The following is a 57,284-nucleotide window of genomic DNA, read 5'->3' as shown; positions in this document are numbered from 1 at the left end:
GCTGACTGCCTACAGCGGTGCAATTAATTGGGTTGCTTGACGCGGGGGTTACTTAACGAAAGTACGGATTTGACTGGCGCAATCTGCGCCAGTCGTTAGCCGATAAATTTCACTACGCTGGTATCTTTGGCGCGGCTTTTACCGGCGCGGTGAAGCTCGTCCAAATACATATTCCACAGACTTTCCTGATTTTTTCCCAGCTCGTACAAATAGTCCCAGGTGTAAATTCCTGTGTCGTGGCCGTCATCAAATACCAGTTTGAGCGCGTAATTTCCGGCGCGCTCGACAGTGCTGATGGCTACATCCTGTTTGCCATATTGCAGAACCGCTTGCCCCGGGCCGTGACCTTTTACCTCTGCACTGGGTGAGTGAACCCGCAAAAACTCGGCGGGCAATAGAAATTGCTCGCCGCCAAAATGCAGTTCAAGTTGCTGCGATTGTTTATGCAGTTGGATCTTTGTGGGCATTTTGTTCATGGCGAGCAAACTCAGTTAAAAGATGTATGGCTAAGGGGCGTGCAATTACAAAATAAAACGGCTCAGGTCTTCATTCTTGGCCAGTTCACCTACGTGGGCTTCAACATAGGCAGAATTTATTTCTACTTGTTTTTGTCCGTCGCCCGCTTCGTACGATACGTCTTCCAGCAAACGCTCCAGAATGGTGTGCAAGCGGCGCGCGCCAATATTTTCGGTGCGTTCATTCACTTCATAAGCGGTTTCAGCAATGCGACGAATACCGTCTTTGGTAAACGTTATTTCTACCCCTTCGGTTTTCAGCAACGCTTCTTGTTGCTCGGTAAGTGAGGCAGTCGGCTCGGTGAGGATGCGCTCAAAGTCATCGGGTGTTAAGGCCTGTAACTCAACCCGAATCGGCAAACGGCCCTGCAATTCCGGAATTAAATCGGAAGGTTTACTCAGGTGAAAGGCGCCTGAGGTGATAAATAAAATATGGTCGGTTTTGATGCTGCCGTGTTTGGTGGTCACAGTGCAGCCTTCGATTAGCGGTAACAAATCGCGCTGTACACCTTCGCGCGATACATCGGCGCCGCTCACATTGCCTTTGCGTGCAACCTTGTCGATTTCATCGATAAATACAATACCGTTTTGCTCTGCTGCTTCAATCGCCTGGGTTTTAATGTCGTCATCGCTCACTAACTTTGCGGCTTCTTCATCTTGCAGTTGTTTGAAGGCTTTTTTCACCGTGAGTTTGGCTTTTTTGGTTTTGTCGCGCCCGAGTGATGAAAACATGCTTTGCAATTGATTGGTCATGTCTTCCATGCCCGGTGGCGCCATAATCTCTACGCCGACACTGGCGGCAGCTATATCGATTTCAATTTCTTTATCGTCCAACTCGCCTTCGCGGAATTTTTTGCGGAAGATTTGGCGGGTGCTGGATTCGTGTTTGCTTTCTTCGCTGGAGAGATCGCGCGCGGGTGGCAAGAGTGCGTCAAGGATGCGCTCCTCCGCTGCTTCGGCGGCGCGATGTTGCACCGATTTGGTCGCCTGCTCGCGGCGCATTTTAATGGCTACATCAACCAGATCGCGGATGATCGATTCCACATCGCGGCCAACATAGCCAACTTCGGTAAATTTAGTCGCTTCTACTTTGATAAACGGCGCGTTGGCGAGTTTGGCCAAACGGCGTGCGATTTCAGTTTTGCCGACACCGGTTGGGCCGATCATCAAAATATTTTTGGGGGTGATCTCATTGCGCATATCAGCCGGCACTTGCATGCGGCGCCAGCGGTTGCGCAGCGCAATCGCAACGGCGCGTTTGGCGTCGCCCTGGCCGACGATGTGTTTATCTAATTCGTGCACGATTTCGCGCGGAGTCATGGAGGACATATAAAACTCTTAAAAATAATGTAGGTGTAATGGCAATTATTGCGTATTAATTCGGTGTGTTTTTTTATAGGGGAGTCGTCATCCTCGCGTAGCGGGGATCCAGCTGTTGAATTTAAGACCTATGGATACCCGCAAGCGGGTATGACGATTCCCTCTTTAATTTCAATATTCCAGTGTTTCAATCGTGTGGGATTGGTTGGTAAATACGCAGATATCGCCCGCGATTTTCAAACCCTTTTCCACAATGCTGCGCGCATCTAATTGGGTGTTTTCCAGCAGCGCGCGCGCGGCGGCTTGGGCATAGTTGCCGCCGGAGCCGATTGCGATTAAATCGTCTTCCGGCTGAATCACATCGCCATTGCCGGTAATGATTAACGAAGCTTCTTTGTCGGCCACCGCGAGCAGCGCCTCCAATCGCCGCAGGCTGCGATCCGTTCGCCACTCTTTGGCGAGTTCAACTGCCGCGCGGGTGAGTTGGCCATTGTGGGCTTCGAGTTTGGCTTCAAAACGCTCGAAGAGGGTGAAGGCATCGGCAGTGCCACCGGCAAATCCGGCGATGACTTGATTTTTGTAGAGGCGGCGAACTTTGCGTGCATTGCCTTTCATCACGGTATTGCCGAGGGATACCTGGCCATCGCCGCCAATCACGACTTGCCCATCGCGGCGCACAGAGAGAATTGTTGTCACTGGACTTCCTTCTAAATTTACTTCGGAGAAGCCAGAAAAGTGGGGGCGCGCGCGCCTTTTTCAAGGCGCGGGCTGAGGGAAGGGGCTTATTTGGTTTTGGCGCGTTTGAGTACCAGCGCGTTGTATTCGTTTTTAACCAGCTGCGAGCGCGCGCTGGTGAGTTGGTTTTGGGTTTTGAACGGACCCACTACTACACGGTGCCAAATTTCGCCTTTGCGAATTTCCACTTTCTCGATATTGGCGTCGAGGTTGAGCAGAATTAATTGCGCGCGCAATTTGTCGGCATCTTCTGAACGCGGGAAAGATCCCACCTGCAGGATATATTCGGTAGTTTGTTCCTGTGCCGGTTTTTCTTCGTTAATTGTTTCGCTGGCCGGAACAATCGTCTCGCTTTCTTGCAGTAATTTGTAGAAATCAAAACGCGGTTTAGGGGTTTTGTTATCGACGACTTTGGGTTTGGGTTCTTCTTTGGGCGCCGGAGCAGTCACCGGGTTTTTAATGAAATAGAGGCTGGCCGCAAAAGCACCCAAGACCAAACCTGCAGCAAACCACAGCCAAGGCGGCGTGGGGGCATTGTTGGATGACGTGCGGCGCGCGGGGGCGCGGCCTTTTTTGGCGAAATCTCTACTCATGGGATTGGCTTTTTTGGGTTACATCGAGGGCGCGATTGTAAAGGGATTGCGCAGGTGAGTCACTAAGCGCGCGACCTAGCCCATCTCCTGCGGATCAACATCAATCGACCAGCGCACCCGTTTGGCGAGCGGCGATGCCTCTAGTTGCAAGGCAAGTTGGCTGAGCAACTGTTGCAAGGGTTTGCGATGTGCGCTGTTGATTTGTAATTGGTAGCGAAAGCGGTCACCGCGTTTTTCCATCATCGCCGGCAGTGGCCCTAGGTAACTAAAGAAGGGTTGCGGCGCTTGTAGTTGTTCGGCCATTTGTCGTGCGACTTGTAAAAAATCCACAGCGGCTATGGCTTGTTTGCTCTCGGCGCGAAGCAGTGCCAAGTGGCGATAGGGCGGCAGCTGGGTAATTTGGCGTTCATGCAGAATCAAATCTGCTAGTGCGTGATAACCCTGCTGCACCAGCGTTTGCACCAGCGGGTGATCGGTGTGGTGGCTCTGCAAAATCACGCGGCCATTTTTTTCTTCGCGCCCAGCGCGCCCAGCGACTTGCAACAACAACTGCCCCATGCGCTCGGCGCCACGAAAGTCGGTGCTGAATAGGCCAGCATCGGCATCGATAATCACCACCAGTGTGACATCGGCAAAGTGATGACCCTTGGCGAGCATTTGGGTGCCGACCAGAATGCAGGGGTCGCCGGAGTGCACATCAACCAATAACTTCTGCATCGCGTTTTTGTTGCGGGTGGAATCGCGGTCGACGCGGATCACTTTCTGGGTGGGAAACAGTTGTTGCAGCACTACTTCGCTGCGCTCGGTGCCCTGGCCAATGGGCTGGATTCTGCTGCTGTTGCAACTGGGGCAGCGCTTGGGAATACCGCGCTGGTGATCACAGTGGTGGCAGTGCAAATGGCGCGGGGTCTGGTGCACGGTCATGCGTGCATCGCAGTGGTTGCAATTCGCCAGCCAGCCGCAATCGTGACATTCCAGTGTGGGTGCGTAACCGCGGCGATTAAGGAAAACCAACACCTGATTGCCTTTGTCGAGGGTATCGCCAATCGCATCGATACTGGCTTGCGCAAAACCTTCGTGCAGGATTTCGCCGCGAATATCGAGCAGTTGGATTTCAGGTGGTTTGGCCTTGCCCGCGCGCGCTTTCAGGCGCAGATATTGGTAGCGACCTTGGATGGCGTTGTGCAAGGTTTCCAGCGACGGTGTGGCGGAGCCGAGGATCAGTGGAATCCCGAGGCGATGGGCGCGTACCGCAGCGAGATCCCGTGCGGAATAGCGAAAGCCATCCTGCTGTTTAAAGGAGCCGTCGTGCTCTTCATCGATAATCAAAATGCCCGGTTCTTTTAGCGGCGTAAACAGCGCCGAGCGGGTGCCGATGATAATGCGTGCTATACCGTCGCGCGCTTGCAGCCAAGCGTCCAGCCGCTCGCGGTCATTGAGGCCGGAGTGCAGGGCGACAATCGGCAAATTAAAGCGGCGTTGGAAGCGCTCAAGGGTTTGTGGGGTCAAGCCGATTTCTGGCACCAGTACCAAGGCTTGTTTGCCCTGCTTGAGGGTTTGTTCAATGGCTTGCAGGTAGATTTCGGTTTTGCCGCTGCCGGTAGCGCCATCGAGCAGGTAGGTTTTAAAGTGGTGGTAGTCGATCTGCGCAAATGCGTTGTGCTGCTCATCGCTCAGTACTAACGGCTGTTCACCCAATAGTTGTGCGGGCAGCGGTGCCGGCACTGGGGTGACTTCATCGATGCGAACCAGACCTTTATCGATCAGGGTTTTGGCGATGCTGCGCGGAATGTCGAGCAGGTCGAGATCGGCGCGGTTGAGCTGATGGCGGGTTTGCAGTGCGGCGAGTAAGGCCGCCTGTTTGGGGGAGCGTTTAAGTGCGCCCTCGGGCAAACCTTTACCCTCAGTGGTGAGGCGAAATACTGGCTCGCCGCGCAGTTGCGCCGGTTCACCTTGGCGCAACAGTGCGGGCAGTGCGGTTTGCAGGGCTTCACCGGGGGCGCATTGGTAGTAGTCAGCGGCCCAGAGGCAGAGGTCGAGCAATTCGCTATCGAGCGCGGGGTGCGAGTCGATAATCGCCAAGGCTGCACGCAATTTAGCAGGCTCCTGCACGGTTTCGGTTTTCACCCTGAGCAGCACACCAATCAACTCCTGACGGCCAAAGGGCACCCGTATCAATACGCCGGGCTGCAGTTCATCGACGCTAACATCCGCCGGCAATAAATAGTCGAAGCAGCGCCTTAGCGGCACTGGCAGTGCGATTTCCAGCAGCAGGAATTCTGTCGATGTGGTTGATGTCATGGGGTCGATAGTCGCCAAACGAGGCGGGCAGAATAACCTAATCGATCTGAGCTTCGTAGGTTAAAGGAGTCTTGTGGTAGCTACGAGCAAGGTGGGCTGGTGATTTTTTGGGCTAAACTGCTGTTTTCAGTTGCGCAGATATGGTTTTCTGGTAGTATCCCCGCTCCCTAAAAACAGCCGTTTTTTAAACCTATGTGCGGTGCTCGGCAACGACCGGGTGGCGGCGCAGATCACACAAGGCAATCATCATGAAAGCAGATATCCATCCAAATTACGTTGAGATCGCAGTAACTTGCAGCTGCGGTAACACTTTTAACACTCGTTCAACCATGGGCAAGCCTTTGCACGTTGACGTATGCGGTTCTTGCCACCCGTTCTACACCGGCAAGCAAAAAGTAGTTGATACCGGTGGCCGTATCGACCGCTTCACCAAGCGTTTCGGCAGCCGTATCGCTGGTGCCAAGAAAGACTAATTTCTTGTATCGCACTCTGCTAGCTGCGCTAGTAAAAACGCCGGAAATGAAGATTTCCGGCGTTTTTTTATGCCTGTTATTTTCCGTTTCTGTTGTTGCTGAATGCGGCTCTTCGTCCGGTGAGTTGCTGCAGGTGGTGCGTGTATCTGACGGCGACACATTGAAGCTGCAAGATGGCCGCTCGGTACGCATTCTCGGGGTGAATGCACCGGAAATCACTCACGGCAAAAATGCTGGCCAGCCGCTCGGGCGAGAATCCCGCGCAGTGGCGCAGGCGTTTATCGAGCGCGCTAAAGGCCGTGTGCGCTTGGGCTTTGAGCAAGAACGGCGCGATCACTACGGTCGTTTGCTGGCGCATGTATACGATGGCAGTGGCCGCAGTTTGGGGGCAGAGCAGGTGCGCAACGGGATGGCGATGCAAGTCGCGGTGCCGCCTAATACCGCACAGGCAAAATGCCTAGCGGCAATTGAGTCGGGCGCGCGTAAAAAACATCTGGGCATGTGGCGCGACCCCTATTGGCAGCCGCTGCCAAGCACCTCCATGCGCGGCGATGAAACTGGTTTTCGGCTGGTGAGTGGGCGTGTCGCTAAGGTGGATATCAACTCTGCGGTGTGGCTGGAGTTGGATGGCAAGCTGGTGTTGCGAGTCGCCAAAAAAGACTGGCCTCTATTGAGTTACCGTAAGCAGGATTGGCTCGCGTTGAAAGGGCAAAAGATTGAAGTGCGCGGTTGGATTAGTGCGCAAAAGTCGAAGCGTTCGCAGCAATTTAAGCCGCTGGTGATGCAGCTGCGGTCGCCCTCGTCCATGAGGGTAATCACTGAATGACAAGGTTAGAAAAGCTCTTCCGGCAAGGTCGCCTGCTCGCTGCTTTCATTGCCTGCAGCCGAAGTGCGGCCTGTATCTTCGCCTAAAAATACTTCAAAAATCGCATCCGGATCGCCTGGCATGGCGGGTTTGCCGGTATCCGGATTGATCCGCACCGTCACTATCCCCTCTGGCTGGCGCGGCAATTTATCGGGAATTCCCTCCAGTGCGGTGCGCATAAAATCGATCCAGATGGGTAGTGCTGCCGAGCTGCCGAACTCTCTCCGCCCCAACAGGGTGTTTGCATCAAAGCCTACCCAAACGCTGGTTGCGACATTGGGGTTGTAGCCGGAAAACCAGCTATCGCGCGGGCCGTTGGTGGTGCCGGTTTTACCTGCAATGTCATTGCGTTCAAGCTGTTTGGCTAGTCGGCCAGTGCCTTTGTCGATCACATCGCGCAGCATTGAATCGATCAGGTAGGCGATGCGCGCATCAATAATACGGGGCGCACGCGCATTGTTATCAAGGCTGGGGGTTGCCGGTATCAGGCTGCCATCATCGGCATAGCTGAGTTGATTAAACTCGCATTCTTTGCATACCCGCTTTGGTCGTGCCTCGTAAACAATATTGCCTTTGCTATCCTCAATGCGCGTGACCAGATAGGGGTCAACTTTAAAACCACCATTGGCGAAGGCTGCATATGCTGTGGCCATTTGCATGGGGGTGAGGGCATGGGTGCCGAGCGCGAGGGTTAGGTCGCGCGGGAACTCTTTGGGGTTGAAGCCAAAACGGGCGAGGCTGTCGAGCGCGGTTTGCATGCCAATGCTGCGCAACAGACGAATCGATACCAGGTTGCGGGAGCGGTAGAGTGCCTGACGCATGCGCATGGGGCCGACAAACTTACCATCATCATTTTCCGGACGCCAAGCGATCCCTGTGCTGGTGTTTTCAATCACTATAGGTGCATCGTTAATGATTGATGCCGGAGTGAAACCATTTTCCAATGCGGCGGTATAAATCAGCGGTTTAAAGCTCGAGCCAGGCTGGCGTGCACCTTGAATCGCGCGGTTGTAATGGCTTTGATTGAAATCGAGGCCGCCGACTAGTGAGCGAATGGCGCCATCTAGTGGGTCGAGAGACACAAGTGCGGCCTGAATCGCGGGCACTTGACTAAAGCGCCATTGATCATCGCTGTCTTTGGTGATGCGCACTACATCGCCAGGTTTGAGAAATTCGGTAACTGATTTATAAGTGGCGCCGCGGCTATCTTCGGTCAAGTAAGGGCGAACCTCAGATAAGCCTTGTTCCCAGCCAAGGTCCACAAAGTCGCCATTGCTCATCAATACGCGCAGTGATTTTGCTTGTGTATCTACCACCGCGGCAGGTTCCTGACCGCCGAGAGTGGGAATGTTTTGCAGTTGATCTTGCCAGTCGATGAGGTCGGCATCCTCTGAGGGTTTTAAGTGCCGCTCTGGCCCGCGATAACCGTGGCGCTGATCGTAGCTCAGCAATCCCTTGAGTACGGCGGCCTGTGCAGTCGCTTGCATGGCGCTATCGACACTGGTGTAAACCTTGTAACCCTCGGAGTAAGTCTTGTCGCCAAACCGATCCAATACTTCCTGCCGTGCCATTTCTGAAATGTAGGGCGCTTGTACGTCCAAGGTGGTGCCGTGGTAGCTAGCGGTATTGGGTTCGTTGATTGCCGCCTCGTATGTGGCTTGGTCTATGTGTTTTAGTTCGTACATGCGGCCGATAATCCAATTGCGACGAATCATGGCGCGCTTGAGATTGGCGAGTGGGTTATAGGCAGATGGCGCTTTCAATACACCTACAATCATGGCGTATTGAGCGATACTTAGCTGGTCAATATCTTTGCCATAGTAGATCTGGGCTGCTGCTTGCAAACCATAGGCGCGGTTGCCGAAGAACATTTTGTTGTTGAACAGTTCAAGGATTTCCTCCTTGGTAAATTTCCGTTCAATTTCAATGGATAAGAGGATTTCGTTAAACTTGCGTGAGAAGACTTGCTTGCGAGTGAGAAAGAAATCACGCGCCAACTGTTGCGTAATAGTACTTCCGCCAGATTGAATGGCGCCGGACTTCAGAATTTGTGATGCGGCGCGCAACATGCCTTTTAGAGAAACTCCATGATGCTCAAAGAACTCTGCATCTTCGGCGGAGAGGAGTGCTTTTATATACAGGGGCGGTATTTGGTTGTAGGTAAGGGGAGTGCGACGCTGTTCGCCAAATTCGCCTATTAACTTGCCGTCGCTTGAATAAACTCTCAAAGGGGTCTGTAATTTAACCTCCCTCAATGAATCAACCGATGGCAATTTAGGGCTCAAATAAAGATAGAGCCCGGCGAATGTCACCAAAGTAACGCTGAAACCGGCCAGTAACAGCCAGAAAATAGTGCCGAAGAAGGATTTTTTACTGAACATTTTTTCTATGTGAATTAATGAGTTAGCGCGGTTGCCGCAGGTGGCGGGCATTATACGGGCTTTTTGCCTGTTTACATATTCATCGGTTTGTTGCAGGCTTAAGTTAAAGTGCTATAACATAAACAACGTCTAAGTTACGGATATAGATAGAAAAATGGGCATTTTAAGTTTCCTCGATAAGAAGGCTAAGCCGGTGGTCGGGTTGGATATCAGTTCCACCTCGGTCAAATTGCTTGAACTTAGTCGCAGTGGCGATCGCTACCGCGTTGAGTCCTATACCGTAAAAGCTCTCCCGCCCAATGCGGTGGTGGAGAAGAACATTGCTGACCCTGTCGCAGTGGCGGAAGTGGTCAGGTCTATGGTCAAGCAGTCTAAAACCAAGCTTAAACATGCAGCTGTTGCTGTCGCCGGTTCAGCGGTGATCACTAAGATGATCGATATGCCGATGGATTTAAATGACGACGCAATGGAAAGTCAGATCGCTGCTGAGGCTGATCAATATATCCCCTTCCCCCTTGAGGAGGTGGCACTTGACTTTGAAGTGCAGGGGATTTCTCCGCGCAACCCCGATCAGGTGGAAGTTTTGTTGGCGGCATGTCGCCGTGAAAACGTAGAGGTTCGCCAGCAGGTTCTGGCTGATTCAGATCTGATTGCGGAAAAAGTTGATATTGAAGCTTATTGTATGGAACGCGCCTTTGAATTGATCGCTGAGCAATTGGAAGATCAAGAGGGGCAGGTTGTCGCAATTATCGACATAGGTGCGACCATGACGACCTTGAGTGTTCTGGTCGATGGCAAAACCGTTTATACCCGCGAACAGTTGTTTGGCGGACGTCAGCTGACAGAAGAAATTCAGCGGCGCTATGGTTTATCACGCGAGGAGGCAGGTCTTGCCAAGAAGCAAGGCGGTTTGCCCGATGACTACGAGATGGAAGTTCTGGTTCCCTTTAAAGATGCTGTGGTGCAACAAGTTACACGTTCTCTCCAATTCTTCTTTTCCGCTAGTCAGTACAATGATGTGGACTACATCATCCTCGCTGGCGGTGTTGCTTCGTTAGAAGGATTGGTGGGTTTGATAGAAGAAAAATTAGGGACGCAAACTGTGGTAGCTAATCCGTTTGCGCGTATGTCAGTTTCATCCAGAGTAAATGCAGTGTCGCTCGCAAACGATGCTCCTGCCTTGATGATTGTTACTGGTTTGGCAATGAGGAGTTTTGACTAATGGCCAAAATTAACTTATTGCCCTGGCGCGAGGCTTATCGGCAAGAAAAGAAACGAGAGTTTCTAGGGGTTATTGTCGGGATTGGTTTGGCGGCAGCCTTTGGAGCCTATGTGTGGGTGTCCAGTGTGCAGACGGCTATTGAAAATCAAAATGCCCGTAATCAGCTGCTTCAGCAGGAGATTGCCAAGCTTGATGCACAGGTAAAAGAAATCAGTGAGATTAAAAAAGTTCGCGATGATTTATTGGCGCGCATCAAAGTGATCACCGATCTTGAGGGGACTCGTCCAGTTATTGTTCGGTATTTCGATGAGCTTGCGCGAGCTATTCCTGATGGTGTTTGGATCAATTCAGCAGAGCGAAAAGGCAATGTAGTAACTATTGTGGGTGTGGCTGAATCGTACAATCGGATAGCCAGTTTTCTGCGCAATCTTGAAGCCTCAGACTGGTATGCGTCACACAACTTGATTTCAGTCGATGCTGCACCTGAGGAAGGTGAGGATGCGAGTAGATTTAAAATGACGGTAGAGACTTCCGCACCGGTGGATCCCGCAATTGATCCGGCCAAAACTACAGGAGGGGTTAAATAGATGTCATTTCAAGATACCCTCGAGCAGCTTAAAGAATTTGATGTAAACGATATAGATTTTGAAAAAATAGGTGTTTGGCCTTGGCCTGCTAAAGCGTTCGTCTGTTTGTTGTTAATAGTGGTGGTTTTTGCGGGTACTTACTATCTTAAAATTAGTGATTTGAATTTAGAGCTTGAGGCTGCAGTCGCACAAGAGCAAACCTTGCGGGGGACTTTTGAAAAACGCAGTTTTGAAGCCGCGAATTTGGATGCCTACAAGGCGCAAATGGAAGAGATGAAAGTTACATTTGACTCCTTGTTGTCGCGCCTGCCTGCCAAAACCGAAGTGCCTGGACTTTTAGAAGATATAGGTACTCGTGGTAGTGAGAGCGGATTGACTAATATCAATATTAATTTTCAGCCTGATGTTGTGGCTGAATATTACATTGAGGTGCCGATCAGTATTTCAGCGGAGGGGGGCTATCATGACATGGGCGGTTTTGTGAGTGGTGTTGCTGGAATGCCGCGTATTGTGACATTGCATGATTTCTCCATTACTGCAACTAAAGAAAATAAAACGTTAAGTATGAAAATTTTAGCGAAGACCTATCGCTACAAGTCTCAGGAGGCCGCCCAATGAAACGGTCACTGTTAATTATCGAACTACTCTGTTTGCTGGTATTGGTGGGCTGTGGTCAGTCTTCTCAGCAAGATTTGGTTAATTTTATGGAGGAGACAAAGCGCAGACCCAAGGGGCAAATTGAGCCGCTACCTACGTTTAGTCCATACCAGCCATTTACTTACAGCGCGATGACTTTGCGTAGCCCTTTTGAAAAGCCTATTCCAATTGATGAATCGGCTGCAAAAGGTGGACGTGCAGTTGCGCCAGATTTGACCAGAGAAAAAGAGTTTCTCGAAGGTTTTAATATTACCTCGCTTAAGATGGTAGGGACTATCAGTAAGGGCGGCCAACTTTGGGCGCTGATTGATGATGGTGCGAATAGTGTTGTGCCAGCAACAGTAGGAAATTACTTGGGGATGAACCACGGCAAAATAATATCCACTAGCTCAGGGCAAATTGAGGTGATGGAGATTGTGGGTGATGGTTCTAATGGTTGGGTTGAACGTCCCAGAATTATTAAATTAGAAGAGAAGGAATAGCGGGTATGCGTGCTCTATTCACTCCGGGGTTGAATATGCGTAAATATGTTTTGGCATTTGTTGGCTTGGTGATTTCGCCTTTAACACTGGCAAGTACCTTAAATGAAATTAATTTTTTCCAATTGCCTGGCGAGCGTTTTGAAGTGCGCATGTCATTTGATACGCAGCCGCCCGCACCCAAAGGCTATACCATCGAAAAACCTGCACGTATCGTGCTCGACTTTCCTGATGTTGTGAGTGGGCTAAAAGAGCGACGTTTTCCTCTTGCCGTTGATAATGGTCAAAGCGCGATGGTGTTAACCAGTGAGGGGCGTACTCGCCTTATATTGAATCTCAATGATTTAGCCTCGTATACAACTCGTACGGATGGCAATAGTTTTGTTGTGGAGGTTGGTGCAGCAAAAGGGACTGATAGCGGGCAAATTTCTCGTCCGGCTGTTGAGGTGGCTACTAGGTCATCGTTTAAAGAAAACGATGCTATTGGCAATCAAACAAAAATCACCAATATCGATTTTCGCCGTGGCACTGCTGGCGAGGGGCGGGTGATTGTGACTTTATCCAACCCAAAAGTCAGTGCTGATATGGTTGGCACTGGTGCAGGTGTGAAATTATCCTTTAAAGATGCTTGGTTACCACCAGAATTGCGCCGTCGGCTGGATGTGGTTGACTTTGCTACTCCGGTTTCATTGGTGAGTGCGACTCAAGAAGGTGAAAGTTCTGTGCTTAACATCAGTGCTGGAGGTGATTTTGATTATCTTGCCTATCAGACTGACAATGAATATGTGTTGAGTATTAAGCCATTAACTGCCCAAGAAAAGCAGGAAAAGAAAAAAGATTTTGAATACACCGGTGAAAAATTATCTCTGGACTTTCAAGATATTGAGGTTCGCGCGGTGCTGCAAATTATTGCTGACTTTACCGAGTTGAATTTGGTGGCGAGCGATACGGTTCAAGGGCGCATTACTTTACGTTTACAAAATGTTCCTTGGGACCAGGCGCTAGAGATGGTGCTCAAGAATAAAGGTTTGGATAAGCGTCAAGTTGGTAATGTGTTAATGGTTGCTCCAGCGGCGGAAATTGCGGAGCGCGAACGTCAGGAAATTACTACTAAGAAACAACTTGAAGAATTGGCGCCACTTAGAACTGAATATATTCGTGTTCGTTACGCCAATGCGAAGGAAATGTTTGAATTGTTCCGTGGTGATAGCGGTGGCGGTGGCGGTGGCGGCGGTGGCCAAGGCGGTAGCAAAGCTACAGGTAGTGTTTTGTCTGAGCGTGGGCAAGGTGTGGTGGATGAGCGCACCAACTCGATTATCATTACCGACACGGCAGAGCGTATTGAGTCTTTCAAGCGGTTGGTTGACCAAATTGATATTCCGATCCGTCAGGTAATGATTGAGGCGCGTATCGTTATTGCCAATACAGACTTTGAGCGTGAATTAGGTGTGCGTTGGGGGGGGGCAGGATTCAACGCTAACAATAGACGAATTATAGACTTTGCTGGCTCTCAGGAAGGATTAGATGATGAGGACGGCACTAGCCCCTACAATTGGTGGCATCCTGGTCCAAATGATGATGATAACTCACTAAATCTCACAGAGAATAATGTGGTTAATCTTGCAGTCAATAATACGAATGCCGCCACAGCAGCAATAGGTGTGTTGACTGACAACACCTATCTTGATCTGGAGCTGAGTGCATTGGAGACTTCGGGTTATGCTGAGATCGTCTCGCAACCTAAGGTTATTACCAGTGATAAGCAGTTGGCGATTATCAAATCCGGTAAAGAAATTGGTTATCAGGAAAGTGCTCCGAGTGGCGGCACAACTACCGGTTTCCGTGAAGCTGTTTTGAAGTTAGAGGTCACTCCGCAAATAACACCGGATAATCGCATCATTATGGATTTGGTGGTGTGGAAAGACTCACTTGGGCAGGTAACTGAAACTGGTGTTCCAACAGTTGATATCACCCGTTTGCAAACCAAGGTTCTTGTAAATAATGGTCAGACAGTAGTTTTGGGTGGTGTGTTCTCGCTTGAGGGAACAAAGGGTGAAAGCAAAGTGCCATTACTTGGCGACATTCCCTATCTCGGTCGCTTATTTAAGAAAACTGTTGATAGTCAATTCAAAACTGAATTGCTGATTTTTGTTACTCCCAAGTTGATGTCGGATACTCTCTCAAACTAATGCGTAAACCCAATGTCTTTCTGGTCGGCCCCATGGGGGCCGGCAAATCTACAATAGGCCGTTTGTTGGCTGCAGAATTAAATCTCAGTTTTCGCGATAGCGACCGTGTCATAGAAGAGCGCACGGGGGCTGATATTCCTTGGATCTTCGATATGGAAGGTGAAGAAGGTTTTCGTGAGCGAGAGACGGCAGTTTTGCTCGAATTGGCAAATGAGCGCGATGCAGTCATTGCTACAGGTGGCGGGATTGTTTTGCGTGCGCAAAATCGCGAAATGATGAAATCATCGGGTTTTGTTTGTTACCTTACTGCGTCCATTGAGCAGCTGGTTGAGCGCACTGCTCGCGATAAAAAACGCCCCTTACTACAAGTTGAAAATCCACGTCAGAAAATTATTGATCTGTTAGCGCTGCGCGATCCGCTGTACCAGGATGCCGCTGACTTTATCGTTAATACAGATCGCCGTTCTCCCAAAACGGTTGCGCAAGAAATTGCATCGTTGGTGCAAGACGCTTAGCTGCTTCAGTGTTTTTCAGCACTTTTTTCTCGTGTTCCCATCGCTGATATCAGTCTGTGCTTTGTGATAAAGTGCGGCTGATTTTCTTCGTCTTCGTAAAAGGCAATCTTTATGCAGGTTTTAACCGTTAATTTGGGGGATCGCAGCTATCCCATTTATATCGGCGAACAATTATTGTCGCAGCCGGAATTATTGTGTCCGCATATTCGCGGGCGTCAGGTTTGCGTGGTTACCAATGAGACGGTTGCTCCTCTCTATCTCGATAAGCTTTGTGCGGCCCTTAGTGACTATCAAGTAGACACTGTGATTTTGCCCGATGGTGAAAGCCATAAGACGTTGCAAGTGTGGAGCAGTATCTTTGATACCTTACTTAGCTCGCGCCACAACCGTACAACTACGTTAATTGCGCTGGGTGGTGGAGTGGTTGGCGATATGACTGGTTTTGCCGCTGCAACCTATCAACGTGGCGTGGATTTTATTCAGATTCCTACAACCTTGTTATCCATGGTTGATTCATCCGTGGGTGGAAAAACCGGCGTGAATCATCCGCTCGGTAAAAATATGATCGGCGCTTTTTATCAGCCGCGCTGTGTGCTTGCAGATACCTCTTTGTTAAGGACCTTACCCGCGCGTGAATTATCCGCAGGTATTGCGGAGATAGTGAAATACGGTTTGATTTCTGATTATGACTTTTTTGTCTGGTTGGAAAACAATATGGATGATTTGCTTGCAGGCGACATGACTGCCTTGGCTTATGCGGTAAAACGTTCCTGTGAAAATAAAGCGGATGTAGTGGCGCAAGATGAGCATGAAGGCGGCTTGCGTGCGATTTTAAATTTAGGCCACACCTTTGGCCATGCAATTGAAACGGCGCAGGGGTATGGCAATTGGCTGCATGGCGAGGCGGTTGCTGCAGGCATGGTAATGGCAGCGGACTTATCCTGTCGTCGCGGTGCTATCAGTAATGATGAGTTGGCGCGCGTGATCCATTTGTTGCAGCGTGCAAATCTGCCCGTTAAAGCACCGTCTGATATGATTCCAACTCAATTCATGGAATTAATGGGCGTCGATAAAAAAGTATTGGATGGTCGTTTGCGCTTGGTGTTGTTGGAGTCTATGGGCAAAGCAATTATTACCAGCGATATAGATGCTGGCATGCTGCAAGATACATTTGATGCGTGTAAAGCAGATTAATCAAACAGGTTACAAGAGACATAGATCATGACCAGAGAGTCACCGCTGCGTGCCCAGCCGGACAGTCGCTTGCTCGATCACGGCGACTCACAACAACCTTATTTGTTTGATGAGCTGGATAACGGGCACTCTGAAGATCAATTATTGGCAGATTATCGCCAGCGTTACGGTTTGTCTGAAGACCCATTTGCGCAGGATTACTCGTTTCCACTATTTACCGGTGCTGGTCGTCGGCAATTGCTCGACCAGTTGCTGCATCTCTGCCAATTCAGCAATAGTGTTCTTGCGGTTTTGGGCGAATATGGAGTGGGAAAAACGCGTATTGCCCATGCGTTTATGGATTCGCTTTCCGATCAGGATCAAATTTGTTTTTTAAGTTTGCGCTCCGGGCAAAGCCTTGAGCAGATTTTATTGTCGATTGTTCAGTCGTTTGAGATTAATGCTGGCGATGTCCCATCAACGGAAAACTTGCTGACCAGCCTTGAGGCTTTTATTGCTGAGGAGGCTGTATCGGATAATGAAGGTTTAGCCGTTGTTGTATTGGACAATGCACATTTGTTGGATGATCAATCCATATCTGTTATTACCTCTCTGCTCAATAATTTTCCACAGCAAAATCGCCTGCATCTTGCACTGTTTGGCGAGCCGCAATTGATGCATCGCCTGGAGCGTTTGAGTCCGGAAAACTTATTAATCAATGATCTACATTTGCAATCCTTCGGATTATTGGAAACTGTTGATTATTTAAATTTCCGTATGGAGATGGCCGACTATCTCGGGCCGGAAATTTTTTCAGAGTCGATGGTTGAGCCTTGGTGGCGGCAGACCCATGGGCAGCTCAGTGTGCTGCATGAATTGGCGCAGGAGCGTCTGCTGGAGTCAGTTACGCCTGCATCTCCATCTAGTAAGCGCCCGCTACCAGTGCTGCATATTGTTGCTTTATCTCTGCTGATAGCAATGGTTGGTGTTGTAATTCTTTATATGGGTGATGAGGAAAAAAAACCGACAAGCGCCAATTCTTCTTTGGTGAATTCGGCGGCAATTCCAGCCGCGCCAGCCCAGCCTGCGTCGTCAATAGCTACCGATCAGCAGGCAGCATTGAGCTCTACCGATACCCCGGTGCAGCCACTGTTGCAGTCACTGCCGCAACCATTACAACCTAATCAGCAAGTACAGCCAGCAGCGCAAACAACTAAAGGTGCGAATGTTGGCAGCGATGAGTTACCTAAAGAGGAAATTGTTCCGTTGGCGCAGTTGCCTACCGCGCCGCCCAAGCAGGTTCAAGCTGTGCCCGAGCCAATGTCAGAGCCATTGCCGCAGCCAAAACCGGTTGTGACTGTGCCGGAGCCAGTGGCGCAGCCTAAAGTGCCCGAGGTCAAGCCTGAGCCGGAAATTGCTAAGCCTGTGGTGAAATCGACAAGTACTGCGGCGATTGGTGCAAATGCGCAAGAGCGCACTATTTTGTCTTGGCAACCAAGTGAATTTACGGTGCAGTTATTGGGCGTTAGCACTGAAAAAGCTGCGCGGGCTTTTGTTGCGGAGCAACCCAATAAAAATGATTTGCTAGTCTTTCGCAGCAAGCGCCAAGGGCGAGATTGGTTTGTGGTGATTACTGGCCGCTACTCCAGTTCGGCACAGGCGCGGCAGGCGATTGCCCGTTTGCCCAGCGCGCAGCGCGATGCAGGTCCTTGGCCGCGTGATGTAAAAACTATTCAAAACAAAATCAAATCAGCGATGTGAATTAACTTAAATCGTTGGCCATAAAAAAACGCGGCATCGGCCGCGTTTTTTATGGATGGCGAATAAATAAGAAATTATTCGTCGCTTTCCAGTAATTCACGATACTCGCTGGCATCCAGTGCTTCGTCGAGCTCTGCTAAATCATCGGGTTTAACACGGAAGAACCAGCCGTCATCATAGGGTGAGCTGTTAACGGTTTCAGGTGCGTCTTGCAGCGCTTCGTTAACTTCAATCACTTCGCCAGAAACCAGTGAATAAATATCGGACGCGGCTTTAACTGATTCCACTACACCCGCCTCTTCACCCAACGCAACACGGGTGCCGACTTCCGGAGTTTCTACATACACAACATCGCCCAAAGCGTCTTGTGCGTGGTCGGTAATGCCGATGGTGACTGTGCCATCTTCTTCAACGCGTGCCCACTCGTGGCTGCTCAAATATTTCAGTTCTTTGCGAATATCGCTCATGGCTTTTTTCCTGTAATTGTTCCTGTAATTGGTTCAGTAATTGTTCGTGTAAATGTTGCTGTGATTATTCCAGCAATGGTTCTGTGAGAATAGTTAACGTTTTGCGTAACTTTAGATAACCGCTTTGCCGTTGCGTACAAAATTGGGTGCTACCACTTCCACCGTCACTTGCTTGCCGCGCATTTCCACTTGGCAGTGGCTGCCAATACTCCGTGGCACGCGTGCCAAAGCAATAGAATAGCCCAAGCTCGGTGAAAATGTCCCGCTGGTGATAACGCCTTTTTCATCGCTACCCTCTACTGTGACAACTTGTTCGGCGCGCAATACACCGCGTTCGCGCAAGACTAATCCCACCAGTTTTTGGGTTGATGCGGCGGCTTTTTGGGTCTCCAAAACTGCGCGGCCGATAAAATCGCGCTCCGCTGGTTGCCATGCAATAGTCCAGCCCATATTGGCGGCCAGTGGCGATACGGTCTCATCCATTTCATGACCGTAAAGATTCATGCCTGCTTCCAGGCGCAAGGTGTCGCGTGCGCCCAAGCCACAAGGTGCGACACCCGCATCCGCCAGCGCTTGCCAGAAGCTTGCTGCGGCGTCATTGGGTAGCATAATTTCCAAACCGTCTTCGCCGGTATAACCGGTGCGGCCAATAAACCAATCGCCTACAGGTAAACCTTGGAATACGTTCAAGCTGGCAATTACCGCTGCCTGCTCGGCGTTGACCAGTGATGAGGCGATTTGAATGGCTTGCGGGCCCTGTACTGCAATCATCGCCAATTCGGCGCGCTCGGTGATGGCGACAGCGAATTTTTGTGCGACTTGATTCATCCAAGCGAGATCTTTTTCGCGGGTGCTGCAATTGACCACCACACGATACCAATCGCCCAGGTTGTACACGATCAGGTCGTCAATCACACCACCTTCATGGTTGAGCATGCCGCTGTACAGCGCTTTGCCGTAGAGCGTATCCAGCTTGGCGACATCGTTCGCCAGCAAATATTGCAGATAGGCTTTGGCGTCTGCGCCGGTCACATCCACCACGGTCATGTGTGATACATCAAACATGCCGGCGTGCTGGCGCACCTTGTGGTGTTCTTCGATTTGCGAGCCGTAGTGCAGTGGCATATCCCAGCCGCCAAAGTCCACAAGTTTGCCGCCCATGGTTTGGTGAGCGGCATAGAGGGTGGTTTTGTTGCCCATTGGAGTACCTGCGCAGATAAGGTGGGTTAGAAAAAGGGCGCCATTCTAGGCGCGCGGGTGGATGCTGTCCAACGAATCGGCGCGGGCGATGGAAAAGCCCGCGCCTGAATCCTTGTTATTGATCATTGTGTCGTGGCGGAGCTGCCCTGTTCTGATTTTTGTTCCTCGGTTTGATCGTTGGTGGCAGCATCTTGCTCTGGCTTTTCTTTCTCAGGTTTTTCTTTACGTTCATCATCAACCTGTTTTTTGAGCGATTGCATATCTGCCATAAATTCTTCCAAGCTGTGATCGCGGCTGAGGCGGACGGCAGGGGGATAAATGTGGCTCATATAAAGCTCATCAGACAGATGATTGCTCGCCTGATATTTTTTGGTCATGGTGATGGTTGAGCCCAGCAATACCAAGGCGATCAAGATGAGTTTCAAACGCCCCGGGCGTTTGTTGCCCGCCGTGCGCATGTGGAAGTACAGCACCGTTGCGCAAATCACAATAAGGGGATGCGAATTAAATCGGGTCAAGAACTCCCAGCTCAATGCGTAGGCGAGCAGGCCGCTGACATGCTCCCACAGTTCCAGAAAGGCAAGTCCGGCACTGGCGATAAACAAGTGGCGACCGAAGCGAGCGTGGCCGGTAAAGAGTTTGCCAAACAGCGCCCACACTCCGCTCCAGCCAATGGCAAAACCGAACACGCTCACCAATTCCAGCAGGTATTTGCTCAGCGTGCCTTGATTCAGATCCGCCAGCCAAGTGCTCATCAAACCGCTAACCAGCAGCAATACCAAGCCGGTTAAGGCAGGCAATAATCCCTCCCACTGGTGGTTGGTCAAATCAGTCACTTCAGCAGCGACTTGGTAATCAGCCGTGCGAACGCGCAAGTGAGTGTGGCCGAGGCGATAGACTTTATCGCCATCCACTACAAAAAAATTCTCACGGGTATTGGTGCGGCTGTTGGTGAGGGTGATGCCGTTGTGGCTGCCCAGGTCGGCGATGATTAATTCATCGAGTTGATTCAACTCAATCTGGGCGTGATGTGCAGCCGTGTGTGGATCATCGAGAATAATATCGTTGTCGTAAGCGCGGCCAATGGTGATAGGTATATGTGTCACCTTGCTGCGATGCAGCACTTCACCATCGGGGGTTAACTGCTCAACAAAAATGGAGTGGCTCATTGTGCGGCCTCCATAGTGTTTGATTCGTCAGTATCAACTTCATCGCTCTGGATCATGTCATCGGGCAGTGGTTTTATTTCATCGTCAGTTTTGCTTGAGCGATCAATGCCCTGCAAAAATTGGCTGATTAACTTCATCCCGTTGCTGTAGGACACGCCCTGAATATTGATCATGCTTTGTAAACTTTTATAGCTGTCGTCGGTGCTTGCGGTGATTAAGGTAAAATCGTACAGCTCTTTAAATTTGTGATATGCCTCGGCGCAGACCAGCGCGCGCAGCGAAATATTATTGTGTTTAATAAAATCCTCGGTACAGGCCGCGGGAGTGATGGTTTCGCTTTTTGCGGTGCTGTACACCTGATCGTCAAACATGTTGCTGGCGAGTTGGGCAAATTGCATAGCGTTGAGTTTTTTGTTGTGTGCGTATTTGTGATGCATGCTGATGTGACCGGTTTGCAGCTCGCCTGACACAAAAATTGCCGATTCCATCGAGCAATTAATTCGGGCGATGGTATAAGCCTTTTTTGCCGAGCTATCGGTATTGCCCCAGCAGCGCACCTGATCGGATTCGCGCACCGGTACGCGGTAGGGGCCCAAATCTTTAATGCTGAATGGCTTCTCCAATAATTTATCCACCATCACCGCTTGGTGTTCGAGCAACTGTTCGCCAATGACGGGTTTGAAATCGGTCGGCGCTTTCATCTCGCTGGTGACACGCGCCAGTAAAGCTTGCACATAGCGCACTGGCACCAAAAAACTGACCAATTCACCGTCGCGGCGATGCGCAACATTAACTCCCGCGACCTGACCATCGGCTGTCACATTGGGGCCGCCGCTCATGCCGGCGTTGACCGCTCCAGTAAACATCAATTGATCGGAAAAACCGCGTGCGCTGATCCCGTTATAAGTCCCCTCGGAGATGGTAAAACCCAAATCGAGTGGATTGCCGAGAGAATATAAATGCTGCCCCTGATTTAATTTCACCAGCGCAGGTTGTTCGCTTTCTGCAGATGTATGAGGCACCTTAAAAAAGCCGCTGCCATTGCGTGCGATCCGCACAATCGCCAAATCGTGCAGTACATCCACGGCGAGCAATTCAATTGCACCACTGGCGCCACTGGTGTCTTTGTATTCGCCAAAATAGGTTTCCGGTTCCAGCGCAATTTGCGAGACCACATGGAAATTAGTCACCACCAAATTGGAGTTGCCGATTAAAAACCCCGAGCCAACCGACGACTGGCTATTGCCGTTTTTCAGCAATACGCGCAGTTGCAGTAAATCCTGCTGGGCAGATGCATAAAGCTGCTGGGCGGCGGACGATGGCAATGGCGGGGTGGTTTCGGCCAGCGCGGGCAGGCTCAAGCTGACGGCAAAAGCAAGGGCGCGGGTCAGCGCTCGATAGGGAAAACTCATGTAAATCCTTGTGGCTATTAACGATAAAAGTAACGGGCTAAGCGAAAAAGAATAGTAGCGGCTATTGCACCTGTGAGGTAGCAAGATTTGTCATCAATACGCGAATGTTGCGCTGCCGGTAGCGAATACGGGGATGTAGTTTATCTGGTTCAATAAACCCAACCTTAATGATCTGGTGTACGCGCCAGCGCCCAAATATCCACCCGTTGGGCGCCCGCTTTGATTAATAGTTCACTCAAAGTACGTGTTGTAGCAGTGGTGGTGACCACATCATCTATCAGCGCAACATGGGCATTGGCGATTTTTAGGCGATAACCCGGCTTGATACTGAAAGATTCGCGCAAATTTTTTAATCGCTCAGCACGGCTCAGGCCTTTTTGCGAATGGTGATAATGGGTTTGCTGGCAGGCCGATAACACCGGAAGCGCCAATTGTTCGCCCACCCAATAGGCCATCAGCTCGCTCTGGTTAAAACCGCGCTGCCAGCGTTTGCGCCAGTGGCTGGGTACGGGCAGTAAAAAGTCTGGGCGCTCGCTGTGCTGGCAAGTATCGGCTAAGAGTCGCGCAAGCAATTTGCCGCTGCTCAATTGGCGCCGGTATTTGAATTGATGGATGAGGTGATCCAGTGGATGTATATAGCTAAATGCAATGCTCGATTGGCTGAACGCGGGCGGCTTGCGCAGGCATTTGCCGCACAGGGTGGCATCGCTGGTAAGTGGCAGTGCGCAGCAGCTGCATAAATACAGCTCTTGGCTGAGGCGCGGCAAGGCAGCGTCACATTCAGGGCATAGCAATCGGTAGTCGGGGCTGGCCAAACCACACAACAGGCAGGGCGCAGGTAGGAGCTGATCGACCAGTTTGGTGGTAGCTGAAGCGATGAAATGCAGCATAAAAATCCCTGTTGGCAATAATCCTTGTGGGCGCATTTTCGATATTGCCAGCGGTTTTGTCAAAATCGAGTAGTAAACCTCATTCTGTCTTTTAGGTTGACAGCTTTTTTGGCTCGGTTAAGATGCTGCATAGCCCAAAAACTCTTGTCCAGAATGACCACGGAATGCCTTTATGAATGCCAGCTTTGCTCCAAGTGTTAGACACGATTGGACCCGCGCCGAAATTACCGCCCTGTTTGCCCTGCCATTTAGCGACCTGATGTTTCAGGCGCAAAGCGTGCATCGCGCCCATTTCAACCCGAATGAAGTGCAAGTCAGTACACTCTGCTCGATCAAAACCGGCGCCTGCCCGGAAGATTGCGCCTACTGTCCGCAATCGGCGCGCTACGACACCGGTCTTGAGCGCGAAAAGTTGATGGCGGTAGAAAAAGTCATCGAAGAAGCCAAAGCTGCCAAAGCCTCGGGCGCAACTCGCTTCTGCATGGGTGCCGCTTGGCGCTCGCCGAAAAACAAAGATATGCCCTATGTGACCACCATGGTGCAGGGCGTAAAAGCGCTCGGTCTGGAAACTTGTATGACGCTGGGTATGCTGGACGAGTCGCAAGCGCAAGAATTGGCTGATGCAGGTTTGGATTACTACAACCACAACCTGGATACTTCTCCCGAATACTACGGCGAAATCATCACCACCCGCACCTACCAGGATCGCCTGCAAACCCTCGACAATGTGCGCAAAGCGGGCATGAAAGTCTGCTGCGGCGGTATTGTCGGTATGGGCGAAGAGGAAAATGATCGCGCTGGTTTGCTGCAACAGTTGGCGAATATGCCGGAGCACCCTGAATCTGTGCCTATTAATATGTTGGTTAAAGTTGATGGTACACCCTTGGAAAATCAGGCCGATCTCGACCCATTTGATTTTATCCGCACCATTGCCGTCGCCCGCATTTTGATGCCGCAATCCCATGTGCGCTTATCGGCTGGCCGTGAGCAAATGAACGAGCAAACCCAAGCGATGGCATTTCTCGCCGGCGCTAACTCGATTTTCTACGGCGAAAAATTGTTGACCACGCCTAACCCAGAAGCTAACAAAGATATGCAATTGTTCAACAAGCTCGGCATTAACCCCGAAGCTTATGAAGTGCATGAAAATGAAAGCGAACAGCAAGCATCGATTGTGCATCAGTTGCAAGAAGCCAAGTTGGATGAGTTTTTTTACAACGCGGCAAAATAAAATTTTGTTAATTATCCGTAGGGTGGGTGGAGCCTAAGCGATACCCACTACATCTGCGTTCGAATTTGATGGGTATCGCCTTTCGGCTCCACCCATCCTACGTGTGCCGCACTCATGTCCTCTCATCTCGATCAAACTCTCGCTCCCGCTCTCGCCGAACGCCGCGCTGCGCATTTGTATCGCACGCGCAAATTATTGCAGTCGCCACAAACACCGCAGGTGATGGTGGATGGAAAAAACTATCTCGCCTTTTGCAGCAATGATTATTTAGGCCTAGCCAATCACCCGGAGGTGATCGCCGCGCTGCAGCAATCTGCAACCACATTGGGTGTGGGCAGTGGTGCTTCGCATCTAGTCGCCGGGCATTCCAGTGAGCACCACGCGCTGGAAGAAGAGTTGGCGGCATTTACCGGGCGCGAGCGAGCGCTGTTATTTTCTACCGGTTATATGGCCAATATGGGCGCGATTACCGCGCTAGTTGGGCAGGGTGATGGGGTATTTGAAGACCGATTAAATCACGCCAGTTTGCTCGATGCAGGTTTATTAAGTGGCGCGCGTTTCCAGCGCTTTTTACACAATGATCTGGATAACCTGCAAAGCCGTTTAGATAAAACCGAAGCCGCAAGAAAATTAATTGTGGTGGATGGTGTGTTCAGCATGGATGGCGATTGCGCTCCACTACCTGAACTCGCCGCACTCGCACAAAAAAATAATGCCTGGTTGATGGTGGATGACGCCCATGGCTTTGGTTGCTTGGGAAAAACCGGCGCTGGTTGCGCAGAACACTTTGGTTTAAACCAAGAGCAGTTGCCGATTTTAATGGGCACCCTTGGCAAAGCCGCCGGTAGCTTCGGTGCTTTTATCGCAGGCAGTGAAACCCTGATCGAAACCCTTATCCAATTTGCTCGGCCTTATATTTACACCACAGCCATGCCGCCTGCAGTGGCGGCGGCAACACGGGCGAGTTTGCGTTTGATACAAACGGAGCAGTGGCGCCGTGAACATCTCAATAGACTCATCGCACATTTTCGCGCTGGCGCTCAGGCGCTTAATTTGCAATTGATGGATTCCTTTTCGCCGATCCAGCCGGTAGTGATTGGCGATGAAGCGCGCGCTTTGTTGATCTCGCAAAAATTAGCCGAGCGCGGCATTTTAATTATTGCGATTCGCCCGCCCACAGTTCCGGTCGGCAGTTCGCGTTTGCGCATTACCTTTTCCGCACAACACACCATTGAGCAAGTTGACCAGTTATTACTGGCACTGGCGGACATCATGGGCGAGGTTGAGCATGATTAACTTGGTATTAATTCACGGCTGGGGTTGCGATAGCCGCACCTGGCAGCCGCTGTTGGAACCTCTGCAAAAAATAGTGTCGGTGACACTCATTGATTTACCCGGCTTTGGTGAAAGCGAACCTCTGCCAGAATTTTCACTCGATGCGGTGCTCGATAAGATCGCGGCGCAATTACCAGAAAACGCCGTGGTTATGGGGTGGTCGCTGGGCGGTATGCTCGCGGTGCAATTGGCGGCGCGTTTTCCTGAGCACATTCGCGGCCTGATTACGCTTGCGGCTAACGTAAAGTTTGTCGCGACGCCGGATTACCCTGCAGCCATGGCGCGCGCCACCAATCGTCAATTTAACCAAGGTTTTGCTCAAGATCCGCAAGCGACTTTAAAATTATTCAGCGGTTTATTAGCACAGGGCGATGCCGAAGAGCGCAGCCTATTAAAACAATTGCGCCGCAGCGATGTCGGCCCAGTGACCGACAATTGGCTGCAAGCTTTGCAGTTGTTATCTGTGTTGGATAACCGTGAAGCTTTTGCGCAACTAGCGCTACCGGGTTTGCATTTGTTGGCCGAAAAAGATGCGCTAGTGCCGGTGACTGCCGCCGAGCCAATGGCGCAGCTGAATCCGCGGCAACAGATTCAAATCGTAAAAAATAGCGCCCATGCCTTGCACTGGAGTCAGCCGCAAATGGTGGTCGATGCGGTGGCTCGTTTTGTAAAAGAGCAAATCGTTAAAACACTAGACTTGGATAAAAAAAAGGTGGCGCAATCCTTTAGTCGCGCTGCAGCTACTTACGATTCGGTCGCGCAATTGCAGCGCGATATAGGCACAGAGTTAATGGTGCAGTTGCCATCTGATTTTCCCGCTCATACCTCTGCACAAAAAGTGATTTTGGATCTGGGTTCTGGCACCGGATTTTTTACTCGACAATTGGCGCAGCAATATGGCGATGCGCAGGTTATAGGTTTAGATATAGCTCAAGGCATGTTGCATTACGCGGCGGCGCAGCATGCAAAAATCAATTGGCTGTGTGCAGATGCCGAGGTGTTGCCGCTGGCGGACAATAGCGTCGACCTTATTTTCTCCAGCCTCGCCATTCAGTGGTGTAATGATTTGCCACAGTTGCTGAGTGAGTTGGCGCGGGTGTTGAAACCCGGCGGCCAATTGCATATAGCCACGCTCGGCCCCAACACTTTGCACGAATTAAAATCCGCATGGCAGCAGGTGGATAATTATGTGCATGTCAATCGCTTCCAGTCGGCGCAGGATTTAACGGCGGCAACCGAGTCCGCGAATTTATTTGTGGCTCAATTACAGCAGGAAATTCGCAGCCTTTATTATGAGCGGCTGAGCGATTTAACCCGTGAGCTTAAAGCCTTGGGTGCACACAATGTCAATGCGGGAAAACCCGAAGGTTTAACCGGGCGAGCGCGGTTGCTGGCATTTAAAAATGCTTATGAAGTGTTTCGCGGCGCACAGGGTTTGCCTGCAACTTACGATGTTATCTATTTAACGGCAAACAAAGAGGCGGCGAGTAAATATCATGGCTAGAAAAACATTTTTTATCGCCGGTACAGATACAGATGTCGGCAAAACGTTGGTGGCGGCAGGTTTATTGGTCGCGGCAAAACAACAGGGTTTAACGACTGCGGCATTAAAACCGCTTGCAGCCGGTTGCGAAAAAACCGATGCCGGTTTTCGCAATGCCGATGCCTTGTTGTTGCAGTCGGTAATCACCGAGCCCTTGGTTTATGAACAAATAAATCCTATCGCCTTGGCATCGGCCATAGCGCCACATATTGCAGCGCAACAAGAGAAACGAATTTTGTCGGCTGATCGTATCGCCGGCTTTTGTCGCGGCAGTTTGAATCAGGCGGACTTTACCTTGGTTGAAGGTGCGGGCGGTTGGCGTGTGCCGTTAAATCCACAAGAGACGCTCGCGGATGTGGTGAAAATTTTGCGCTTACCGGTGATTTTAGTGGTGGGTGTACGTTTGGGTTGCATCAATCATGCGCTCTTAACGGTAGAGGCAATTCGCAATGACGGTTTGCAATTGGCGGGCTGGGTGGCCAATTGTATCGATGCAGATATGCCGGTGTTGCAGGAAAATATTCACAGCCTGGCCGCGCGTATTCCCGCACCTTGTTTGGGGGTTGTGCCTTGGCTGGATAATGCTGCGCCGGAAGCGGTCGCCAATGCACTTGATGCCGAAGTGCTGGCGCAGTTGTTCTCAGCGTGATGCTTCAATAAGCATGTGCATCTTGTTGCGGAATTTTACAGTCTGTTTGTTTGCCCTGTGTGCGCTTGCGGGCTGCAGCTCTATGCCAGCAAAACAAAAAATTCCCAGTGTTAATACCGAGCACATCATTTATTTTATTTACCGCGATTGGCACACGAGCATTTTAATGGATGCAAAAACGGTCGCGCGCCACAGCCGTTATTTGCAGCAAGAGGCTGCCAGCCAGCGTTTTGTTCGTATCGGCTGGGGCGATGGCAATTACTTCACTGGCAAAAGTAAAACCTTCGGCTCTGCGACTAAAGCGCTAATTGCATCGAGCCATTCAGCGCTGCAGGTGATTGCTTATGCGCAGCCACCTTTTACATCTATCCCTTCAGAAACCCGCGTGCCCATCGCCATAACCGATAAGGGGATGCGCAAATTGATTCGCTATTTGGATAAATCGTTTGCGTTAGATGAATCTGGCCGCGTGATTCCGTTGCGGGCTTATGTAACGGATGCGGGACATTTTTATCAGGCCAGCGGCCATTACAGTTTGTTTAGCAACTGCAACACATGGAGTGGGCGGGCATTGCAAGCAGCACAGCTGCCGGTGCGCAGCCGTTTGCAGTTAACGGCACAAAGTGTGTTTGAGCAGGCAAAAGCCATATCGAAGTATCAGCAAAGCTTGGGCCTGTTTGCTGCAGTCAAAGAAACAACGAATAACCCTGTGTTGGAATAATCAGGGGTTATAGTAAAGCGCTTTTTACATCAAACTCGTCTTAAAAGGCGCCTCATTAGCGGCAATATCGCCTGTTTTTTGGTCGTTTCCCGGCGTAGACTATTACATAGTGTCGGGGAAATGTTTTTATGCTGTTTCCTCGGTCAATTACATTCTTGATAGCCAACTAAAGAGGGCAAGCTGATGGACGTAGGTTCGGTAGTCAATCAGGGTCTGATTGGTATGCAAAAAAGCCAGTCATCGATGCTGCAATCGGCACAGCAAATCGCGCAAGCGGGCACCACCCAGCGCGACAATCCTCAAGCAAATGATATTGCTGAGCCGCTGATTAATATCAAAGCGCAGAGCCAAGTGTTTGATAGCTCTGCCAAAGTGGTTCAGGCCGCCAATGAAACAATAGGCACTCTATTAGACGTCAAGGCTTAATGGTGCCGCGTTTTTGGGTTCTGTGAGGTGATTTGAGTGATCAATAATATTCCGTCTAGCTTCGCCAATACCGTAGCGCCATTTGCGCCTATGGGACGTGCGCCTGTTGGTCAGGAAACTACCGATCTTAAATCGTCCAGCTTTCGCCCCGCTGAGCAATCCGCTGAGTCAGGGCGCGGGCAGAATCGCCGCTTCCCCGATGAACGCCCCAATGATGATGTTGAGCGCGATCGTGTTGAACGCGGCGCACAGGGGCGAGAGTCTGTTGCCCAGGGTGGCGATCAGGCAGCGCAGGGGGCGACAGCAAATCGTCGCGCTGACCAAGAGCGACAACAGGCCGAGCGCGAACAAATACAGACATTGGCGGCGCGCGACCGCGAAGTGCGCGCTCATGAACAGGCCCATGCGGCTGTCGCCGGGCAATATGGCAGCAGCCCGACCTATTCTTTTGTACGCGGCCCCGATGGTGTGAGTTACGCCGTGGGCGGCGAAGTCAAAATTGATACATCCCCCATTCCTGGTGATCCGGAAGCAACCTTGCGTAAGGCGCAACAATTGCGCCGTGCTGCAAATGCTCCTGCTGATCCATCCTCGCAGGATGGAAGTGTTGCGGCGCAGGCGGCACAGATGGAGCAGCAGGCGCGGGCTGAGCTGCGCGAACAACAGGCAATAGAGGCGCAAGAGCGTCGCGACGGGGTGGATTCTGCGCAGCAGGATCAAGCCACTGGAGCAGATGAACCCGCTGACGTGCGTCAAGATAGTGCGGAAAGTGAAAAACAGCGTTTAGCCGACGAAGAGGCGCGACTGCAGGCAGATCAAGAGCGTTTTGAAGCGGAGCAGCGTCTGTTGGATCAGCGTCAGGCACGCGCGGAGTTTTTTAATGAAGGCACCAAGCGCAATATCGATCTCAATCGTCGTCTAATAGAAATTGGTGTATTTAATTCAGGCGCCGAGATTGGCAGTTTTTTAAATAAAACTGTGTAGCGGTTAATTAGATTGTCATAAGAGATAGGTAGATTTGGTCTGGCGGCTGCGGTCTGTTGTGCAATTGATCTTATCGTTCAATAAAACAACCAAATTGGCTTTTCTTGCGCTTAGATGTTGATTTTCCTTGACCGCTACCGCTTGTCTCCCTATAATTCGCGGCCTCACTTGAGCGGTTAGCAAATGTGAGTTTCAGTCGCGGGGTGGAGCAGTTTGGTAGCTCGTCGGGCTCATAACCCGAAGGTCGTAGGTTCAAATCCTGCCCCCGCAACCAAAAATTCTTTGCTTCTTGTTGGTTTGATAGACAAGAAACAGGTGGAGATAAAGGGATTTCCCGGCTCTCGCCAAACCAAGAAGTATTGAATTTGCTTTTTCGTAAAGCAGATTCAAGTCGAGAAGCCCCTTTTTGGGGCTTTTTTGTATTTGTTGTTTGCGGGCTTTGCCCCACCACGCAGGCCTGTGTGGTAAATGCAGTAAACGTTTGAATGGGCCTTGTGCCCATTTTTGTTTTTTGGGCTCTTGTATTTTGCAGGGCTGGTTTGAATCCGGAATAAAGCATGGCTTCCAAGCAAGAATTGTTAGAGCAAATGGTCTCACCTGTCGCCACCGCATTAGGTTGTGAACTGTGGGGATTGGAGTATTTGACGCAGGGGCGTTACACCACGGTGCGCATTTTTATCGATGGCCCTAATGGTGTGTCGCTGGATGACTGCGAGCGCGTGAGTCGTCAAGTGAGCAGTGTGTTTGACGTAGAGGATCCAATTGATGGTGAATACACGCTCGAAGTGTCGTCGCCAGGTATGGATCGCCCTCTATATAAAGAAGCTCAGTATGGGCGCTATGTGGGGGAAACTATCAGTGTGCGTTTGCGTATTGCGCGCGATGGTCGCCGTCGCTTTAAAGGTGTCATCACTAAAGTTGAAAGCGGCGATGTGTTTTTGCAGGTGGATAATAAGGAAGTGCAGATTGCAATCGATGTAATTGATAAAGCAAATGTAGAGCCGCGCTATGAGGATTTAATGCGCGAACACAATCTGTCTAACGACAAAGAGTAGTTGGCAGCAGAATATAAATGAACTGTCTGTTTGCGACAAATTGCGTAAATAGACGGTGTGGGAAATGTAAATATCTGGTGTGTGCGTAGCACTGGCTTGAGGAGTTAACAGAGGCAAACCAATGAACAAAGAAATTTTGCTGGTCGCTGATGCGGTATCCAATGAGAAAGGTGTCGATAAGGAATTAATTTTCCAGGCAATTGAAATTGCGCTCGCGACTGCTACTAAAAAACGTTTTGATGAAGATTCAACCATTGAGGTTATTATCAATCGCGTTACTGGTGATTATGAAACCTTCCGCAGCTGGGAATTGGTTGCGGATGACACCATGGCGGAGTTAGGCACACAACTTTATTTGGATGAGGCGCGCGATAAAGATGCGTCACTTGCTGTGGGCGACACTTACCGCGAAAAAATCGATAACGCAGAGTTTGGTCGTATTGCTGCACAAACTGCCAAGCAAGTAATCGTGCAAAAAGTGCGTGAAGCTGAACGTGCGCAAATGGTTGATGAGTACCGCGATCGCATGGGTGATCTTATCAGCGGTACCGTGAAAAAAGTAACACGCGATAGCATCATTGTGGATTTGGGCAATAACGCTGAAGGTGTTTTGCCGCGCGATCAATTAATTGGCCGCGAAATTTTCCGCATGGGCGATCGTATTCGTGCGCTGTTGTTAGAGGTGCGTTCAGAAGCGCGCGGTCCACAATTATTGTTGAGCCGCTCGAATCCACAAATGTTGGTTGAACTGTTCAAAATTGAAGTGCCAGAAATTGCTGAAGAAGTGATTGAAATTAAAGGCGCTGCGCGCGATCCAGGTCTGCGTGCAAAAATTGCGGTTAAAACTAACGATGGCCGTATTGATCCAGTAGGTGCCTGTGTGGGTATGCGCGGTTCGCGTGTGCAAGCGGTGTCCAATGAGCTGGGTGGCGAGCGCGTTGATATAGTGTTGTGGGATGATAACCCGGCGCAATTTGTTATCAATGCTATGTCCCCTGCTGAAATCGAATCCATCGTTGTTGATGAAGATGCGGGCTCTATGGACTTGGCTGTTAACGAAGAAAATTTGGCAATGGCAATTGGTCGCGGTGGTCAGAACGTGCGTCTTGCCTGTGAATTGACTGGCTGGAATATCAACGTCATGAGCATTGCTGAATGGCAATCAAAACAAGAAGCGGAATCTGGCAGCTACATCAATATGTTTATGAGTGCGCTGGATGTCGATGAAGACATTGCTGGCGTATTAGTAGAAGAAGGTTTCACCACGCTCGAAGAAGTTGCTTACGTTCCGCTGGAAGAAATGCTGGCAATCGATGGTTTTGATGAAACGATTGCTGAAGAATTGCGTGCGCGTGCGAAAGATGCACTCTTGACGCAAGCACTGGCGACCGAAGAGCGCATTGAAGGTGTTGCACCAGCAGAGGACTTGCTGGCGATGGAAGGTATGGATGATGCATTAGCCGCAAACCTTGCGCGCCGCGGTATTGTCACCATGGAAGATTTAGCTGAACAATCGATAGATGAATTGTTGGAAATTGAAGGTGTTGACGCGACTCGTGCCGCCGCACTGATTATGAAAGCGCGCGAGCCCTGGTTTGCCTGAGTGTGAGCCACTCTAGTGAGCGAAACCCTGTAGGCAACGAACAATCCCTGAGGAAAAACAATGGCAGAAGTAACCGTTAACGAACTCGCCAAATCGATAGGCGCACCGGTAGATCGTTTGCTTAAGCAGATGAACGAAGCTGGTTTGCAGCATAAAAGTGCCGAGGCGAAAGTGTCTGACGATGAGAAGCAGCGCTTGCTCAATTTTTTGAAGAGCAGTCATGGCGAAGCCACGCTGGAACCTAAAAAAATCACCTTGCAGCGCAAAACCACCACGACCATTAAAACCGGTACGGGTAATGCACGTAAAACGGTAAATGTTGAGGTGCGTAAAAAGCGCACCTACGTTAAGCGTGAGGATGAAGTGGGCGAATCCGTCGTTGCAGAGCTGGAGCCAGATTTTGAGCCAGAAGTGGAGGTGACTGCAGAGCCGGTAGTCGCTGAAGTCGCGCCTGCCCCCGAGCCTGTCGTAGAAGCTGTGCCAGAAGTTGTAGCGCCTGTGGAAGAGGTTGCTGCTGATGCACCTGCTGCTGAAGCGCCTTCGCACCGCATTTCCTTTACCGATGGTATCGAAGAGAAACGCCGCGCAGCTATTGAGCGCCGTCAAGCGGAAGAGGCAGCGCGTCTTGCTGAAGTTAAAGCGCGCGAAGAAGCCAAACGTGCCGCCGAAGAGGCGAAACGCAATCCAGTGCGTGCAGATAACTCTGCTGAAAAACCTGCTGGACAAGCGCCAGCAAAAACAGCGCGCCCAGATGCCCGTGGCCCAGCCAAAGGTAAGCCTGCCGTTGCGGTTATTGCGCCGCCGGCAGACAAAGAAGATACCAAGCACAGCCATAATCACAAGAAAACCCATAAGCGCGATGACGACGATGGGGATGATTCTGAGCGCGGTAAGCGCGGTGCTGGCAAGGCGGTCAAAAAAGGCGCGCCAGGTTCCAAGAAGGCTCCTAAGGTCGATTTGTTAGATTTTGTTGCTGAAGATGGCGAAGACAGCGATGTATTGGCACGCCGCAGCCATTTGCGTGCGAGTCACAAAAAGCACAACAAACACGCCTTTAAAAAGCCAACCACCAAAATTGTTCATGAAGTGAATGTGCCGGAAACCATTGCGGTAGCAGAGTTGGCGCAGCGTCTCACCGTTAAGGTGGGCGAAGTGATCAAACGCTTGATGAAAATGGGTGTAATGGCGTCGATGAACGAATCTATCGATCAAGATACTGCGGTGTTGTTGGTTGAAGAGATGGGTCATCAGGCCGTATTGGTTAGCGAAAACGATATCGAACATGCGTTGGAAAAATCACTCGAAACTGAGGGGGATTTGGTACAGCGTGCACCGGTTGTTACCGTAATGGGGCACGTTGACCATGGTAAAACCTCGCTGCTCGATTACATCCGCGAAGCAAAAGTGGCCGCTGGCGAAGCCGGTGGTATTACCCAGCATATCGGTGCTTATCGTGTGTCGACTTCACGTGGTGAAATTACTTTCCTCGATACCCCAGGTCACGCCGCGTTTACCGCTATGCGTGCCCGTGGTGCCAAGGCTACTGACGTAGTTATTCTGGTAGTGGCAGCGGATGACGGTGTAATGCCGCAAACCGAAGAGGCGATTCTCCATGCGCGTGCGGCGAATGTGCCTATCGTAGTGGCGATCAACAAGTGCGACAAACACTCTGCCGACCCGGATCGTGTTACCAATGAATTGGTTGTAAAAGGTGTTATCCCCGAGAATTACGGTGGTGATACCCAGTTTATTCAAGTGTCTGCCCATACCGGCCAGGGTATTGATGAGTTGCTTGAAGCTATCTCATTGCAAGCCGAAGTATTGGAGTTGCACGCGGTGCCAAGTGCGGCAGCTAAGGGTGTGGTAATTGAAGCGCGTGTCGATAAGGGGCGCGGTACTGTTGCCACTATGTTGGTTCAGCAGGGCACCTTAAAGCAGGGCGATTTGATTCTTGCAGGCCAAAGTTATGGTCGTGTGCGCGCCATGATGAACGAGCGCGGTCAACAAGTGACTGAAGCGGGTCCATCTACTCCGGTTGAGATTCTCGGTTTGGATACCCCACCAAGCGCCGGTGATGATTTTGTGGTGTTGACTGACGAGCGTAAAGCGCGTGAAGTTGCCCAATTCCGTGCCGAGAAAGAGCGCAAAGAGAAATTGGCGCGCTTCCAGGCATCTAAACTGGAGAACATGTTCTCCAACATGGAAGCTGGCCAGAAGAAAAATCTTACCGTGGTGGTTAAGGCCGATGTACGCGGTTCACTCGAAGCGATTATTGCCTCACTCGGCGACCTCGGTAACGAAGAAGTGCAAGTGAACATTATCTCTTCCGGTATCGGGGGTATTACCGAGAATGATGTGAATCTGGCGATTACCTCTGGTGCAATCATTGTTGGCTTTAACGTGCGCGCCGATGGCACTACCCGTCGTATGGCGGAAGCGGAAGGCGTGGATATTCGCTACTACAGCATCATTTACCAGTTGCTGGATGAAGTGAAAGCGGCACTGAGCGGTATGCTGGATCCAGAGCGTGTTGAGACAATCGTTGGTATCGCCAATGTGCGTGAAGTGTTCAATTCGCCGAAATTCGGCCAGGTTGCTGGTTGTATGGTGATTGAAGGTACCGTATCGCGTAATAAACCGATCCGTGTACTGCGCGATAACGTGGTGATCTTCACCGGTGAACTTGAATCTCTGCGTCGCTTTAAAGATGACGTTAACGAAGTGCGCAACGGTATTGAATGTGGTATCGGTGTGAAGAACTACGACGTTAAAGTGGGCGATCAGATCGAAGTTTACGAAGTGAAAGAGGTCGCGCGCCAGCTTTAAGCCGGTTGCAACACCTGCGCCCCACTCCTGTCATGGGAGTGGGGCTTTGTTATTTTTTGTCTGCCCAATTCAAGGGCAAACCAGAGGTTAGTGGCGCATGCCAAGAGAATTTACCCGTTCAGACCGCGTCTCCGATGCCATCCAGCGTTTGCTGGGGCAGGTGATCCCCAATGAAATTCGCGATCCGCGCATTGGTTTGGTCAATATCAATGAAGTCACCGTCACCCGCGATATGGCCTATGCCAAAGTCTATGTGACTTTTGTGGGTGTTGATGACGAAAAAGAAAGTATCGCAGCCGCTTCGATTCTCAATAAAGCGAGTGGTTTCTTGCGCACATTTCTGGCAAAAGAATTGAGCATGCGCACAGTGCCCAAGCTGCAATTTATCTACGACAAAACCTCGGTCAAAGGTCAGGCGATTTCTACGTTGATTGAGCGCGCGTTAAAAGAAGACAGCCAGCATCAACACGATGACGAGCCAGCTTCCGATGATGATTTCAAGGGCGAGCAGCACTGATGGCGCGTAGAAAAGGCCGTCCCGTCGATGGCGTATTGTTGTTAGAAAAACCTGCAGGCATGACCTCTAACCACGCATTACAGCGCGCTAAGCGGTTGTTTTTTGTGGAAAAAGCCGGCCATACAGGCGCCTTGGACCCGCTGGCTACCGGCGTATTGCCGCTCTGTTTTGGTGAGGCGACCAAGTTCTCACAATTTTTGTTGGATGCCGACAAAGGCTATCGCACCTGTATTCGCCTTGGCGCGACTACGGATACCTGCGATGCCGATGGCGAGATCATCGAACAAAAATCTACTGCAGGTATTACGCGGGCACAGGTTGAAGCAGCACTTAAGCCGCTCACTGGCGATATTCTGCAAGTGCCACCTATGTATTCCGCGCTCAAACTCAACGGCCAGCCGCTCTATAAGATGGCGCGCGAAGGGGTTGAAGTGGAGCGCGCGCCGCGCCCAGTGACTATTCACAGTATTGAAATTCTTGCCTTTCGCGCTGGTGAAGAGGCCGAAGTAGAGCTGGATATCCGCTGCACCAAAGGCACTTATATCCGTTCGATTGCGGTGGATCTGGGGGTCGCCTTAGGTTGCGGTGGCCATGTGAAAACGCTGCATCGTTCACATGCGGGTCTGTTTGATGAAGCGCAGTGCATCACGTTGGAAGAGCTGCAAGCGCGCTTTGATGAGGTGCAGACCGAAGCGGGTGATGAGGCGGCATATGCGGCATTGGATGCGTATCTGCTCAGCACCGATGCACCAGTGGCCAGCCTGCCAGCGGTAGATTTACCCGCCAATAGCGCCCACTACTTCCGCTTGGGCAACCCGGTAATGGTGTCCAAGGTCTATCGATTTGGCGAGCAAGGTGCTATTGTGCGCGTCTTTTGTGCAGAAACCGAACAATCGCCCCGTGCGTTTCTCGGTCTGGGCACCATCACCGATGAGGGTGGCGTAGCCCCTAAGCGAATTTTGGCAAACCGCTCGGCTAACGAGCGCTAGCCCTTAGAATTTGCCCTCAAGCTTGCTTGTATGGGTAAAAAGCCGCGGCTGACATCCTTTGTTCTTCATTAATAAGGACAGGATAATCACCGCAACAACCCACCTGTAAATATGCACGGGCGGGCTGTAATTGAATCGCATATTAAATTGAGGAAAACATCATGGCACTGAGTGCTTCTGAAAAAGCTGCAATCGTTAACGAATACAAACAAGCTGAAGGTGATACTGGTTCACCCGAAGTCCAAGTAGCTCTGTTGACTGTAAACATCAACAAACTGCAAGGTCACTTCGCTGACCACAAGGCAGACCACCATTCACGTCGCGGCCTGATCCGTATGGTAAACGCCCGTCGTAAATTGTTGGACTACCTGAAAGGTAAAGACGCTTCACGTTACGTTGCTCTGATTCAAAAATTAGGTCTGCGCCGTTAAGTTTGTCCAGTGCCCGCTCTGCGGGCACTTTTATTTTGTGCTTCTAGTTAATTTTCATCTAGAGACCGAAAGCTGTTAGGGATCTGTGCTGATAAGAGAAAAAGTTAGCGCATAGGCAGGACGCATATTTGTACTGATGTTGAATGTGAAATTTATAGATCCTGTATAGATAGAAAAGAACAAACTTAAATAGACGCGTAACAATTAACGCAATTGATTTTTAGTGAATATAAAGGATAAAAGAGTGAATCCGATTATTAAAAAGTTCCAATACGGCAACCAAACCGTAACCCTCGAAACTGGCCGCATTGCTCGTCAAGCAACCGGTGCAGTGATGGCAACCATGGGCGAAGTCAGTGTACTTTGTACCGTGGTAGGTTCTAAAGAAGCGAAGGCAGGCCAGGATTTTTTCCCGCTGTCTGTGCACTATCAAGAAAAAAGTTATGCCGCTGGCCGTATCCCCGGCGGCTATTTGAAGCGTGAAGGTCGTCCTTCTGAAAAAGAAACGCTGACCTCTCGTTTGATCGATCGTCCAATCCGTCCGTTGTTCCCCGAAGGTTTCTTGAACGAAGTACAAGTGGTTTGTACTGTTGTATCTACCGACAAGCAATACGATCCCGATATAGTGGCAATGATCGGCACATCTGCCGCCTTGGCAATTTCCGGTATTCCATTCAACGGCCCGATTGGTGGTGCACGTGTAGGTTACACACAGGAAGAAGGCTACATCCTCAACCCAAGCTTTGCGCAACTTGAAACTTCCGAGTTGGACATGGTGGTTGCCGGTACTAAAGACGCGGTATTGATGGTGGAATCTGAAGCGAAAGAATTGCCGGAAGATATCATGCTCGGCGCCGTACTTTACGCTCACCAGGAGATGCAAGCTGTTGTGCAAGCCTGTGCTGAATTAGCACGCGATGCGGGCAAACCGCGCTGGGATTGGCAACCAGTGGCTGTTAAAGCAGGCTTGACCGATGCGATCCTAAACGGTTTTGGCGATGCTATCGGCGCTGCTTACCGCATCACTGACAAGGCTGAGCGCTACAACCGTTTGGGCGAATTGCGCACGCAAGCTGTTGAGGCTTTGGTTACTGAAGAATCCGGCTTCACAGCAGATGAAGTGAAAGGCGAGTTCGGCATGGTTGAATACCGTTTGGTGCGTTCACGCATCGTAGCGGGCGAGCCACGTATCGATGGCCGCGACAACAAAACCGTTCGTCCAATTCAAGTTGAAGTTGGCGTATTGGGCAAAGCGCACGGTTCTGCGTTGTTTACTCGCGGTGAAACTCAGGCGCTGGTTGTGGCGACTCTGGGTAACGCGCGCGATGCACAAATTATCGATTTCCTTGAAGGCTCCAAAAAAGATGCGTTCATGCTGCACTACAACTTCCCACCTTTCTCGGTAGGTGAGTGTGGTCGTATGGGTGCTACTGGTCGTCGCGAAATTGGTCACGGCCGCTTGGCGCGTCGCGGTGTGACTTCAGTTCTGCCAAAAGAATCCGATTTCCCTTACACATTGCGTGTAGTGAGCGAAATTACTGAATCTAACGGTTCAAGTTCAATGGCTTCTGTGTGTGGCGCAAGCTTGGCGTTGATGGATGCCGGTGTTCCACTCAAAGCACCGGTTGCGGGTATCGCAATGGGCTTGGTGAAAGAAGCTAACGGTTTTGCAGTATTGACCGACATCCTCGGCGACGAAGATCACCTCGGCGATATGGACTTTAAAGTGGCCGGTACCACTAGCGGTGTGACTGCGCTGCAAATGGATATCAAAATTGAAGGCATCACCGAAGAGATTATGGAAATCGCACTGGAGCAAGCTCTGGCCGCGCGTTTACACATTCTCGGTGAAATGAACAAAGTGCTGCCAAGCTCGCGTTCAGTGGTTAGCGAAAACGCACCGCGCTTTGAAACCATCAAAATTCATCCGGACAAAATCCGCGACATCATCGGTAAAGGCGGCGCGACTATTCGTGCAATCACCGAAGAAACCCAATCATCTATCGATATCGATGATGACGGCACCGTTAAGATCTACGCCGACAATAACGACGCATTGCAAGCAGCGATCCTGCGCGTAATGGGCATTGTTGCTGAAGCGGAAATCGGTGCGATCTACGAAGGTACTGTAGTGCGTATCGTAGACTTCGGCGCCTTCGTAAACTTCCTGCCAGGTAAAGATGGCTTGGTGCACATCTCGCAAATCGCCGACGAGCGCGTAGCTAGCGTGAGCGACTATTTGAAAGAAGGCCAAGTTGTAAAAGTGAAGTGCTTGGATGTAGACCAACGCGGCCGCATCAAACTCTCGATCAAAGAAGCATTGGCCGAAGAGTCAGGCGCAGCAGCTTCAGAAGAAGTGACTGCCGAGTAATTTTCGCTAGTTGAGTTAAACAAAAACGCCCGCATCGAAAGATGCGGGCGTTTTTGTTTGTGGCTGGCTTGTTTATTTAGGGTTATTGGAGTTATTATTTTGAATGGCTTGACTAGTGATATGGATTTGGAAAATTAAGATAGGAATCTGGAATTGACGAGCGCAGAACTGATCAAGCTGATTGAAACCGAAGGTTGGTATTTGGCGAGAACCAAAGGTAGTCATCATCACTTCAAACACCCTGACAGGCCTGGGACGATTACCGTTCCCCATCCCAAAAAGGCACTTGGCATTGGCTTGGTAAGGGAAATCAAAAAACAAGCAGGACTTTTGTGAGATTAATATGTCCGCAAAACCTGCCAATATTTCATCAATAGTTATCCGGTAAAAAATAGGAATCACATATGTTGTATCCAATAGCGATTGAACCCGGAGATGAAAAGCATGCATTTGGTGTTGTTGTGCCCGATATTCCCGGATGCTTTTCAGCTGGGGATACCTTTGAGGAGGCTGTGTTGAACGCGCGCGAGGCGATCGAAGGGCATTTAGAAGTTCTTTGTGAGGATGGCTTGGATATTCCGCAGGCAAGTGATATGAAATCACATTTGAATAATCAAGATTTCGCGGGTTGGGTGTGGGCGTTAGTGGAGGTCGATATCACGCGCTACTTGGGCAAAAGCCAAAAAGTAAATGTAACCCTGCCGGATGTATTAATTAAACGAATTGACGACACAGTCGCACGCCAACCCATTTACAAAAGCCGCTCTGGTTTTTTAGCGCAAGCTGCGCTGCATGAGTTGGGGCGATTGACTACAGTGTAATAAGAGTTTGATGTGTAGTCTGGGTGAGGAGCAGAAATATCCGCCAGTAATGTGAAATTTAAAAGGAATAATTGATGAGCATTAAATTTGCTGTCGCAACCGAGAGTCATGCAGAAGTCATCGCCGCATTTGTTATCAAGCTAACCGAAGAGATTTGCTTAAAAACCAATGTGCAATTCTTTTCGATTGATCTGGATGAAACTGTTGCGCGGTGTCGCGAATTGATTCGGGATAAAAATTATGGGGCGATTATTGGCTACAGGGCAGATCAGCCAATTGCAATGTCAACTTTCACAGAATCCTATGCGCTTTATGCTGGTGGGAAAATAGGTGTTATTCCCGAGTTTTATGTTGACCCCCTCTATAGATCTTCCGGTGTGGGTGCCAAACTGATTTCAGTCATAAAAGATTATGGGCGAGATCATGGCTGGGCATGCATTGAATTATGTACCCCACCTTTGCCGGAGTTTGAGCGCACATTGGGGTTTTATCAAAATAATGGCTTAATGGCTGTTGGCGGTAGAAAAATGCGGGAATATATTTGAGTAAAATGTATTAGTAGTGGGCATAAAAATCCCCGCCGCAGCGGGGATTTTTATTTTCAATATGAAATTTAGCTCCACGCCATAAACGGATTTAATACTCTATACCAGCCAGTAAATTTCAACGGCGCATTTAACACCGTCAAACAAATACAGTCTTCGTTTTGCAGTGCGGTTGGGCTGTGTTTGTGGCTGGCGTCGCGGGCGATGAAATCGCCTTCGTGGTATACGCCGAGTTCATCGGAAAATCCGCCGCTTAAAATTACCGTGTATTCAAAACCTTTGTGGGTATGCTTAGGCACTTTTGCGCCAGCGTTGATTTTTTGCAGCGCTACTTGAAAGCCTTTTACGTTAATTAGTGAGGTTAAATCGTACTTGCTGATTTCTTTTGTTTGGCGTTGCCAGGGTAGATCCGCAAGCGATGTGGGTAAATAACGCAGCAAAGGATTAGTGAAGTGCTGAGTGATTTTTTCGCTTGGAGTTGGTTCCATTTTCACCTGTGCGATTTCACTCTGCGCGTGCGGTTCCAGCGATGCCATGAGTGATTCAAAGGCATCGTCATCGGTGCTGGCAGGTTTGATGGTTTCCAGCAGTGCGCCGCCCAAATGGTTTAAATTTTTCACGTGCTGGCGGCAGTCGTGGCAAAAACACAAATGCATTGCCACTGCGAGTGATTCCGGAATAGTGCAACTTCCCGCTGCATAATTCATCAAGGTCATATCATCAGGATGATAGCCGCTCATATCTCTTTATCCTCAAACATAACGCGTAATTTTTGCAGCGAAAGACGCAGGCGCCCCTTCACTGTACCCAAAGGAATATTTAACTCCTCAGCCACTTCCTCGTGGGTTTTGCCTTCGTAATACACTTTGCGCAGTGCGATCATTTGCTCTTCGGGTAATTTATCGATGGCGGTTTTGACAAATTTTTCCGTTGACAAATTTTGAATCGAACAAATGGTGGTGTCTTCGGTGGGAATCTGCCACAGCTCTTCAGTTTCGATCACGACTTCTGCGCGAGTGCGATTTAGCTTGCGCAAAATATCAATGCGCTGGTTGCGGGTGATGGTAAAAATCCAGGTCGATACTGATGCAAGCGACTCGGAGTATTTTCCCGCGTTGCGCCAGACGCTGGTCATCACCTCTTGTACTAGTACTTCGGCGTGTTGGCTGAAGCCTTGATTGATTGCGTAGGCTTTGATGCGCGGCGCAAAGTGTTGGTAGATCGCACGAAATGCCGCTTTGTCATCATTCTCTGCAACACGTGCCAGCAGTGCCCCCCAGTCGGGAGCGTCATTTGTGGCGGTAGAGTCATTCATCGACACGGCCTTTTTAGTCGTCATGTGAAGTCTCATTATCGCTTACCCGTCATTTATAGATAGTCCATAAAGCTCTTTGTACGAAGTGACTTTTGCTCTGGATCATTTCTGCTTTTCTATCCGTCGAGGTTTGCGAGCTGTGGCTGTTTTTTTTGTCTGGGCCACGATTTTTTTACGTGGACTTTTGATCCTTAAAAAAATTAACGGCGTAATCCAATCTGCTAATACCGGCCCGTTACCACGGGTTTTACCTTTAATCTAACACTAATGACAGGTTGATTCGGTCAACAAGAGGGTAAGGAAATGAAGCTAATCAGAGGCATTTTTCTCGCAATACTCAGTGTAATTCTCGTCGCCTGTGGGGGTGACGACAAAGAGAAGGTGAGTGTGTCGGTCAGCCCAATGACAGTCACAATCAAAGCTGGTACGACTCAGGCATTTTCAGCAAATATCACTGGAAGTAAAAATACCGCAGTGACCTGGAAAGTAGATGAGGCCAGCGGTGGAGGAATAACCGCAGCGGGTATGTACACGGCGCCGCTCGCTGCAGGTACCTATCATGTAACGGCAACCAGTGTCGCCGACACCAAAAAAAGCGCAACGGCCACGATTACCGTAACGCCACTCGACAAAACCATGGTGCGCGTATTCCACGCATCGCCCGATGCGCCCAAGGTGAATCTCTGGGTCAATGATGCAGTGGTTGCCTCCGGTTTGGATTATCAAAAATCAACTGGTTATCTCACGCTCGACGAAGGTACCTACAAGGTGGCTGTCGAGGGTGTAATCCCCGGCGGTAATGCCGTGGTCATCGGACCTGTGAACTTAACGCTGGCTGGCAAAACCGACTATGACGTGATTGCGGTAAATACCGCGAGCGCCATTGAGCCATTGGTATTAAGCGATGCTGGCAGCTTGTCGGATAACAGCAAGGTGCGGGTGCGCGTCGCACACTTGGCAGCTGCGGCACCTGCGGTGAAAGTGTATGTGACGGCGCCGGGGGCGAACTTGGCGTCAGCAACCGCTCTGGGTAGTTTTGCATTCAAAGAGACCCTGGGAGCCGTTGAAGTAGCGGCAGGTAGTTACCAAATCCGTGTCACCTTGGCCGATAACACCGTTGTATTTGATTCCGGTACCGTGACCCTCGCCGCTGGTAAAGACTTGCTAATCGGGGCGGTGCCCAACGTGGGCACCGGCGCATCACCCATTAGCCTCGCAGTGCTGGATGGCAGTGCGGTGACGATCATCAGCGACAAAAATGCCGGTGCGAATTTGCGCGTGGTGCACAACTCGGCCGATGCGCCCTCGGTGGATATCACCGCTAACAACGGTGCTACTCCTGCGATTGCCAATCTCGCCTTTCCAGAAACCACGGGTTATTTGAACCTGCCAGCAGCGACCTATAACTTCAAGGTCACCCCTAATGCGACAACTATGCCAGTGGTGATTAATGCCGATGTACCCTTAATGAACGGTAGTGCTTACACCCTCATCGCCTTGGGCGGTTTGGCTAACATCGAACCATTGCTGTTGACCGACGATAACCGCTCAGTTGCCACCGAAGCCAAAGTGCGTTTGGTGCACGGCTCCACGTTGGCCGGTAATGTGGATATCTATGTCACGGCGCCTGGTGCAGGTATCGCGAGTGCTACGCCAGCATTCAGTAATATCCCATTTAAGGCCAGCACTGGGTATGTAAGCCTCGCGGCGGGAAACTACGATGTCATCATTGCGCCAGTAGGGACTAAAACTGAAGCGATAAAAGTCCCTGTAAGCTTAATGGCAGGTGGCGTTTACACCGCAATTGCGCGCGATGGCGCTGGCTTAACCGCAGCGCTGGGTGTGATCGGCTTGGATGGTCTGGCCGCAAATAAAACCCATGTGCGGGTATTCCACGCTTCATCTGACGCACCTAAAGTAAACCTGTGGGTGAACGGCGCCGTCGCCGCAGCAGGCTTGGATTATCAAAAGTCCACCGGGTATTTGGAGCTGAATGCCGATACATACAACATCGCGGTTGAAGGCATTATTCCCAGTGGCAACCTCACGGTGATCGGTCCGGTAGATCTGGCGCTTGCGCGCAACACGCGGTACGACGTAATTGCCGTTAACTCGGTAGCCAACATTGAACCCTTGATTCTGACCGATATGGGCAAACTCGCGAATGCTAACAATGTGCGTGTACGTGTTGCGCATCTAGCTGCGGCTGCGCCAGAAGTAAAAGTCCATGTGACCGCGCCCGGCGATGCCATTTCTGACGCAACTTCACTGGGCAGCTTCTCGTTCAAGGGCACTCTTGGGCCAGTTGAAGTACCTGCCGGCACCTATCGCATTCGGGTTACTCTGCCCAACAACACCGTCGTGTTTGACTCAGGTTCGATAGCGCTGACTAGCGGTAAGGACTTATTGATAGGTGCTGTACCTAACGTGGGTGCAGGTTCATCACCAATTCAACTGGCCGTATTGGATGGCGCCAATGTGGCCGTTTTAAGTGATGCGGCGGCGGGGGCAAATCTGCGTGTAGTGCATGGCTCTGCTAATGCACCAGCGGTGGATGTGTTAGCCAATAACGGCGCAACACCGGCCGTTAGCAATCTCGCGTTCCCGGCGTTCACCAATTACTTAAATCTGGCCGCAGCCACTTACAACTTCAAAGTGGTTCCAACCGGCACCACCTCACCGGTTGTTATCAATGCCGATGTGCCGCTGGCTAATGGCACAGAATATAGCCTGATCGCGGCCGGTGCTCTGGCGAATATCGGCCCGTTATTGCTGACCGATAACAACCGTAAAGTCGCTACTGAGGCCAAGGTTCGTTTGGTACATGCATCGACTCTGGCGGGCAATGTGGATATCTATGTGGTTGCTGCGGGCAGTTCCATTGCCAATGCTGCACCTGCATTCGCCAATGTACCGTTCAAAGCCGATACCGGTTATGTGTCATTGGCGGCGGGTAACTACGACGTGATCATCGCGCCTACCGGTACCAAAACCGAAGCAATTAAAGCCACGCTTAGCTTCGCCACTGGTAAGGTATACACCGCGATTGCACGGGATGGTGCTAACCTGACCACTCCTCTGGGTGTGATTGGCTTGGATTCGCTCGCGCCATAGGCACTTATATTTACTCCCGACGAAGAAAATACCCGGCATTGTCCGGGTATTTTTTTGCTTGTAATTAATCGAGTCGGGTAAAAAATGTGGCTTGACACTTGTCAGTATTGATTTTGTGTATTAGTGTAGTAATACACATTGCTTTTAAAGTGATGCATCTAAAAACATTCGCTGCATAACCCGTCACCAAGGAGTGAGCTATGAGATTCTGTTGTACGTTGATTGCTAGTTTGTTGATATTCGTCAGTATTTCTGCGAGTGCTGAAACCAGCTTGTATGAAATCACCAAGGGCGATGAAAAAATTTATCTCGGCGGCACTATTCATGTGCTGCGCAATAGCGATTACCCGCTCCCACCGGGATTCGAACACGCCTATGAAAATGCAAAAATTTTGGTGCTAGAAACTGATATGAAACAAGCCAGTTCACCAGAATTTGGCCGGCAGATGGCGCAGGCATTTATGTACACCGAAGGCAAAAATTTAGCGCAAGACTTGCACCCAAAACTTTGGCAAGAATTACAAACTTTTGCAGATCAGCGCCAATTCCCGCTTGGCCAAATGAGTATGTTTAAAGCCATGTTTGTCAGCCTCGCCTTATCCATGGCAGAAATGCAAAGCAAAGGTTTCGGTGTGGGGCAAGGAGTTGATGCCTACTTTTATCAAAAGGCGATTCTCGGTGGTAAAGCTACACAAGAACTTGAAACAACAGGCGAAGTGCTTGCGCAATTAACATCGCTCGCCGATATGGATGCCAATTTGGTAATCAAATCCACTTTGCGCGATATACATAAAATGGATCAGGTACTGGCTAAATCCCTTGAATATTGGCGCGTGGGTGAATTAGACAAATTAGATAAAGAAATGGCGGCTGATATGCGTAAAGAAACGCCGCAGATCTATCAGCAATTATTAGTCGCGCGGAATCAGGCTTGGCTGCCAAAAATTGAAGCAATGTTTACAACACCTGCGGTGGAGCTAGTGCTAGTGGGCAGTTTACACCTGTCGAGTAAAAATGGTTTGCTCGCGCAATTAAAACAGCGTGGCTACCAGATCAAGCCTTATAAAATCACCGAATAATTTTTTCGAGCATTTATTTTTTTGGTCAAGGAGTCTTTATGTCTGTCCCAGTGTTGTTAAACAATCTTCAGCGCAAATTGGGTGGTGTCACCGTATTAAAAGGGATCAGCGCGCAAGTATTGCCGGGGCAAGTAATCGCATTGCTCGGTAAAAATGGCGCAGGTAAAACCACTTTGCTGGAAACTATTTTGGGGTTTGGTTTTCCGGCTTCAGGTGACGCCAAACTGTGGGACGTTAAAGCGACTGAGATCAATGGTGAAATAAAGCAACGCATTGGATTTGTGCCGCAGCAGGATGAATTGTTAGCGGGTATGAACGGTTGGGAGCATCTCGCGCTATTTAAGGCCTATCAGTCTCGTTGGAATCAAACCTTGGTGGATCGTTTAATTATCGATTGGTTAATCCCGATGGATACCTATGTAGGAAAAATGTCGGTTGGGCAGCGCCAAAAATTATCGATTCTATTGGCATTAGCGCACGAACCAGAATTATTAGTGCTGGATGAACCGGTCGCCAGCCTTGATCCGATTGCGCGACGTCAATTTTTACAGCAGCTAGTGGAGATAGCCTCCGATGAAAATCGCGCCGTTATTTTTTCTACGCATATTGTCAATGATGTTGAACGAGTTGCCAATCAGGTATGGATACTGCGCGACGGCTTGCTGGTTTGCCAGAGTGAATTGGACGGACTTAAGGAAACTTTGGTGCGCGTCAGGCTTACAGCTAATGAACCTCTACCAGAAAAAATTCGCTGGCCTTATTTGCTAAGACAAAAAAATCAGGGGCTGCAAACACAATTGACGATCCAGTACTGGCAGCCAGATATGGCGCAACAGCTCGCGAATGAATTTAATGCAGAGGTGGCGGTGGAATATTTAAGCTTGGAAGATATTTTTCTGGAGCTGGCGCCATGATGACGAATACTTTAAGCCAATATTGGCATTTGTTTCGCTGGCTGATGATCCCCGCGCGCTACCACTACTGGCTGTTTATGCTCAGTATGGTGGCAACCATAATTGCAGTGTTCAGTGTGGTAGTTGGATCCTTGTTAAATGTGGGCGATTGGCGGCTGGTCTTTGTGGGGATCTGGGCAGTCGTATTTTCAATCTGGTCATTTAGCGCAGTATTGGTATTGCATGGGCAGCTCATGTCTTTGCCATCTAATCGGCAATTGCGATTAATGCCGGGTTTGCGTCAGCGGGCGTTGGTAATTCATTGGTTGGTGCTGGCGACAATGTCAGTATTGTTTACCGCGTTCCAATTTTTTTTAAAAGAAATGGATTTTTCTTTAACTAGAATAGTGTTCAATTGGTCATTTTTTTTACTTGCGTCAGTTGCCTTTTTGTTTTGTTTGAAATGGTTTGGGAACTTTTCTCTGCTCGCTGTTTGGTGTATGGGGATAATGTTTTCGACATTTATCTGGCCGCTTGAGATTTCTCCATGGGGGCTTTTTACCTTGGGTGTGGTGGTATGTATAGGTTTCTCATATTGGTGGCTGCATTGGCGGCCAACGGCAAAAATTGACAATGTTTTTTTGTTGCGTAATTGGCAGAGTTTGCATAACACATCACTTAATCATTGGGCTAAGTTGCCTATAAATATGCTTGCTTTGCGGATTAAAAGTGTTTATTCCCCTGCATCGCTCTATTTGCATTTGTTAAATGGAGTGACGGGTAATCCTCTATCGCGGGTAATAACTTGGCTAGCGATGGGTGGGGTTTCCGTATTAAGTTTGAGCCTAATCGTACGCTTGGGTTATGGTGGCGCTTTGCGTGACATAGCACCAGTTGCAATACCTATTACACTATGGACATTTTTGAGTAGCGCGGGAATGGGCTATTTTACTGGACTGTTTACGAGTATTGGGCGTGCGTGGCTCTATTTTCCCGGCACCAGGACTGAGTTATTGAGTGCAGTTGAAAAGAATTTTGTATTGTCTCTATTAATTGATTTGTTTTTTGTCTGTGCATTAATTGGCTTTGCATGCTATTGGGCGTTTCCCGAATTTTTGCAAATGAAATGGATTATGTTCTACTGTCTGCTAGTGCTGGCGGTGAACTGGTTGTTGTTTCATTTTGTGTGGTGTTTATATTGTCGTACTGAGGGCAACAGTAACTTATTGGGTGTTGCCATTTTCTTCATTATTATGCTGCAAATTTTCCTCGCAGGTGTTAGCTGGAGTCTTGTGTCAAGCGAGAAGATCAGTGTGGATCTATTAATTGTGAGCACTATGTTGTGTTGTACGGTTACTGCGTTGTTCTTGCGTAGCTATGCGCAAAAGGCGACCGCAAAAATGTGTTTTGCACGGGGGAAAGTTTAATGTTTACCCTTAACCCCCAATCCGGCATCCCTATTTATCGTCAGCTCGCTGAACAAATCCGGCGCATGGTCGCCGGTGGTCAAATAAAAGAGGGCGATGAATTGCCTTCGGTACGTGAACTGGCATTGGAGCATGCGGTAAACCCTATGACCATTTCCAAAGCCTATAGCTTGCTGGAAGTTGAAGGGTTGTTAATTCGGCACCGTGGTAAACCTATGCAAATTGCGCGACAAAATAAACAAAACAATTCTGAACAAGAGCGATTGCAGCACTTGCACCCGCAGTTGGAGCAATTGGTTATAGCTGCGCGGCAATTGGAAATTTCCGACAAGGTTCTGCTCGCTAGTCTGCGCGACATGCTTGCCAGTGAGTGATCGTGCATAAGACACTAATTTACTTGGGTATTGATATAAGGAATTAAAGGATGAAAATTGTTTGGTTCACCTCTCGGTTTCTGTGTTTTTTTTCGCTTTTTTTTATAGTTGGCTGCACCGAAAAAAGTGATCAGAAAACCAATGCGGAATCCATTCTAAAACCTTGCCCCGGCTTTGTAGAAACAGGCAAGCCGCCGCTAGTGTATGGCGCGGAATGTGGTGAATTGGTGTTGAAGGAAAATTCGGCTGACGCCAATAGTCAGGATATCAGTATCGCGATTTTGCGTTTACCGGCGATCAGCCCAATTCCTGCCGCCGACCCGCTTTTTTTGATTCAGGGTGGCCCTGGTGGATCTTCAATTGAAATGGCTACACAGCTGCACAGTTTTTTTGCCGATGTACGTAAGAATCGCGATTTGATTTTTGTTGATCAGCGCGGTACGGGCAAATCTAATCCACTGCGCTGCGAACAATTGTCGGCGGCGGATTTGCTCTTATCTGAAACTGAACAGAAAGAAAAATATCTGCAATTAATAAAAAACTGCGCAGAAAAATATACCAACTCCGCTGCGTTTTACACTACGGTTCACGGCGTGCAGGATTTAGATGCGGTGCGCGCCGCCTTGGGCTATCCGCAAATAAACCTGTGGGGCGGCTCTTATGGTACGCGGGTTGCGCTTGAATATGCGCGTCGCTATCCGCAACAGGCGCGCGCTATTATTTTGGATGGCGTCGCCCCAGTGGAGATTGCCCTACCAAAATATTTTTCCCGCGATGCCATGGCTGCTTTAACGGCAGTAAGTGATGAATGCATGGCGCAAACAGACTGCGCTTCTCTTTTTGGCGATATAGTGCAAAAAACTGAGCGTGTTTTGCAGCGTTTAATTGAGCTGCAAACCAAAGGAGAATCCTTGGTGGTCAATTATGAGCATCCGCGTCATCAACAACCCGATACATTGCATTTAACGCCGCGCACATTTTCTTCGCTGGTGTTTATGTCGCTCTATTCGCGTGATTTAACCGTGTTGCTACCACGCGCGATTAGCAATGCCGAAAAACAAGATTATCGGTTACTTGCCGCGCTTGCATCGCTTTCCGGTGAGCAGACGCAACAGATGAATATTGCCGAAGGAATGCGTTATAGCGTCATGTGCAATGAAGATTGGCCGCTGTTAAACGCTGACGATATTGCGCACAGCACACCCTTTTTAGGTTTGCATTTTGTGCAGGATGTACAGCCTATCTGCGCATTCTGGCCCAAAGCTGAATTGCCACAAGATTATTGGCAGCCCATTGTCAGCGATGTGCCCGCATTGTTGTTGTCGGGCAAACATGATCCGGTAACTCCCGAGCGTTGGGCGCAATCAGTTGCTGCGCATTTGTCCCATGCAACTCTGCTCAGCGCTGCGGGTGGTAATCACTCTATTTCAACCGAAGGTTGTGTGCCGCAATTGATTGCACAATTTATTGAACGCGCATCCATGAATGATGTAAAACTGGATTGTGTCGACAATATAAAACCGCTGCCATTAGTGTTGGGCGCCAATCAGAAAAAGGTAGCGTCTTCCGCAGGGAGTACAGAGCAATGATTCGTGTAGAACATGTGAGCAAAACCTTTGCAGCAAAAAAAACATCTTCAATAAATTTTTTCAAGAAAAATAACGCGGCTCCATCTAATAATATTGTCGCCTTGGACGACGTGAACTTTACCCTGAGTGATGGCGAAATTACCGGTCTGCTGGGCTTAAATGGCGCGGGTAAATCCACCTTGATGCGATTGATCTACGGCTTGCTGCAACCCACTTCCGGTGAAGTGTGGGTTGACGAACACCAAGTGAGTAAAAACCCCAATGCTGCCCGGCAAGGTTTGGGTGTACTGCCGGATGATACGGGGTTATACAAGCGCTTGACCGCGCGCGAAAATATTCGCTACTTCGGTGAGTTGCAGGGGCTGCAGGGCGCGCAACTGGAGCAATCGATCGAGCAATTAATTACGTGGCTGGGTATGCATAATATCGCCGAGCGGCGCGCCGAAGGTTTCTCGTTGGGTGAGCGAATGAAAACTGCATTGGCGCGCGCAATTGTGCATCAGCCGCAACATGTTTTACTCGACGAGCCCACCAACGGATTAGATGTTATTACCACACGCGCGGTACGCCGTTTATTGCTCGAATTAAAACAGCAGGGGCGCTGTGTGATTTTTTCCAGCCATTTAATGCATGAGGTGAGTGGTTTGTGTGATCGCATTATTGTGATTTCACACGGGAAAATTTTGGCTGATGGTTCTCTGGAGGCAATTCTAGCTGCAGGTAAAGCGCACTCGCTGGAAGATGCATTTGTCAATCTTGTTCAACCACAGCAGGAGCTGCAACATGGGTAAGTGGTTAGGGAAAATCGCGATAGTGCTGCGCAAAGAGTGGCGCGATGCGCTGCGCGATAGCAAAAGTTTGCGTATGGCGCTGCTGATGCCAATTTATTTTGTCGGCGTGTTTGTCGCCTCTTCGCTGTTTATTATTCACATGAGTAATCAGTCCCGCGCAACGACCAGCGAGCCGATTAAACTCGCCGTGGTAGGTGCCGATTATTTGCCGCCGCTGATTGACTGGCTGCAAGAGCGCGGAGTGCAGATTGATGCGGTCGGCGAGGATGCTTATCAACAGGTTGAGCGCGGTGATTTAGGTTATGCGTTAATTATTCCTGCAGACGCGCGCGAAAAATTTGCTACAGGTGACTCAATTGAATTGGCGCTGGTGTTTGACGCGACCAATAGTAAATTGCAGGGAAGTTTGCATTTTGTGCGCCAGCAAATATGGAGTTGGAACGGGCGCATGGGCAGTTTACGTTTATTAGCGCGGGGAATTTCACCGGGTATTATTAACCCGGTATTGATTCGCGATTTAAATATTGCCAGCGATGAAAAGATGGGTTTTTTTGTGATGGCAAGTTTACCCATGCTGTTAATTCTCACCGCGTTTATGGCCAGTGTCGGTTTTAGTGCGGATATGACCGCGGGTGAACGCGAGCGGCGCTCTTTGGAGTCGCTGTTAATTACGCCGGCATCCTCTGCGGTATTGGTATTGGGCAAATGGTTTACTTGTTTTTCACTCACCTTAATGGTGCTATTAATAGAAGTGGCGCTGCTGGCGCTCGCTTTTGCTTATGTGCCGTTTAAAGAATTAGGATTGCGGGTAAATGTAAGCCCATTGGATTTGGCGGGTGTGTATGTAGTGCTGTCTTCAGTAGCATTGCTGGCGACTGGATTGCAATTTGTTATTTCATTGTTTGCGCGCAGTTTTAAAGATGCGCAAACCTACATGGGGCTGATGATTTTTATTCCAATGGTGCCGCTGTTTTATACTTTGTTTAATCCTAGTGCTTATGCGGATTGGTTTCGCTGGGTTCCTGTGTTGGGGCAACAGGTATTAATTAAGGATTTGTTGCTGGGTGGCGATGTGTCACCAGTATTTTTTTTGCAGGTATGGTTGGTGGCAATTTTATTAGCGGGATTCTTTTTGTTGTGTACGGCGCGGCAACTGCGCAAACCAAAAATTGTGTATGGAGTTTGAGTAGATTTGTTCATTCAGTTAATTAAAAAGGCGCCGCGGCGCCTTTTTAATTATTTAGAGAATATGTTGTGGTACAAGTTAACTTTGCGGTGGTTGTGTTGCTTGAAAATGCGGATGCTGGTTGGCGTAGGTAAAAAATGCATCCAGATTAGGGTAGAGTGAAAAATCTACTTGTTTGCGCAATTTTGCCCAGCCGATAAAACAGGCCAAGCGAATTTGAGCGTCGTTGTAAGGTGCGCTTGTCGGCCACTGTTGTTGATTTAATTCGGCCAATGTTGATTGAATGCGCGCTGCCTGCCGCTGCAAGTAGGGGATCGCGCTAATATCAACTCCATCGCGTTTGATGAAAAACAAATTTACGCAAGTATCCATCACCGTATTCACTAAGCACAGCTCATCTAATTCTTTAGCTGTTTTGCAGTACTCCTGCCCAACACGTTCGCGCAGATGTTTAATAATCGATGTGGAATCGGTTAAAAAAATATCGCCGTCTTCTAAAAATGGCACCCGCTGGGTGGGTGATTTTGCTGTGCTGCCGGTTTGGTCGGTTTCAATAAACTCGCAGGCTAATCCGGTTTCCAACAGTACAATACGCACATGGCGAACAAAGGGTGATGTGTAGCTACCGTAAAGTTTCATAACATATTCTCTAAACAGTTGATTGCGCTTTTAATCGGGTTTATTGCGCTTGGGGTGGATATTTAAATGCCTGCCGCGCGAGTAGTTTCCACTCTCCCGCCTGCTTTTGCCACACCAATAATACGCCCAGGTGAATCGTGTTAGGTACGCCGCCATCTTTAATATCGGCGTTTAGATTGTGACGTACTAAGGCTACATCACCTGAAATACTGATGGTTTGATCCGCTAATTCCATAGTGACAAAGTCAGATTTTCCGCTGACAATTTTTTCAATAAAAGCTTGTTGGTCTTCGATGTGGCCACCTGAATGCCCATAGCTGAGTTGAGGCGATGAGAGTTGTTGTAAGGCTTTTGCGTCGCCATCAATCATTGCAATGCGCAACTGCTCAACTTTTTTGCTCAGCACGTCTATTTCGCTATTGTCGGCCATAGATAGCGGACTAATACAAAGGCTGGCGATCAGCAGAATTTTTTTCATAACTGGATGGCTTAAACGACTGTGACTCATAAAGTAAACCCTATAGTGAAGTGAGTGAGCGACCGAGTGTAGATTCTTATAGTGATAGGTGATTCTAGCGGCTGGCAGGGCATTGTGTGTATCAATTATGTAAAAGGATGCTGATAGCCCTTCTGGATATTCCAACTCGGTTTTTGACAAGGTGGATAATTCTCGCGACACTTATTGTGACATGCATCACGCATTGCGTGCTTGCTACGACAGGGTTGGTTCATTTTTTAAGGGAGTTGCAACATGCCGGAACTTAGAGCCTCAAAATCGCCCCTCAAATCTACACTCGCCGAGCGGTTACAGCAGGTTGTTGATAATCGACGCGGCGCACAAAAGGCAGTGCCTATCGACCTTGGGCGCTATTTGAATGAATCCCAGTTGCTTGCGCTGCACAGCCTTGAAAACTTTGGTTGGCATCTGTGGTTTGTGCGCCGGCCATTGTTTATGCAGCCAATCGTGATGGTGGCGAATGCAGAATCGACCCAGCACGCGCAGCTGGAAGAAGACGGATCGGTCAATCTAAAACCGTCACTGCAGCTTCGTCATTAGCAATACTGAATTGCTAATTATTCAGGTGTGATTCAGAGCTAAAACTCTAGCATCAACTCTGTATGCTTCTACGGAGTTGAGCCATGTTAAAAAATCTACCTATTGCAATGCTATTGCTCCTGTCTATTGGGTTATTTGGCTGTGGCGGTGAAACTGTCGCAGTTGATGACCCGCATGAAAATTACGTTCCCGAATTGCGTGCCTTCGATATTATTGATAGCTACGATACAGATACTGCCTTTGCTAATCACCCGCCGCTTGCACTCAGCCCCTATCTTTATGATGGGCTGTACGAAATTTTTTGGGATGTAGATAGTCTTGAAGATTATCGCGTGACACTGCGCATTAATGATCGCGCTTCTATCAACGGCAGCTTGCCGATTTATTCGCAGTGGTGTGGTGCCGGGCGCGCCTGTGACCAGAGCGGCAACTGGGTATGCGAATATACCAGCGATTTTTATATGTCTTGTGAAGGTTCTACCAAAGAAGTGGATATTTACTCATTAGTTAAACAAGTACCGCAGAAAGTGTATCTGTTTATTGAAGTTTGCGACTCCAATTCAGGCTATTGCGAATACGATTATTATCCTGTGACGCTTGAATAAGATTCTTGAGTAAGAGGAAAAGAGTAAAATAATTAGCTAAGCGCAAGGATTGCGCTGGAAAAATCGGTTTAATGCCATCATGCTGCGCGTGTATTGAATAAGTCATCATGCGCAGTAGTCTCTATGATCAGTGATCTCTCTTTTTATCTCCTTGCGGTGCCGGTCGTCATTCTTGTGGGTATGTCCAAAGGCGGTTTTGGTGGCGGCTTGGGTATGCTCGCTGTTCCACTGTTATCGTTGATGATTGATCCGCGTTTTGCCGCTGCTATTTTATTGCCTATTTTATGCAGTATGGATGCATTTAGTTTGTGGAGCTTTCGCGGCACCTGGGACAAACTGAATTTAAAAATTTTGTTGCCTGGCGCACTACTGGGAACAGTTGCCGGTGCGCTAACCTTTGAAATGACCAATGCCGATTGGGTGCGCTTTATGATTGGTGTGCTGTCGATTTATTTTGTCGCGCACTACTTATGGGGCAAGCATTTTTTGGAGCAGTTAACCCAGCGTAAACCCAACAAAATAGCGGGCAGTTTCTGGGGCAGTATTGCCGGTTATGTAAGTTATATCGCCCATGCGGGTGGCCCACCAATTGCGATTTATTTATTGCCGCAGCACTTATCTAAATCAGTTTTGGCGGGCACCACGATTTTATTTTTCGCCATCATTAATTTTATAAAACTCATCCCCTATGTCTGGCTAGGCCAAATTGACAGCAGCTCTTTTTTCACCTCACTTGCACTTTTACCACTGGCGCCCTTAGGTGTGTGGCTAGGCGTTTATCTGCATCACCGTGTATCAGACCGCATTTTTTATTGGCTCAGTTATGGCTTTTTGTTATTGGCGGGAATTAAACTGACTTATGAGGGAGCTGTGGGATTATTAAGCAATTAGTTGCTTTTAACAGATGGAATTTACTAATCAATTGGCTATTATGCCTGCGCTAGTTTATCTGCAAGTAAGATAGGGCAGGGCTTTGCTCCCGTCTTGAAAACAACAACGATTTTAAAGGAATCAAAAAATGAAAAATTGGTTAATTGCGATTATGTTAAGTAGTCTACCGGTAGTGGCTATGGCCGGAGATAATTCAGTGGGTGGATTTTATTTGGGCGGCGGTGTGGCGAATGTCAAAGTGGACGTTCAATATGAAAATACGTCCGATATGATTGCAGAAGAGATTGTTGGCGGTTACAAACTCAATCCGTTTGTTGGTGTTGAGGCTCGTCTAGGTGTAGGCATGAAAGATAATGCAGACCTTTTCTATGGATCGGCTTACTATCGTACTGAAAGCTCTAATGAAACAGCTAAAACATATCTGTTATTAGGTTATACCTTTGGTGTGCTCGCATCTGATGATGCTATCGACGAATCTGTTAATTTGAGCGGGATTTCTTATGGGGCGGGTGTGGGTTTTGTACTTACACCGAGGTTAAATCTTAATTTTGAATACCGTGCCATTCTTGTCGGTAGTGGGGATTTTGACATGGGTTCTAGAGATATCGAATTAAGCGGTGTTTCACTTAATGTGGATTATCGTTTCTAGTTTTGTCTGCGCAGGCAAAGTGGGCTGAAGCTTCTAATCTAATGATAGCTATTCAGCCCATCTGTAAAAATGTCGATATAAATTATATCGATCACTCCGTTATGTTTTCATTTAATGCGCTACTCAGCGCACCTTCACTTGCTGCGCTTGATTCACTCGCAGCTGATGAGCTGGGTAGCTTGCAATGCTCGTTGATTTTTTCTTCTATTTTCGCCGCTGCGCTGGAAGTTTTTTGCTGCTGTTTCCAAAACTTGCACTCCACGCTGCGCTCTTTCATCGCCTTTAATTTTTCCAGGCGTTCTGTTTCTTCTTTATTGATTAATCTCTCTTCGCGGCGCGCTTCTGCTTGTGCCAAAAAAGCTTCATGGGTTAACTCTTCTACAGCCTCTGCCTCTGGTGCACCATCGTTTATTACTGGGTTAGTGAGAGTGCTTTGTTCTTGCGCTGTTGCGGCATTGGCGCGCACTTGCTCCAGAGCTTCTTGCATAGCGGCAGTTTTGTGCTGGGTAAGAGCCGGCTGTGCTGGTGCATCAGATTTAGCCATTACCAAATAAACACTTAATCCACCGAGAAAAAATAAACCTACTGCCGCTGCTATTGTTTTTGTACCAATTTCCATTGCTTTCTCCTAGGGTCTGTTAACACAAATAAGTGTGTCTGCGATCAAAGCAAACTGGATGAAAAATTTAAAAATTACATCCAGTTTGTCAAAGCGTGAAAAAAT

The 57,284-nt window shown here is 49.4% G+C and carries 56 protein-coding genes and 1 tRNA gene (1 of these 57 running past the window's edge); 41 read left to right on the top strand and 16 right to left on the bottom strand.

Annotated features, from left to right (window positions below):
* Positions 1-40: the 3' portion of an undecaprenyl-diphosphate phosphatase gene (locus tag AWU77_RS08370; RefSeq protein ID WP_062061645.1), read on the top strand. 785 nt of this gene lie to the left of the window's left edge; only the last 40 of its 825 coding nucleotides appear in the window; its start codon lies beyond the left edge, outside the window; it ends in the stop codon at positions 38-40.
* Positions 41-95: 55 nt separating this feature from the next.
* Here the strand turns inward: AWU77_RS08370 and AWU77_RS08365 are convergent, their stop codons facing one another.
* From AWU77_RS08365 to AWU77_RS08345, 5 genes are all read right to left on the bottom strand, one after another.
* Complete coding sequence (locus AWU77_RS08365) at positions 96-476, bottom strand: gamma-butyrobetaine hydroxylase-like domain-containing protein (protein ID WP_062061643.1); 381 nt, start codon at positions 474-476, stop codon at positions 96-98.
* 45 nt (positions 477-521) lie between these two features.
* A complete protein-coding gene (gene hslU / locus AWU77_RS08360; RefSeq protein WP_062061641.1) occupies positions 522-1,844 on the bottom strand; it encodes an ATP-dependent protease ATPase subunit HslU in 1,323 nt (440 codons plus the stop codon).
* A 162-nt stretch (positions 1,845-2,006) separates the two neighbouring features.
* Positions 2,007-2,531: an ATP-dependent protease subunit HslV gene (gene hslV, locus AWU77_RS08355; RefSeq protein ID WP_062061637.1), complete on the bottom strand. Its 525-nt coding sequence runs from the start codon at positions 2,529-2,531 to the stop codon at positions 2,007-2,009.
* An 86-nt stretch (positions 2,532-2,617) separates the two neighbouring features.
* Complete coding sequence (locus AWU77_RS08350) at positions 2,618-3,163, bottom strand: SPOR domain-containing protein (RefSeq protein WP_062061634.1); 546 nt, start codon at positions 3,161-3,163, stop codon at positions 2,618-2,620.
* Between the two features lie 75 nt (positions 3,164-3,238).
* A complete protein-coding gene (locus AWU77_RS08345) occupies positions 3,239-5,464 on the bottom strand; it encodes a primosomal protein N' (protein WP_062061631.1) in 2,226 nt (741 codons plus the stop codon).
* Between the two features lie 248 nt (positions 5,465-5,712).
* Here AWU77_RS08345 and rpmE point away from each other — a divergent pair, with 248 nt between their 5' ends.
* On the top strand, positions 5,713-5,937 hold the full coding sequence (gene rpmE / locus AWU77_RS08340) for a 50S ribosomal protein L31 (protein ID WP_062061626.1): 225 nt from the start codon (positions 5,713-5,715) through the stop codon (positions 5,935-5,937).
* A gap of 4 nt (positions 5,938-5,941) precedes the next feature.
* Positions 5,942-6,763, top strand: coding sequence for a thermonuclease family protein (locus AWU77_RS08335; protein WP_062061623.1), 822 nt, complete (start codon positions 5,942-5,944; stop codon positions 6,761-6,763).
* Between the two features lie 5 nt (positions 6,764-6,768).
* Here AWU77_RS08335 and AWU77_RS08330 read toward each other — a convergent pair whose 3' ends face one another.
* Positions 6,769-9,234 carry a penicillin-binding protein 1A gene (locus AWU77_RS08330; protein ID WP_062061620.1) on the bottom strand — a complete coding sequence of 822 codons (2,466 nt, stop codon included), beginning with the start codon at positions 9,232-9,234 and terminating at the stop codon, positions 6,769-6,771.
* Positions 9,235-9,337: 103 nt separating this feature from the next.
* Here AWU77_RS08330 and AWU77_RS08325 point away from each other — a divergent pair, with 103 nt between their 5' ends.
* The 8 genes from AWU77_RS08325 (at position 9,338) to AWU77_RS08290 (ending at position 17,766) form a co-directional block, all read left to right on the top strand.
* On the top strand, positions 9,338-10,405 hold the full coding sequence (locus AWU77_RS08325) for a pilus assembly protein PilM (protein WP_062061617.1): 1,068 nt from the start codon (positions 9,338-9,340) through the stop codon (positions 10,403-10,405).
* Entirely contained in the window at positions 10,405-10,992 is a 588-nt protein-coding gene (locus AWU77_RS08320) for a PilN domain-containing protein (RefSeq protein WP_062061614.1), read from the top strand. The genes AWU77_RS08325 and AWU77_RS08320 overlap by 1 nt, the downstream gene beginning before the upstream one ends.
* Complete coding sequence (locus AWU77_RS08315) at positions 10,993-11,610, top strand: type 4a pilus biogenesis protein PilO (RefSeq protein WP_062061611.1); 618 nt, start codon at positions 10,993-10,995, stop codon at positions 11,608-11,610. It begins immediately after the preceding gene.
* A complete protein-coding gene (locus AWU77_RS08310) occupies positions 11,607-12,131 on the top strand; it encodes a pilus assembly protein PilP (RefSeq protein ID WP_062061608.1) in 525 nt (174 codons plus the stop codon). The genes AWU77_RS08315 and AWU77_RS08310 overlap by 4 nt, the downstream gene beginning before the upstream one ends.
* A 5-nt stretch (positions 12,132-12,136) precedes the next feature.
* Entirely contained in the window at positions 12,137-14,317 is a 2,181-nt protein-coding gene (gene pilQ, locus AWU77_RS08305) for a type IV pilus secretin PilQ family protein (protein ID WP_193747515.1), read from the top strand.
* Entirely contained in the window at positions 14,317-14,832 is a 516-nt protein-coding gene (gene aroK / locus AWU77_RS08300; RefSeq protein ID WP_062061604.1) for a shikimate kinase AroK, read from the top strand. Before pilQ ends, aroK begins: the two co-directional genes overlap by 1 nt.
* A gap of 111 nt (positions 14,833-14,943) precedes the next feature.
* On the top strand, positions 14,944-16,026 hold the full coding sequence (aroB, locus tag AWU77_RS08295; RefSeq protein ID WP_062061601.1) for a 3-dehydroquinate synthase: 1,083 nt from the start codon (positions 14,944-14,946) through the stop codon (positions 16,024-16,026).
* A gap of 27 nt (positions 16,027-16,053) precedes the next feature.
* Positions 16,054-17,766 (top strand): SPOR domain-containing protein, encoded by a 1,713-nt coding sequence (locus tag AWU77_RS08290; protein WP_238582347.1) that lies wholly within the window; start codon positions 16,054-16,056, stop codon positions 17,764-17,766.
* A 74-nt stretch (positions 17,767-17,840) separates the two neighbouring features.
* On the opposite strand, the gene gcvH is transcribed toward AWU77_RS08290, so the two are convergent.
* The 5 genes from gcvH to AWU77_RS08265 all read right to left on the bottom strand — a co-directional run bounded on the left by gcvH (position 17,841) and on the right by AWU77_RS08265 (position 22,904).
* Entirely contained in the window at positions 17,841-18,233 is a 393-nt protein-coding gene (gcvH, locus tag AWU77_RS08285) for a glycine cleavage system protein GcvH (RefSeq protein WP_062061595.1), read from the bottom strand.
* A gap of 111 nt (positions 18,234-18,344) precedes the next feature.
* Positions 18,345-19,433: a glycine cleavage system aminomethyltransferase GcvT gene (gene gcvT / locus AWU77_RS08280; RefSeq protein WP_062061592.1), complete on the bottom strand. Its 1,089-nt coding sequence runs from the start codon at positions 19,431-19,433 to the stop codon at positions 18,345-18,347.
* Between the two features lie 122 nt (positions 19,434-19,555).
* Positions 19,556-20,602 carry an FHA domain-containing protein gene (locus AWU77_RS08275; RefSeq protein ID WP_062061589.1) on the bottom strand — a complete coding sequence of 349 codons (1,047 nt, stop codon included), beginning with the start codon at positions 20,600-20,602 and terminating at the stop codon, positions 19,556-19,558.
* Positions 20,599-22,014, bottom strand: a complete 1,416-nt coding sequence (locus AWU77_RS08270) for a serine protease (protein WP_084618208.1) — start codon at positions 22,012-22,014, stop codon at positions 20,599-20,601. Before AWU77_RS08270 ends, AWU77_RS08275 begins: the two co-directional genes overlap by 4 nt.
* Positions 22,015-22,178: 164 nt before the next feature.
* On the bottom strand, positions 22,179-22,904 hold the full coding sequence (locus AWU77_RS08265; RefSeq protein ID WP_238582346.1) for a ComF family protein: 726 nt from the start codon (positions 22,902-22,904) through the stop codon (positions 22,179-22,181).
* 172 nt (positions 22,905-23,076) lie between these two features.
* Here AWU77_RS08265 and bioB point away from each other — a divergent pair, with 172 nt between their 5' ends.
* From bioB to AWU77_RS08175, 18 genes are all read left to right on the top strand, one after another.
* On the top strand, positions 23,077-24,135 hold the full coding sequence (gene bioB, locus AWU77_RS08260; protein ID WP_062061586.1) for a biotin synthase BioB: 1,059 nt from the start codon (positions 23,077-23,079) through the stop codon (positions 24,133-24,135).
* Between the two features lie 114 nt (positions 24,136-24,249).
* Complete coding sequence (gene bioF / locus AWU77_RS08255) at positions 24,250-25,431, top strand: 8-amino-7-oxononanoate synthase (RefSeq protein ID WP_062061583.1); 1,182 nt, start codon at positions 24,250-24,252, stop codon at positions 25,429-25,431.
* Positions 25,424-26,974 carry a malonyl-ACP O-methyltransferase BioC gene (bioC, locus tag AWU77_RS08250; protein ID WP_062061579.1) on the top strand — a complete coding sequence of 517 codons (1,551 nt, stop codon included), beginning with the start codon at positions 25,424-25,426 and terminating at the stop codon, positions 26,972-26,974. Before bioF ends, bioC begins: the two co-directional genes overlap by 8 nt.
* Positions 26,967-27,662, top strand: coding sequence for a dethiobiotin synthase (gene bioD / locus AWU77_RS08245; protein ID WP_062061576.1), 696 nt, complete (start codon positions 26,967-26,969; stop codon positions 27,660-27,662). The genes bioC and bioD overlap by 8 nt, the downstream gene beginning before the upstream one ends.
* 82 nt (positions 27,663-27,744) lie before the next feature.
* Entirely contained in the window at positions 27,745-28,383 is a 639-nt protein-coding gene (locus AWU77_RS08240; protein ID WP_062061824.1) for a DUF2459 domain-containing protein, read from the top strand.
* Between the two features lie 183 nt (positions 28,384-28,566).
* On the top strand, positions 28,567-28,809 hold the full coding sequence (locus AWU77_RS08235; RefSeq protein WP_062061573.1) for a hypothetical protein: 243 nt from the start codon (positions 28,567-28,569) through the stop codon (positions 28,807-28,809).
* A 36-nt stretch (positions 28,810-28,845) separates the two neighbouring features.
* On the top strand, positions 28,846-29,793 hold the full coding sequence (locus AWU77_RS08230; protein WP_062061571.1) for a putative metalloprotease CJM1_0395 family protein: 948 nt from the start codon (positions 28,846-28,848) through the stop codon (positions 29,791-29,793).
* 197 nt (positions 29,794-29,990) lie between these two features.
* Positions 29,991-30,067, top strand: a tRNA-Met gene (locus AWU77_RS08225).
* Between the two features lie 283 nt (positions 30,068-30,350).
* Positions 30,351-30,848 carry a ribosome maturation factor RimP gene (rimP, locus tag AWU77_RS08220; RefSeq protein ID WP_062061568.1) on the top strand — a complete coding sequence of 166 codons (498 nt, stop codon included), beginning with the start codon at positions 30,351-30,353 and terminating at the stop codon, positions 30,846-30,848.
* A gap of 121 nt (positions 30,849-30,969) precedes the next feature.
* Positions 30,970-32,451 carry a transcription termination factor NusA gene (gene nusA, locus AWU77_RS08215; RefSeq protein WP_062061564.1) on the top strand — a complete coding sequence of 494 codons (1,482 nt, stop codon included), beginning with the start codon at positions 30,970-30,972 and terminating at the stop codon, positions 32,449-32,451.
* 60 nt (positions 32,452-32,511) lie between these two features.
* Positions 32,512-35,277, top strand: coding sequence for a translation initiation factor IF-2 (gene infB / locus AWU77_RS08210; protein ID WP_062061561.1), 2,766 nt, complete (start codon positions 32,512-32,514; stop codon positions 35,275-35,277).
* 97 nt (positions 35,278-35,374) lie between these two features.
* A complete protein-coding gene (gene rbfA, locus AWU77_RS08205; protein WP_062061558.1) occupies positions 35,375-35,794 on the top strand; it encodes a 30S ribosome-binding factor RbfA in 420 nt (139 codons plus the stop codon).
* Positions 35,794-36,783, top strand: a complete 990-nt coding sequence (gene truB / locus AWU77_RS08200) for a tRNA pseudouridine(55) synthase TruB (protein ID WP_062061552.1) — start codon at positions 35,794-35,796, stop codon at positions 36,781-36,783. Before rbfA ends, truB begins: the two co-directional genes overlap by 1 nt.
* Positions 36,784-36,944: 161 nt before the next feature.
* A complete protein-coding gene (rpsO, locus tag AWU77_RS08195) occupies positions 36,945-37,214 on the top strand; it encodes a 30S ribosomal protein S15 (protein WP_062061544.1) in 270 nt (89 codons plus the stop codon).
* A gap of 244 nt (positions 37,215-37,458) precedes the next feature.
* Positions 37,459-39,585, top strand: coding sequence for a polyribonucleotide nucleotidyltransferase (gene pnp, locus AWU77_RS08190; RefSeq protein WP_062061541.1), 2,127 nt, complete (start codon positions 37,459-37,461; stop codon positions 39,583-39,585).
* Between the two features lie 153 nt (positions 39,586-39,738).
* Positions 39,739-39,921, top strand: coding sequence for a type II toxin-antitoxin system HicA family toxin (locus AWU77_RS21005; protein ID WP_084618206.1), 183 nt, complete (start codon positions 39,739-39,741; stop codon positions 39,919-39,921).
* Positions 39,922-39,989: 68 nt separating this feature from the next.
* Positions 39,990-40,406, top strand: a complete 417-nt coding sequence (locus tag AWU77_RS08180) for a type II toxin-antitoxin system HicB family antitoxin (RefSeq protein ID WP_062061535.1) — start codon at positions 39,990-39,992, stop codon at positions 40,404-40,406.
* A 74-nt stretch (positions 40,407-40,480) separates the two neighbouring features.
* Positions 40,481-40,951, top strand: coding sequence for a GNAT family N-acetyltransferase (locus tag AWU77_RS08175; protein WP_062061532.1), 471 nt, complete (start codon positions 40,481-40,483; stop codon positions 40,949-40,951).
* A gap of 68 nt (positions 40,952-41,019) precedes the next feature.
* On the opposite strand, the gene AWU77_RS08170 is transcribed toward AWU77_RS08175, so the two are convergent.
* The gene (locus AWU77_RS08170; protein ID WP_062061529.1) at positions 41,020-41,691 is read right to left on the bottom strand and encodes a ChrR family anti-sigma-E factor; all 672 of its coding nucleotides are present in this window, start codon (positions 41,689-41,691) and stop codon (positions 41,020-41,022) included.
* Positions 41,688-42,290, bottom strand: coding sequence for a sigma-70 family RNA polymerase sigma factor (locus AWU77_RS08165; protein WP_062061526.1), 603 nt, complete (start codon positions 42,288-42,290; stop codon positions 41,688-41,690). Before AWU77_RS08165 ends, AWU77_RS08170 begins: the two co-directional genes overlap by 4 nt.
* A 279-nt stretch (positions 42,291-42,569) precedes the next feature.
* On the opposite strand from AWU77_RS08165, the gene AWU77_RS08160 reads away from it, so the two are divergent.
* The 8 genes from AWU77_RS08160 (at position 42,570) to AWU77_RS08125 (ending at position 52,719) form a co-directional block, all read left to right on the top strand.
* Positions 42,570-45,380 carry a DUF4397 domain-containing protein gene (locus AWU77_RS08160; RefSeq protein ID WP_084618204.1) on the top strand — a complete coding sequence of 937 codons (2,811 nt, stop codon included), beginning with the start codon at positions 42,570-42,572 and terminating at the stop codon, positions 45,378-45,380.
* A 200-nt stretch (positions 45,381-45,580) separates the two neighbouring features.
* Positions 45,581-46,459: a TraB/GumN family protein gene (locus tag AWU77_RS08155; RefSeq protein ID WP_062061520.1), complete on the top strand. Its 879-nt coding sequence runs from the start codon at positions 45,581-45,583 to the stop codon at positions 46,457-46,459.
* 38 nt (positions 46,460-46,497) lie between these two features.
* A complete protein-coding gene (locus tag AWU77_RS08150) occupies positions 46,498-47,373 on the top strand; it encodes an ABC transporter ATP-binding protein (protein WP_062061517.1) in 876 nt (291 codons plus the stop codon).
* Positions 47,370-48,779, top strand: a complete 1,410-nt coding sequence (locus AWU77_RS08145) for a hypothetical protein (RefSeq protein WP_062061514.1) — start codon at positions 47,370-47,372, stop codon at positions 48,777-48,779. Before AWU77_RS08150 ends, AWU77_RS08145 begins: the two co-directional genes overlap by 4 nt.
* A complete protein-coding gene (locus tag AWU77_RS08140; RefSeq protein ID WP_062061511.1) occupies positions 48,779-49,153 on the top strand; it encodes a GntR family transcriptional regulator in 375 nt (124 codons plus the stop codon). The genes AWU77_RS08145 and AWU77_RS08140 overlap by 1 nt, the downstream gene beginning before the upstream one ends.
* Positions 49,154-49,203: 50 nt before the next feature.
* Positions 49,204-50,742, top strand: coding sequence for an alpha/beta hydrolase (locus tag AWU77_RS08135; RefSeq protein ID WP_084618202.1), 1,539 nt, complete (start codon positions 49,204-49,206; stop codon positions 50,740-50,742).
* Positions 50,739-51,533 carry an ATP-binding cassette domain-containing protein gene (locus tag AWU77_RS08130; protein ID WP_084618200.1) on the top strand — a complete coding sequence of 265 codons (795 nt, stop codon included), beginning with the start codon at positions 50,739-50,741 and terminating at the stop codon, positions 51,531-51,533. The genes AWU77_RS08135 and AWU77_RS08130 overlap by 4 nt, the downstream gene beginning before the upstream one ends.
* On the top strand, positions 51,526-52,719 hold the full coding sequence (locus AWU77_RS08125) for an ABC transporter permease (protein WP_062061508.1): 1,194 nt from the start codon (positions 51,526-51,528) through the stop codon (positions 52,717-52,719). Before AWU77_RS08130 ends, AWU77_RS08125 begins: the two co-directional genes overlap by 8 nt.
* A 78-nt stretch (positions 52,720-52,797) precedes the next feature.
* Here the strand turns inward: AWU77_RS08125 and AWU77_RS08120 are convergent, their stop codons facing one another.
* Positions 52,798-53,358, bottom strand: a complete 561-nt coding sequence (locus tag AWU77_RS08120) for a glutathione S-transferase family protein (RefSeq protein ID WP_062061505.1) — start codon at positions 53,356-53,358, stop codon at positions 52,798-52,800.
* A gap of 40 nt (positions 53,359-53,398) precedes the next feature.
* The gene (locus AWU77_RS08115) at positions 53,399-53,866 is read right to left on the bottom strand and encodes a nuclear transport factor 2 family protein (protein WP_238582345.1); all 468 of its coding nucleotides are present in this window, start codon (positions 53,864-53,866) and stop codon (positions 53,399-53,401) included.
* A 243-nt stretch (positions 53,867-54,109) separates the two neighbouring features.
* On the opposite strand from AWU77_RS08115, the gene AWU77_RS08110 reads away from it, so the two are divergent.
* The 4 genes from AWU77_RS08110 to AWU77_RS08095 all read left to right on the top strand — a co-directional run bounded on the left by AWU77_RS08110 (position 54,110) and on the right by AWU77_RS08095 (position 56,560).
* Positions 54,110-54,415, top strand: coding sequence for a hypothetical protein (locus AWU77_RS08110; protein ID WP_062061499.1), 306 nt, complete (start codon positions 54,110-54,112; stop codon positions 54,413-54,415).
* A gap of 83 nt (positions 54,416-54,498) precedes the next feature.
* Positions 54,499-55,020 (top strand): hypothetical protein, encoded by a 522-nt coding sequence (locus AWU77_RS08105; protein ID WP_062061497.1) that lies wholly within the window; start codon positions 54,499-54,501, stop codon positions 55,018-55,020.
* A gap of 123 nt (positions 55,021-55,143) precedes the next feature.
* Positions 55,144-55,911, top strand: a complete 768-nt coding sequence (locus AWU77_RS08100) for a sulfite exporter TauE/SafE family protein (RefSeq protein ID WP_062061494.1) — start codon at positions 55,144-55,146, stop codon at positions 55,909-55,911.
* A gap of 127 nt (positions 55,912-56,038) precedes the next feature.
* Complete coding sequence (locus tag AWU77_RS08095) at positions 56,039-56,560, top strand: porin family protein (RefSeq protein ID WP_062061491.1); 522 nt, start codon at positions 56,039-56,041, stop codon at positions 56,558-56,560.
* 91 nt (positions 56,561-56,651) lie between these two features.
* On the opposite strand, the gene AWU77_RS08090 is transcribed toward AWU77_RS08095, so the two are convergent.
* Positions 56,652-57,179: a hypothetical protein gene (locus AWU77_RS08090; protein ID WP_062061488.1), complete on the bottom strand. Its 528-nt coding sequence runs from the start codon at positions 57,177-57,179 to the stop codon at positions 56,652-56,654.
* Between the last annotated feature and the right edge of the window lie 105 nt (positions 57,180-57,284).

It is taken from the genome of Cellvibrio sp. OA-2007 (genome assembly GCF_000953825.1).
In the GTDB taxonomy this organism is placed as follows: Bacteria; Pseudomonadota; Gammaproteobacteria; order Pseudomonadales; family Cellvibrionaceae; genus Cellvibrio.
Note: the sequence above shows the minus strand (reverse complement) of the source record. Positions and strands in the feature narration are given on the sequence as shown.

Excerpts from the sequence above, each read along its gene's own strand:
- AWU77_RS08135 (WP_084618202.1), top strand. The coding sequence starts at position 49,204 with ATGAAAATTGTTTGGTTCACCTCTCGGTTTCTGTGTTTTTTTTCGCTT.
- bioD (WP_062061576.1), top strand. The coding sequence starts at position 26,967 with ATGGCTAGAAAAACATTTTTTATCGCCGGTACAGATACAGATGTCGGC.
- AWU77_RS08315 (WP_062061611.1), top strand. The coding sequence starts at position 10,993 with ATGTCATTTCAAGATACCCTCGAGCAGCTTAAAGAATTTGATGTAAAC.
- gcvH (WP_062061595.1), bottom strand. The coding sequence starts at position 18,233 with ATGAGCGATATTCGCAAAGAACTGAAATATTTGAGCAGCCACGAGTGG.
- hslU (WP_062061641.1), bottom strand. The coding sequence starts at position 1,844 with ATGTCCTCCATGACTCCGCGCGAAATCGTGCACGAATTAGATAAACAC.
- AWU77_RS08275 (WP_062061589.1), bottom strand. The coding sequence starts at position 20,602 with ATGAGCCACTCCATTTTTGTTGAGCAGTTAACCCCCGATGGTGAAGTG.
- AWU77_RS08155 (WP_062061520.1), top strand. The coding sequence starts at position 45,581 with ATGAGATTCTGTTGTACGTTGATTGCTAGTTTGTTGATATTCGTCAGT.
- aroK (WP_062061604.1), top strand. The coding sequence starts at position 14,317 with ATGCGTAAACCCAATGTCTTTCTGGTCGGCCCCATGGGGGCCGGCAAA.
- rpsO (WP_062061544.1), top strand. The coding sequence starts at position 36,945 with ATGGCACTGAGTGCTTCTGAAAAAGCTGCAATCGTTAACGAATACAAA.
- bioF (WP_062061583.1), top strand. The coding sequence starts at position 24,250 with ATGTCCTCTCATCTCGATCAAACTCTCGCTCCCGCTCTCGCCGAACGC.
- AWU77_RS08345 (WP_062061631.1), bottom strand. The coding sequence starts at position 5,464 with ATGACATCAACCACATCGACAGAATTCCTGCTGCTGGAAATCGCACTG.
- AWU77_RS08145 (WP_062061514.1), top strand. The coding sequence starts at position 47,370 with ATGATGACGAATACTTTAAGCCAATATTGGCATTTGTTTCGCTGGCTG.
- rpmE (WP_062061626.1), top strand. The coding sequence starts at position 5,713 with ATGAAAGCAGATATCCATCCAAATTACGTTGAGATCGCAGTAACTTGC.
- AWU77_RS08090 (WP_062061488.1), bottom strand. The coding sequence starts at position 57,179 with ATGGAAATTGGTACAAAAACAATAGCAGCGGCAGTAGGTTTATTTTTT.
- AWU77_RS08170 (WP_062061529.1), bottom strand. The coding sequence starts at position 41,691 with ATGAGCGGCTATCATCCTGATGATATGACCTTGATGAATTATGCAGCG.
- AWU77_RS08270 (WP_084618208.1), bottom strand. The coding sequence starts at position 22,014 with ATGAGTTTTCCCTATCGAGCGCTGACCCGCGCCCTTGCTTTTGCCGTC.
- truB (WP_062061552.1), top strand. The coding sequence starts at position 35,794 with ATGGCGCGTAGAAAAGGCCGTCCCGTCGATGGCGTATTGTTGTTAGAA.
- AWU77_RS08165 (WP_062061526.1), bottom strand. The coding sequence starts at position 42,290 with ATGACGACTAAAAAGGCCGTGTCGATGAATGACTCTACCGCCACAAAT.
- aroB (WP_062061601.1), top strand. The coding sequence starts at position 14,944 with ATGCAGGTTTTAACCGTTAATTTGGGGGATCGCAGCTATCCCATTTAT.
- AWU77_RS08310 (WP_062061608.1), top strand. The coding sequence starts at position 11,607 with ATGAAACGGTCACTGTTAATTATCGAACTACTCTGTTTGCTGGTATTG.
- AWU77_RS08175 (WP_062061532.1), top strand. The coding sequence starts at position 40,481 with ATGAGCATTAAATTTGCTGTCGCAACCGAGAGTCATGCAGAAGTCATC.
- AWU77_RS08140 (WP_062061511.1), top strand. The coding sequence starts at position 48,779 with ATGTTTACCCTTAACCCCCAATCCGGCATCCCTATTTATCGTCAGCTC.
- AWU77_RS08125 (WP_062061508.1), top strand. The coding sequence starts at position 51,526 with ATGGGTAAGTGGTTAGGGAAAATCGCGATAGTGCTGCGCAAAGAGTGG.
- AWU77_RS08105 (WP_062061497.1), top strand. The coding sequence starts at position 54,499 with ATGTTAAAAAATCTACCTATTGCAATGCTATTGCTCCTGTCTATTGGG.
- AWU77_RS08160 (WP_084618204.1), top strand. The coding sequence starts at position 42,570 with ATGAAGCTAATCAGAGGCATTTTTCTCGCAATACTCAGTGTAATTCTC.
- AWU77_RS08180 (WP_062061535.1), top strand. The coding sequence starts at position 39,990 with ATGTTGTATCCAATAGCGATTGAACCCGGAGATGAAAAGCATGCATTT.
- AWU77_RS08265 (WP_238582346.1), bottom strand. The coding sequence starts at position 22,904 with ATGCTGCATTTCATCGCTTCAGCTACCACCAAACTGGTCGATCAGCTC.
- AWU77_RS08240 (WP_062061824.1), top strand. The coding sequence starts at position 27,745 with ATGCCAGCAAAACAAAAAATTCCCAGTGTTAATACCGAGCACATCATT.
- bioC (WP_062061579.1), top strand. The coding sequence starts at position 25,424 with ATGATTAACTTGGTATTAATTCACGGCTGGGGTTGCGATAGCCGCACC.
- nusA (WP_062061564.1), top strand. The coding sequence starts at position 30,970 with ATGAACAAAGAAATTTTGCTGGTCGCTGATGCGGTATCCAATGAGAAA.
- AWU77_RS08100 (WP_062061494.1), top strand. The coding sequence starts at position 55,144 with ATGATCAGTGATCTCTCTTTTTATCTCCTTGCGGTGCCGGTCGTCATT.
- AWU77_RS08120 (WP_062061505.1), bottom strand. The coding sequence starts at position 53,358 with ATGAAACTTTACGGTAGCTACACATCACCCTTTGTTCGCCATGTGCGT.
- AWU77_RS08290 (WP_238582347.1), top strand. The coding sequence starts at position 16,054 with ATGACCAGAGAGTCACCGCTGCGTGCCCAGCCGGACAGTCGCTTGCTC.
- AWU77_RS08115 (WP_238582345.1), bottom strand. The coding sequence starts at position 53,866 with ATGAGTCACAGTCGTTTAAGCCATCCAGTTATGAAAAAAATTCTGCTG.
- gcvT (WP_062061592.1), bottom strand. The coding sequence starts at position 19,433 with ATGGGCAACAAAACCACCCTCTATGCCGCTCACCAAACCATGGGCGGC.
- AWU77_RS08150 (WP_062061517.1), top strand. The coding sequence starts at position 46,498 with ATGTCTGTCCCAGTGTTGTTAAACAATCTTCAGCGCAAATTGGGTGGT.
- rbfA (WP_062061558.1), top strand. The coding sequence starts at position 35,375 with ATGCCAAGAGAATTTACCCGTTCAGACCGCGTCTCCGATGCCATCCAG.
- AWU77_RS08350 (WP_062061634.1), bottom strand. The coding sequence starts at position 3,163 with ATGAGTAGAGATTTCGCCAAAAAAGGCCGCGCCCCCGCGCGCCGCACG.
- AWU77_RS08130 (WP_084618200.1), top strand. The coding sequence starts at position 50,739 with ATGATTCGTGTAGAACATGTGAGCAAAACCTTTGCAGCAAAAAAAACA.
- AWU77_RS08235 (WP_062061573.1), top strand. The coding sequence starts at position 28,567 with ATGGACGTAGGTTCGGTAGTCAATCAGGGTCTGATTGGTATGCAAAAA.
- AWU77_RS08320 (WP_062061614.1), top strand. The coding sequence starts at position 10,405 with ATGGCCAAAATTAACTTATTGCCCTGGCGCGAGGCTTATCGGCAAGAA.
- AWU77_RS08330 (WP_062061620.1), bottom strand. The coding sequence starts at position 9,234 with ATGCCCGCCACCTGCGGCAACCGCGCTAACTCATTAATTCACATAGAA.
- AWU77_RS08365 (WP_062061643.1), bottom strand. The coding sequence starts at position 476 with ATGAACAAAATGCCCACAAAGATCCAACTGCATAAACAATCGCAGCAA.
- rimP (WP_062061568.1), top strand. The coding sequence starts at position 30,351 with ATGGCTTCCAAGCAAGAATTGTTAGAGCAAATGGTCTCACCTGTCGCC.
- infB (WP_062061561.1), top strand. The coding sequence starts at position 32,512 with ATGGCAGAAGTAACCGTTAACGAACTCGCCAAATCGATAGGCGCACCG.
- bioB (WP_062061586.1), top strand. The coding sequence starts at position 23,077 with ATGAATGCCAGCTTTGCTCCAAGTGTTAGACACGATTGGACCCGCGCC.
- AWU77_RS08095 (WP_062061491.1), top strand. The coding sequence starts at position 56,039 with ATGAAAAATTGGTTAATTGCGATTATGTTAAGTAGTCTACCGGTAGTG.
- AWU77_RS08325 (WP_062061617.1), top strand. The coding sequence starts at position 9,338 with ATGGGCATTTTAAGTTTCCTCGATAAGAAGGCTAAGCCGGTGGTCGGG.
- pilQ (WP_193747515.1), top strand. The coding sequence starts at position 12,137 with ATGCGTGCTCTATTCACTCCGGGGTTGAATATGCGTAAATATGTTTTG.
- AWU77_RS08110 (WP_062061499.1), top strand. The coding sequence starts at position 54,110 with ATGCCGGAACTTAGAGCCTCAAAATCGCCCCTCAAATCTACACTCGCC.